The 56,723-nt window shown below is 71.1% G+C and carries 48 protein-coding genes and 3 pseudogenes (1 of these 51 cut by a window edge); 29 read left to right on the forward strand and 22 right to left on the reverse strand.

What is annotated here, in order from left to right; all coding sequences use genetic code 11:
• The first annotated feature begins 10 nt into the window (after positions 1-10).
• Genes JK359_RS00815 through JK359_RS00825 form a run of 3 tightly spaced genes read left to right on the forward strand, consistent with a single transcriptional unit; the run spans position 11 to position 4,233 of the window.
• On the forward strand, positions 11-1,471 hold the full coding sequence (locus JK359_RS00815; RefSeq protein WP_201830535.1) for a sodium:solute symporter family protein: 1,461 nt from the start codon (positions 11-13) through the stop codon (positions 1,469-1,471).
• Between the two features lie 56 nt (positions 1,472-1,527).
• A complete protein-coding gene (speB, locus tag JK359_RS00820; protein WP_201830536.1) occupies positions 1,528-2,496 on the forward strand; it encodes an agmatinase in 969 nt (322 codons plus the stop codon).
• A 24-nt stretch (positions 2,497-2,520) separates the two neighbouring features.
• Positions 2,521-4,233 carry a thiamine pyrophosphate-binding protein gene (locus JK359_RS00825; RefSeq protein ID WP_201830537.1) on the forward strand — a complete coding sequence of 571 codons (1,713 nt, stop codon included), beginning with the start codon at positions 2,521-2,523 and terminating at the stop codon, positions 4,231-4,233.
• Here the strand turns inward: JK359_RS00825 and JK359_RS39755 are convergent.
• Positions 4,216-4,398 (reverse strand): annotated as a pseudogene (locus JK359_RS39755) (site-specific integrase); the annotation flags it as partial. The gene JK359_RS00825 and the pseudogene JK359_RS39755 sit on opposite strands and share 18 nt — an antisense overlap.
• 236 nt (positions 4,399-4,634) lie before the next feature.
• Entirely contained in the window at positions 4,635-5,975 is a 1,341-nt protein-coding gene (locus JK359_RS00830; protein ID WP_236677110.1) for an NsdA family TPR-like regulatory protein, read from the reverse strand.
• Positions 5,976-6,827: 852 nt separating this feature from the next.
• Here JK359_RS00830 and JK359_RS00835 point away from each other — a divergent pair.
• On the forward strand, positions 6,828-8,300 hold the full coding sequence (locus tag JK359_RS00835; protein ID WP_201830539.1) for an asparagine synthase-related protein: 1,473 nt from the start codon (positions 6,828-6,830) through the stop codon (positions 8,298-8,300).
• Between the two features lie 27 nt (positions 8,301-8,327).
• Positions 8,328-9,035 (forward strand): annotated as a pseudogene (locus JK359_RS00840) (class I SAM-dependent methyltransferase); the annotation flags it as partial.
• 243 nt (positions 9,036-9,278) lie between these two features.
• Here JK359_RS00840 and JK359_RS38715 read toward each other — a convergent pair.
• Positions 9,279-9,443, reverse strand: a pseudogene (locus JK359_RS38715) (DUF6210 family protein); the annotation flags it as partial.
• A 185-nt stretch (positions 9,444-9,628) separates the two neighbouring features.
• On the opposite strand from JK359_RS38715, the gene JK359_RS00845 reads away from it, so the two are divergent.
• The 7 genes from JK359_RS00845 to JK359_RS00875 all read left to right on the forward strand — a co-directional run bounded on the left by JK359_RS00845 (position 9,629) and on the right by JK359_RS00875 (position 20,185).
• Complete coding sequence (locus JK359_RS00845; protein ID WP_307787917.1) at positions 9,629-10,972, forward strand: VanZ family protein; 1,344 nt, start codon at positions 9,629-9,631, stop codon at positions 10,970-10,972.
• Between the two features lie 140 nt (positions 10,973-11,112).
• Positions 11,113-12,036 carry a serine hydrolase gene (locus JK359_RS00850; RefSeq protein WP_201830543.1) on the forward strand — a complete coding sequence of 308 codons (924 nt, stop codon included), beginning with the start codon at positions 11,113-11,115 and terminating at the stop codon, positions 12,034-12,036.
• Positions 12,037-12,222: 186 nt separating this feature from the next.
• Positions 12,223-13,143 carry a serine hydrolase gene (locus tag JK359_RS00855; protein ID WP_201830545.1) on the forward strand — a complete coding sequence of 307 codons (921 nt, stop codon included), beginning with the start codon at positions 12,223-12,225 and terminating at the stop codon, positions 13,141-13,143.
• A gap of 53 nt (positions 13,144-13,196) precedes the next feature.
• Complete coding sequence (locus tag JK359_RS00860; RefSeq protein WP_201830547.1) at positions 13,197-14,252, forward strand: esterase-like activity of phytase family protein; 1,056 nt, start codon at positions 13,197-13,199, stop codon at positions 14,250-14,252.
• A gap of 180 nt (positions 14,253-14,432) precedes the next feature.
• Positions 14,433-18,155 (forward strand): ABC transporter ATP-binding protein, encoded by a 3,723-nt coding sequence (locus JK359_RS00865; protein WP_201830549.1) that lies wholly within the window; start codon positions 14,433-14,435, stop codon positions 18,153-18,155.
• 135 nt (positions 18,156-18,290) lie between these two features.
• Positions 18,291-18,683, forward strand: a complete 393-nt coding sequence (locus tag JK359_RS00870; protein ID WP_201830551.1) for a hypothetical protein — start codon at positions 18,291-18,293, stop codon at positions 18,681-18,683.
• A gap of 92 nt (positions 18,684-18,775) precedes the next feature.
• Entirely contained in the window at positions 18,776-20,185 is a 1,410-nt protein-coding gene (locus JK359_RS00875; RefSeq protein WP_201830553.1) for a S28 family serine protease, read from the forward strand.
• 21 nt (positions 20,186-20,206) lie between these two features.
• Here the strand turns inward: JK359_RS00875 and JK359_RS00880 are convergent, their stop codons facing one another.
• On the reverse strand, positions 20,207-22,048 hold the full coding sequence (locus JK359_RS00880) for a glycoside hydrolase family 3 protein (RefSeq protein WP_201830555.1): 1,842 nt from the start codon (positions 22,046-22,048) through the stop codon (positions 20,207-20,209).
• 186 nt (positions 22,049-22,234) lie between these two features.
• Here JK359_RS00880 and aroA point away from each other — a divergent pair, with 186 nt between their 5' ends.
• Positions 22,235-23,470 carry a 3-phosphoshikimate 1-carboxyvinyltransferase gene (gene aroA, locus JK359_RS00885; protein WP_201830557.1) on the forward strand — a complete coding sequence of 412 codons (1,236 nt, stop codon included), beginning with the start codon at positions 22,235-22,237 and terminating at the stop codon, positions 23,468-23,470.
• Positions 23,471-23,658: 188 nt separating this feature from the next.
• Here aroA and JK359_RS00890 read toward each other — a convergent pair whose 3' ends face one another.
• Positions 23,659-24,459, reverse strand: a complete 801-nt coding sequence (locus JK359_RS00890; RefSeq protein WP_201830559.1) for a sugar phosphate isomerase/epimerase family protein — start codon at positions 24,457-24,459, stop codon at positions 23,659-23,661.
• Between the two features lie 328 nt (positions 24,460-24,787).
• Positions 24,788-25,837, reverse strand: a complete 1,050-nt coding sequence (locus tag JK359_RS00895; RefSeq protein WP_201830561.1) for a LacI family DNA-binding transcriptional regulator — start codon at positions 25,835-25,837, stop codon at positions 24,788-24,790.
• Positions 25,838-26,099: 262 nt separating this feature from the next.
• Here JK359_RS00895 and JK359_RS00900 point away from each other — a divergent pair, with 262 nt between their 5' ends.
• Genes JK359_RS00900 through JK359_RS00910 form a run of 3 tightly spaced genes read left to right on the forward strand, consistent with a single transcriptional unit; the run spans position 26,100 to position 29,229 of the window.
• Complete coding sequence (locus tag JK359_RS00900) at positions 26,100-27,251, forward strand: Gfo/Idh/MocA family protein (RefSeq protein WP_201830564.1); 1,152 nt, start codon at positions 26,100-26,102, stop codon at positions 27,249-27,251.
• Entirely contained in the window at positions 27,248-28,399 is a 1,152-nt protein-coding gene (locus tag JK359_RS00905) for a dihydrodipicolinate synthase family protein (RefSeq protein WP_201830566.1), read from the forward strand. The genes JK359_RS00900 and JK359_RS00905 overlap by 4 nt, the downstream gene beginning before the upstream one ends.
• Positions 28,396-29,229, forward strand: coding sequence for a sugar phosphate isomerase/epimerase family protein (locus JK359_RS00910; RefSeq protein WP_307787918.1), 834 nt, complete (start codon positions 28,396-28,398; stop codon positions 29,227-29,229). The genes JK359_RS00905 and JK359_RS00910 overlap by 4 nt, the downstream gene beginning before the upstream one ends.
• A 368-nt stretch (positions 29,230-29,597) precedes the next feature.
• On the opposite strand, the gene JK359_RS00915 is transcribed toward JK359_RS00910, so the two are convergent.
• On the reverse strand, positions 29,598-30,500 hold the full coding sequence (locus JK359_RS00915) for a ribokinase (RefSeq protein WP_201830568.1): 903 nt from the start codon (positions 30,498-30,500) through the stop codon (positions 29,598-29,600).
• A 564-nt stretch (positions 30,501-31,064) separates the two neighbouring features.
• Between JK359_RS00915 and JK359_RS00920 the strand changes: the two genes are divergently transcribed.
• The 3 genes from JK359_RS00920 (at position 31,065) to JK359_RS00930 (ending at position 33,620) form a co-directional block, all read left to right on the forward strand.
• Positions 31,065-31,730 carry a DUF4097 family beta strand repeat-containing protein gene (locus tag JK359_RS00920; protein WP_201831635.1) on the forward strand — a complete coding sequence of 222 codons (666 nt, stop codon included), beginning with the start codon at positions 31,065-31,067 and terminating at the stop codon, positions 31,728-31,730.
• Positions 31,731-31,857: 127 nt separating this feature from the next.
• Positions 31,858-32,838, forward strand: coding sequence for an ATP-binding cassette domain-containing protein (locus JK359_RS00925; protein ID WP_201830575.1), 981 nt, complete (start codon positions 31,858-31,860; stop codon positions 32,836-32,838).
• On the forward strand, positions 32,835-33,620 hold the full coding sequence (locus tag JK359_RS00930) for an ABC transporter permease (RefSeq protein WP_201830577.1): 786 nt from the start codon (positions 32,835-32,837) through the stop codon (positions 33,618-33,620). Before JK359_RS00925 ends, JK359_RS00930 begins: the two co-directional genes overlap by 4 nt.
• A gap of 108 nt (positions 33,621-33,728) precedes the next feature.
• Here JK359_RS00930 and JK359_RS00935 read toward each other — a convergent pair whose 3' ends face one another.
• The 4 genes from JK359_RS00935 to JK359_RS00950 form a co-directional block, all read right to left on the reverse strand.
• Positions 33,729-34,247 carry a hypothetical protein gene (locus tag JK359_RS00935; RefSeq protein WP_201830583.1) on the reverse strand — a complete coding sequence of 173 codons (519 nt, stop codon included), beginning with the start codon at positions 34,245-34,247 and terminating at the stop codon, positions 33,729-33,731.
• Between the two features lie 119 nt (positions 34,248-34,366).
• On the reverse strand, positions 34,367-36,202 hold the full coding sequence (locus JK359_RS00940; protein WP_201830584.1) for an alpha/beta hydrolase: 1,836 nt from the start codon (positions 36,200-36,202) through the stop codon (positions 34,367-34,369).
• 9 nt (positions 36,203-36,211) lie between these two features.
• Positions 36,212-36,769, reverse strand: coding sequence for a hypothetical protein (locus JK359_RS00945; RefSeq protein ID WP_372445330.1), 558 nt, complete (start codon positions 36,767-36,769; stop codon positions 36,212-36,214).
• A gap of 47 nt (positions 36,770-36,816) precedes the next feature.
• Positions 36,817-37,287, reverse strand: a complete 471-nt coding sequence (locus tag JK359_RS00950; protein WP_236677112.1) for an ATP-binding protein — start codon at positions 37,285-37,287, stop codon at positions 36,817-36,819.
• A 204-nt stretch (positions 37,288-37,491) separates the two neighbouring features.
• On the opposite strand from JK359_RS00950, the gene JK359_RS00955 reads away from it, so the two are divergent.
• Together JK359_RS00955 and JK359_RS00960 are read left to right on the forward strand one after the other, a co-directional pair.
• Positions 37,492-38,331 carry a helix-turn-helix domain-containing protein gene (locus tag JK359_RS00955; protein ID WP_201830585.1) on the forward strand — a complete coding sequence of 280 codons (840 nt, stop codon included), beginning with the start codon at positions 37,492-37,494 and terminating at the stop codon, positions 38,329-38,331.
• An 8-nt stretch (positions 38,332-38,339) separates the two neighbouring features.
• Positions 38,340-38,531 (forward strand): DUF397 domain-containing protein, encoded by a 192-nt coding sequence (locus tag JK359_RS00960; RefSeq protein WP_201830586.1) that lies wholly within the window; start codon positions 38,340-38,342, stop codon positions 38,529-38,531.
• 4 nt (positions 38,532-38,535) lie between these two features.
• On the opposite strand, the gene JK359_RS00965 is transcribed toward JK359_RS00960, so the two are convergent.
• Positions 38,536-39,015: a hypothetical protein gene (locus tag JK359_RS00965; protein ID WP_201830587.1), complete on the reverse strand. Its 480-nt coding sequence runs from the start codon at positions 39,013-39,015 to the stop codon at positions 38,536-38,538.
• 53 nt (positions 39,016-39,068) lie between these two features.
• Between JK359_RS00965 and recD2 the strand changes: the two genes are divergently transcribed.
• Positions 39,069-41,345 carry an SF1B family DNA helicase RecD2 gene (recD2, locus tag JK359_RS00970; protein ID WP_201830589.1) on the forward strand — a complete coding sequence of 759 codons (2,277 nt, stop codon included), beginning with the start codon at positions 39,069-39,071 and terminating at the stop codon, positions 41,343-41,345.
• 178 nt (positions 41,346-41,523) lie between these two features.
• Positions 41,524-42,813, forward strand: coding sequence for a citrate synthase (locus JK359_RS00975; protein WP_201830592.1), 1,290 nt, complete (start codon positions 41,524-41,526; stop codon positions 42,811-42,813).
• Positions 42,814-43,578: 765 nt separating this feature from the next.
• Here JK359_RS00975 and JK359_RS00980 read toward each other — a convergent pair.
• On the reverse strand, positions 43,579-45,876 hold the full coding sequence (locus JK359_RS00980; RefSeq protein ID WP_201830594.1) for a heavy metal translocating P-type ATPase: 2,298 nt from the start codon (positions 45,874-45,876) through the stop codon (positions 43,579-43,581).
• An 86-nt stretch (positions 45,877-45,962) separates the two neighbouring features.
• The gene (locus JK359_RS00985; protein ID WP_201830596.1) at positions 45,963-46,202 is read right to left on the reverse strand and encodes a heavy-metal-associated domain-containing protein; all 240 of its coding nucleotides are present in this window, start codon (positions 46,200-46,202) and stop codon (positions 45,963-45,965) included.
• 231 nt (positions 46,203-46,433) lie between these two features.
• On the opposite strand from JK359_RS00985, the gene JK359_RS00990 reads away from it, so the two are divergent.
• Positions 46,434-47,183: a chaplin gene (locus JK359_RS00990; RefSeq protein WP_201830600.1), complete on the forward strand. Its 750-nt coding sequence runs from the start codon at positions 46,434-46,436 to the stop codon at positions 47,181-47,183.
• Positions 47,184-47,559: 376 nt separating this feature from the next.
• Here the strand turns inward: JK359_RS00990 and JK359_RS00995 are convergent, their stop codons facing one another.
• Together JK359_RS00995 and JK359_RS01000 are read right to left on the reverse strand one after the other, a co-directional pair.
• Entirely contained in the window at positions 47,560-47,838 is a 279-nt protein-coding gene (locus tag JK359_RS00995; protein WP_201830601.1) for a hypothetical protein, read from the reverse strand.
• Positions 47,839-47,907: 69 nt separating this feature from the next.
• On the reverse strand, positions 47,908-48,516 hold the full coding sequence (locus JK359_RS01000; RefSeq protein ID WP_201830603.1) for a hypothetical protein: 609 nt from the start codon (positions 48,514-48,516) through the stop codon (positions 47,908-47,910).
• A gap of 450 nt (positions 48,517-48,966) precedes the next feature.
• On the opposite strand from JK359_RS01000, the gene JK359_RS01005 reads away from it, so the two are divergent.
• The 3 genes from JK359_RS01005 to JK359_RS01015 all read left to right on the forward strand — a co-directional run bounded on the left by JK359_RS01005 (position 48,967) and on the right by JK359_RS01015 (position 50,470).
• On the forward strand, positions 48,967-49,446 hold the full coding sequence (locus JK359_RS01005; protein ID WP_201830605.1) for a hypothetical protein: 480 nt from the start codon (positions 48,967-48,969) through the stop codon (positions 49,444-49,446).
• 217 nt (positions 49,447-49,663) lie between these two features.
• A complete protein-coding gene (locus JK359_RS01010; protein ID WP_201830607.1) occupies positions 49,664-49,945 on the forward strand; it encodes a hypothetical protein in 282 nt (93 codons plus the stop codon).
• Between the two features lie 231 nt (positions 49,946-50,176).
• Entirely contained in the window at positions 50,177-50,470 is a 294-nt protein-coding gene (locus JK359_RS01015; protein ID WP_201830609.1) for a hypothetical protein, read from the forward strand.
• Positions 50,471-50,598: 128 nt separating this feature from the next.
• Here the strand turns inward: JK359_RS01015 and JK359_RS01020 are convergent, their stop codons facing one another.
• From JK359_RS01020 to JK359_RS01040, 5 genes are all read right to left on the reverse strand, one after another.
• Positions 50,599-50,943: a hypothetical protein gene (locus tag JK359_RS01020; RefSeq protein ID WP_201830611.1), complete on the reverse strand. Its 345-nt coding sequence runs from the start codon at positions 50,941-50,943 to the stop codon at positions 50,599-50,601.
• Between the two features lie 241 nt (positions 50,944-51,184).
• Complete coding sequence (locus JK359_RS01025; protein WP_201830613.1) at positions 51,185-51,460, reverse strand: hypothetical protein; 276 nt, start codon at positions 51,458-51,460, stop codon at positions 51,185-51,187.
• A 164-nt stretch (positions 51,461-51,624) separates the two neighbouring features.
• Entirely contained in the window at positions 51,625-51,948 is a 324-nt protein-coding gene (locus JK359_RS01030; protein WP_201830614.1) for a hypothetical protein, read from the reverse strand.
• Positions 51,949-52,099: 151 nt separating this feature from the next.
• The gene (locus JK359_RS01035; protein ID WP_201830615.1) at positions 52,100-52,342 is read right to left on the reverse strand and encodes a hypothetical protein; all 243 of its coding nucleotides are present in this window, start codon (positions 52,340-52,342) and stop codon (positions 52,100-52,102) included.
• A gap of 262 nt (positions 52,343-52,604) precedes the next feature.
• A complete protein-coding gene (locus JK359_RS01040) occupies positions 52,605-54,017 on the reverse strand; it encodes a condensation domain-containing protein (RefSeq protein WP_201830616.1) in 1,413 nt (470 codons plus the stop codon).
• 160 nt (positions 54,018-54,177) lie between these two features.
• On the opposite strand from JK359_RS01040, the gene JK359_RS01045 reads away from it, so the two are divergent.
• On the forward strand, positions 54,178-55,221 hold the full coding sequence (locus JK359_RS01045; RefSeq protein ID WP_201830617.1) for a zinc-dependent alcohol dehydrogenase family protein: 1,044 nt from the start codon (positions 54,178-54,180) through the stop codon (positions 55,219-55,221).
• 85 nt (positions 55,222-55,306) lie between these two features.
• Here the strand turns inward: JK359_RS01045 and JK359_RS01050 are convergent, their stop codons facing one another.
• Positions 55,307-55,507: a helix-turn-helix transcriptional regulator gene (locus tag JK359_RS01050; RefSeq protein WP_059249651.1), complete on the reverse strand. Its 201-nt coding sequence runs from the start codon at positions 55,505-55,507 to the stop codon at positions 55,307-55,309.
• Between the two features lie 425 nt (positions 55,508-55,932).
• Here JK359_RS01050 and iolC point away from each other — a divergent pair, with 425 nt between their 5' ends.
• Positions 55,933-56,723 carry the 5' portion of a 5-dehydro-2-deoxygluconokinase gene (gene iolC, locus JK359_RS01055; protein ID WP_201830618.1) on the forward strand. Its footprint extends 160 nt past the window's final position, so only the first 791 of its 951 coding nucleotides appear in the window; it begins with the start codon at positions 55,933-55,935; its stop codon lies beyond the right edge, outside the window.

A 56,723-nucleotide genomic window follows, 5' to 3' on the forward strand; every position in this document is an offset into this window, starting at 1 on the left:
AGGGCCCCACATGGCCGTCGACTACACAGTGATCGTCGTCTATCTCGCCGGCATGCTGGCCATGGGCTGGTGGGGCATGCGCCGCGCCAGGTCGAAGAGCGAGTTCCTGGTGGCGGGCCGCCGTCTCGGCCCCGCCATGTACTCCGGGACCATGGCCGCCATCGTCCTCGGCGGCGCCTCCACCATCGGCGGCGTCGGCCTCGGCTACCAGTACGGCCTCTCCGGCGCCTGGATGGTCTTCACCATCGGCCTCGGCCTGCTGGCCCTGTCGGTCTTCTTCTCGGCACGCATCGCCCGGCTGAAGGTCTACACGGTCTCCGAGATGCTCGACCTGCGCTACGGCGGCCGGGCGGGCGTGATCTCCGGCGTGGTCATGTGGGCCTACACCCTCATGCTCGCCGTCACCTCGACCATCGCCTACGCCACCATCTTCGACGTGCTCTTCGACATGAACCGCACCGTCGCGATCATCCTCGGCGGCTCGATCGTCGTCGCCTACTCGACCCTCGGCGGCATGTGGTCCATCACGCTGACCGACATGGTCCAGTTCGTCGTCAAGACCGTCGGCGTGCTGCTCCTGCTCCTGCCCATCGCGGTGGTCAAGGCGGGCGGCTTCTCGGAGATGAAGGCCAAGCTGCCGACCGCGTACTTCGACCCGCTGGGCATCGGCGGCGAGACGATCTTCACCTACGTGCTGATCTACACGTTCGGCATGCTGATCGGCCAGGACATCTGGCAGCGCGTGTTCACCGCCCGCAGCGACAGGACCGCCAAGTGGGGCGGCACCGTGGCCGGCACCTACTGCCTGGTCTACGCCCTCGCCGGCGCGGTGATCGGTACGGCCGCCAAGGTTCTCTACCCGAAGCTGGGCAGCCCGGACGACGCCTTCGCCACCATCGTCAAGGACGAACTCCCCATCGGCGTGCGCGGCCTGGTGCTGGCCGCCGCCCTGGCCGCCGTGATGTCCACGTCCTCCGGCGCCCTGATCGCCTGCGCCACCGTCGCCAACAACGACATCTGGTCCCGGCTGCGGGGCGCGGTGCGCCGAGACGGCGAGGAGCACGACGAGGTCAGGGGCAACCGCGCCTTCATCCTGATCATGGGCGTGGGAGTGATCGGCACCGCGATCGCGCTGAACAACGTGGTCGAGGCCCTCACCGTGGCCTACAACCTGCTCGTCGGCGGCCTGCTCGTCCCGATCCTCGGCGGCCTGCTGTGGAAGCGCGGCACCGTCCAGGGCGCGCTGGCCTCCGTGATCGTCGGCGGCCTCGCCGTGATCGGCCTGATGGCCGGCTACGGCATCCTCGCCAACGAACCCGTCTACTACGGCCTGCTGGCCTCCCTCGCCGCCTACGTCGCCGTCTCCCTGGCGACCAGGCCCACCGACGAGACCGTCCTCGCCGCCTGGCGTGAACGCCTCGCCGGACGATCCCCCGAACTCGCGTCCGAACCGGTCCCGGCTCACCAGTAGAGTCGTATGGAAAGCAGTGCATGCGCGACGAAGCGCAAGAAAGAGAGCATTTCACGATGAGCAGCAACGAGACGCCCCGCGGCCCCGTCGACTCCTCCCGCATCCCGCGGTACGCCGGACCCGCGACCTTCGCCCGGCTGCCCCGCCTCGACGAGGTCGGCACCGCCGACGTGGCCGTCGTGGGCGTGCCGTTCGACTCCGGCGTCTCGTACCGGCCGGGCGCCCGCTTCGGAGGCAACGCCATCCGCGAGGCGTCCCGGCTGCTGCGCCCGTACAACCCGGCGCAGGACGCGTCCCCCTTCGCCCTGGCGCAGGTCGCGGACGGCGGCGACATCGCCGTGAACCCGTTCAACATCAACGAGGCCGTCGACACCATCGAGGCCGCCGCGGACGACCTGCTCGGCACCGGCGCCCGCCTGATGACCCTCGGCGGCGACCACACCATCGCCCTGCCGCTGCTGCGTTCGGTCGCGAAGAAGCACGGCCCGGTCGCCCTGCTCCACTTCGACGCCCACCTCGACACCTGGGACACCTACTTCGGCGCCGAGTACACCCACGGCACCCCGTTCCGCCGCGCGGTGGAGGAGGGCATCCTCGATACCGAGGCGCTCTCCCACGTCGGCACCCGCGGCCCGCTGTACGGCAAGCAGGACCTGACCGACGACGAGAAGATGGGCTTCGGCATCGTCACCTCGGCGGACATCTACCGCCGGGGCGCCGACGAGGTCGCCGACCAGCTGCGCCAGCGCATCGGCGACCGCCCGCTGTACATCTCCATCGACATCGACTGCCTCGACCCGGCCCACGCGCCCGGCACGGGTACGCCGGAGGCGGGCGGCATGACCTCCCGCGAGCTGCTGGAGATCCTGCGCGGGCTGTCCTCCTGCAACCTGGTCTCGGCGGACGTCGTCGAGGTGGCGCCCGCGTACGACCACGCCGAGATCACCTCGGTGGCGGCCTCCCACACCGCCTACGAACTGACCACCATCATGAGCCGCCAGATCGCGGCGGCCCGCAACGCCTGACGCTCCTGAGGGGGATCGACAGCAGTGACTCACGACCACGACCTGGTACTCCGCCCGACGCCCACGCAGAGGGAGGCCGCGCTCAACCCGCCCCCGGGCCGCAACGGCGGAGACCTGGTCGTGGAGACGCTGGCCGGGCTCGGCGCGACGACCGTCTTCGGCCTGCCCGGCCAGCACGCGCTCGGCATGTTCGACGCCCTGCGCCGCTCGTCGCTGCGCTACGTCGGCCTCAGGGTGGAGAACAACGCGGGCTTCGCGGCAGACGCGTACGGCCGGATCACCGGCGAGGCGGCCCCGCTCCTGCTCTCCACCGGCCCCGGCGCCCTGACCTCGCTCGCCGCCCTCCAGGAGGCGGCGGCCGCCTCCGCCCCCGTGCTGGCGATCAGCAGCCAGGTCCCCACGGCGGGCCTGGGCGGCGGCCGGCACGGCTACCTGCACGAACTCCCGGACCAGGCCGCCTCGTTCCGGGGCGTGGTGAAGTCGGTCCACACCGTCCGCACCCAGTCCCAGATCCCCTCCGCCGTCGCGGCGGCCTGGAAGTCGGCGCTGACCGCCCCGCACGGCCCGGTGTGGGTGGAGATCCCGCAGGACGTACTCCTCGCGGAGACGACCCTGCCGGTGGTGACGGCCATGGACGCGACCCCCGACGACCTCGTCCCGCGCCCCGAACTGACGGCGGTGGCAGCCGAATTGCTGTCGAACGCGGCCCGCCCGGCGATCATCGCGGGCGGCGGGGTCGTACGCTCGGACGCCTCGGGCAAGCTGCTGCAGCTGGCCGAGAAGCTGGACGCGCCCGTGGTGACGACGTTCGGCGGCAAGGGCGCGTTCCCCTGGGAGCACCCGCTGTCGATGCAGTCCTGGCTGGAGGACCGCCACACCACGGACCTTCTGGAGGACGCGGACGTCCTGCTGGTGGCCGGCTCTGGCCTCGGCGAACTCTCCTCCAACTACCACACGTTCAAGCCCCGTGGCCGAGTGATCCAGATCGAGGCGGACGCCGGCAAGCTGGAGGCGAACCACCCCGCCCTGGGCATCCACGCGGACGCGCGCCTGGCTCTCCAGGCCCTGCTGGAGACGGTGGCCGACCGGACCGACGAGTCGGCGCCCGGGCGGGTGCGGGACCTTCTCGCGAAGGTCGCCGACCGCATCGCCGCCCAGGAACTGACCCTGGAGCAGGACGTGCTGGCCTCGGTCCGCCGCGCCCTGCCGGCCGACTCCCCGTCCTTCTGGGACATGACGATCCTGGCGTACTGGGCCTGGTCGGCGTTCGACCCGCAGGGCACGAACCTGATGCACTCGGCCCAGGGCGCGGGCGGCCTCGGCTACGGCTTCCCGGCGGCGCTCGGCGCGGCGGCGGCCGACCCGACCCGCCCGGTGCTGGCGGTGTCCGGCGACGGCGGAGCCCTGTACTCGATCGCCGAGCTGGCGACGGCGAGGCAGTACGACCTCCCGGTCACCTGGCTGATCATCGACGACGGCGGCTACGGCATCCTCCGCGAGTACATGACGGACGCCTTCGGCCAGGCCACGGCCACGGAACTGACCCGCCCGGACTACGTGGCCCTGGCGGAGTCCTTCGGCGTCCCGGGCGTCCTTACGACCCCGGAAACCCTGGAGCAGGACCTTGCGAAGGCACTGTCCGCACCGGGCCCGTCGGTGGTGGTACTCCCAGCGGTCCTGCGCATGTTCGCGCCGACCCATCTCGGCCAGTCACCCGCTTCACCCTTGAGCCGGTAAAGGACTCCCCATAGGTTTCTCTGGCCACTGCTTCACAGCGTGGAGGGAGTCGATGGCGTCACGCTGGAGGCGGAGTCGAACGTGTGCGTACACCGTCGCGGTCACCCCGATGTGGGCGTGGCCGAGGAGTTCCTTGATGACGACGAGTTCGACGCCCTGTTCGAGCCGACCCCGATCCCGGAGGCAACCGCATCGGCGCGCGGGCGCAGTCGAGGCCACAGATCGAGCAGCCCAGCCCGCTGCCGAACGGCCAGGCCGGAGCAAGGCGGATGCCGTGACGGAGGGAGAGGCGTGGTTGAGGCCGGTGCGGGGTTGCTGGAAGCACACGTGGCGGGTGATCTCTCGGCGCACCCGCTGTCCTGGCTGACTTTCCGTGGCTGAGCTTGAAGGTGCGACGGGGGTCAGGTGACCAGCGACGGTGGCGCGAGCGTCCGCGCCCGGTCGTACAGGTCGCGGGCTGCCGCGTTCTTCAGATGGGGGTGCAGGAGACCGAACATCGCCCTCACGCGGTCGTCGGCGCGGCCGGACTGCACCTTGGGGTAGTCGTCTAGGGCCTGGTGCCAGGTGATGCAGGCCGCTTCCAGGTGGCCGAGTTCCAACTGACGTTCGGCCAGCAGACCACGACGGTGTACTCGTGTGCGCTGGTACACGCTGGGGCGGAGCCGGTCCGCTTGTTGCATGGCTTCGACGGCTCCGGCCTTGTCACCGAGTTCGTAACGTACCTGGCTGACGTGGTAGTTGAGTGAAGAGGGGTCGTACGAGCCGAACGCCTTGCCGCGTGACTCAGCACGGTCCATGGCCGCCTCGGCCTCCCGGATGCGGCGCAGCGCGCCCGCACGGTCGCCGGTCTGCGCGGCGGCGTGCGCCTGCTGGCCGACGAGGAAGGCCAGCATCCGGGGGCCGGCTTTAGGGGAGGCGGCGGCAGCGGCGTCGGCCAGCTCCATGGCCTTCGCCCCGTGGCCAAGGTCGACTGCCTGGACACTCATGCCCCGCAGGGTGGTGCAGTACGTCAGGTGGTCCTCGGCAGCGCCCGCCAGCTCCAGAGCTTTGATGTAGTAGCGCTGCGCGAGACCGTGCAGCCCTTCGTCCACGGCCATGTAGCCGGTCAGGTAGAGCAGGTCCGAAGCGGCGGACAGCATCGCCTTGCGTACATCCTCGGGTGCGTCGGCGCGCAGGTAGGAGGCCACGGTGTTGACCATGAACGAGGCCGCCATGGGACGTGCGTGCCGGCCGCCGAACTCATCGTCCAGTTCCGAGACGCGCTCGGTCATGGCGACGACCATGTCCACTTCGTTCATGCCGATGCGTGCTGTGCGGCCGGACTGGACGGCATCGGCACGCCCGACCACATCAGGCCAGCCGGGAATGGTGACGGCCACGGAGAACAGGCCGGCACCCAGGACACTGCGGCGGGACGGGTCCATATCCAGCCTCCCCAGGTCGATCACCCCTTCCACGGTATCCGCAGCCGCGGAGGAGCGATCACGTGGAACGGGCAGCCCGGCCTCGGCATGGGTGACGGGGCGGCCGAGGCGGCGGGAGAGGGCTTCGAGGATGCACGCGCGCACCGCACCCCGAGGGACGGTGCCGCCGAGCCAGTGGCTCACCGCCGACTCGTCGTAACGCAGAGGGATTCCGGTCTCCGTACCGACGCGGTTCACCGCCCGCGCGAACTGACGGTAAGTCCAACGGCTCTCGGCGAGCATGCGCCCAAGCGCCACATTCGGGTCACGCTTGGCCATGCCCTCAACTCCCCATGTCCTTAAGAACTTTCAAGGCTTTCAAGTCTCGACGCTGCGGCAACGGTACCGCTGAGCGTGGTCGTGCGGTTGCGTAGAGGCAGCAGGGAACGGCGAGACCTCGCCGCAGCCGTCGCCTGAGGGGCTCAAGGGATGAGAAGCGAAGCACGGACCCGTCTGGCCCGGATGACCAAGGAGCGGGGCATGGACGGAGTGTTGAGGATCGACACCTACGAGGGTGCAGACCTGCCGCCGGGTTCGCATCGGTTCTCGCCGTGTCGCTGCGCGCAGCACCGCAGTAGCGCGCCTGAGGACGGGACAGCGAGGCTGAGCGCCGCAGTACGCGAGGTCAACGAGCGCAGCCGTGGAGAGCGGCTGTCAATCGGTTGGCCGCAGTCGCCAGCCGCTACGCCGGACCACGCCTGATCATCACCATCTCGGGATCGGTCGGCTTCGTCCTGGGCGTGGCCGCCGCATCCTCACCCACCTGACTCCTCCCCGTCACGCATCCAGGCTCCCCGCCCGTGACGAGGGAGGCGCCCGCCGCCGGAAGCGGTGGGCACCCCGTCCGGCTGCCTTCTTCGCAAGGGTCCAGCAGCCGGACGGGCCCAACTCCGCAGCATCCGCAGCGGAGTCCACTGAAAACGGTAAGGGAGAAAACGATGAACGTGGACGAGCTGTTCACCGGCGACCTGATCACCGGAGTCCCGGCCATCGAAGCCGCGCTGCTCGACAAGATGCCGGGCGGCGGCGACAACAACGGCGACCACTGCAGCAAGTGATCCACGGCTGAAGCCAGGCGGGCCGGGGCCGTTCGTGGCCCCGCCCCGCCGCACGACGTCGGAAAGGTACGACATGCTGTCGATGCGTCTGCGCCTGGCCGATCTCCAGGAGCCCAAGTGGAGATGGGAAGGCGGCCGTTGGATCAACGGACAGAGCTGGATCGAACCTGCGAACGTGTCCACGTTGGTCATGGAGGTCAACGACGACCAGGCACCACGCGTACGGGTCCGCGTGCAGGAGTGCAAGCGGGGCGACGCCGACTTCGTCGCGCTCACCATGGGGCCGGGGAAAGCCCGTCTGTCGGCGGGTGTATCCGGCACTGCCCCGCTCTATCTGACACAGAAGGCCGGGGAACTGCACGCCTCGTGGGATCTGACACTGCTGCGTCCGCATCTGCAGGCCGACCGGCTGGTGCCGCGCGTTGTCGCCCGCACGCTGACGAGGCAGCACCGCTACACGTCCGAGACGCTCTTCGAAGGCGTCTACCGTCTTACCGAGCGGGCAGCGGCCACCCTCACCCCTCACGGACTCGACATTCACTACCCCGAGCCCGCCGAACACGTACTTGAGCCACGCACGGTGCGGCCCGGCGTCGATCCACTCGCCGCTCTGGACGAGGTGCTGACCGACGTGATCCGCCAGGCGCCGACGGCAGCCGGATGCGTGGGTGTTGAGCTGTCCGGTGGCGCGGACTCCGGGAACGTCGCCCTGGCAGTGAAAGCAGCCCGCTACCCGGAGGTGTACAGCTTCGGCCTGCTGGTAGGAGGGAGCACCGGCAGGCAACAGAGCGAGCGGCGCCGGGCCCTTGTGGAACACTGCGGCTTCCAGGACACGGCCACCCCGGCCATGTACCATCCACCCTTCTGTCCCGGAGGCGTGCGCGCTCTGCGCAAGCCGCACGATCCGGCGGGCGCCTTCTACCAGGAGGCGTTCGACGTCGTACGCGAGCAGGCAGCCGCCCGGCGGTGCGAGGTCATGTTCACGGGCAGCGGCGGAGACGAAGTCAACGCCCACCACTCCAGGACACAGGCCGAACTGCCGACGCCGCACCCCGTGCCGTGGCTCGGCAACAGAGCAGTCCGAGCGCTCGCCGAAGTCAACAAGTACCTGGCCCCCATCCCAGTGCTGCCCGTACCGACCCTGATGGCGTTCGGGATGCACAACCCCGGATTCCTGCGGGCCGGAATCTGGCCGGTGAGCCCGCTCGCCCACCCCCGGATCGTGCGGTTCATGGAGCAATTACCGCACGAGCACAAGCGCGGCAAGGCGCTGTTCCGCGAACGGATCAGACGGGCCGGGCTGCCCGAGTGGGTAGCCGCGCCGACCGAACCGGAGAACTTCCTGGCCATCCTGGAGAAGGGTTTACGTTCCTACGGCTTGCCGGTCCTGGACGACATGCTGAAGGAGTCCATCCTGGTGGACCTCGGCTACGTTGACGGCAAGGCCCTCGCCAAGGCGCGGAGGAACGCCGACTCCGCGCCGGTCGTCCCCGATCTGCTGTGCGATGTACTCGCCCTGGAGGCCGGACTGCGAAGCCTCGTGTGACCAACCCCCCATACGGAAGCCGAGCACGTGGAAGCCACCAACCTCCTGTACCGCGATCCGGTGCTCTACGACATCGTCCAGTCCGACAGCACGAGCGCCGGAATGTGCCAGGCCCTGATCGAGCTGCACCAGCCGGACGCCCGGACCCTGGTCGACTTCGGATGCGGTACCGGCCGCGACCTGGAGGTCCTCGCCAAGCGCTTCGAGTGCATCGGCGTAGACCTCCAGCCCGGCCTGGTCGACTACGCCCACCAGGCCCGGCCGGAGCTGGACATCCGCACCGGCGACATGCGCACCGCACGACTCGGCAAACGCATGGACGTAGTGACCTGCATGGGCAACAGCCTCGCCTACGTTCACGACAACAACGACATCAGCCAGGTGTTCGCCACCTTCGCCGCCCATGCCCAGCCGAAAGCGCTGCTCGTGCTGTGTTCCCCCATCGCCCCGATCACCCGGACCGAGCCGACCACGGCCACGGTCGACACCCCGAGAGGCCCCGCCACCGTCACCATCCGCCACACGTGGAACCTGCGGACCCAGATCAACACCATGCACCGACACTGGGCGCTTCCCTCGGGTGACGAGGCCCGAGACGAGATCCGCAGACGCGTCCTGTTCCCCCAGGAGCTCGAACGCTACGCGGAAGACGCCGGCTTCGAGGTCCTGGACATGAACGACGGCACAGGGACAGGGTTTACCGGCCCCACCGCGTACACCGTTGCCCGATACACCCGTGATGACCGACGGGGCTGGAAATGGCATCAGCACCAGCCCCCGACTCCTGACGGCAGTAGCGACGGCAACAACCACGGATTTCCCCGCACAACCACGGACACCAGCGGAACGAAAAACACTCGCTGACCAGCGAAGAAGCGTGGGGTGGACGTCGTCCCGGTTCGCGGAGCCGTAGACGTGGAGTCCCACAGCTGCCCGGAGCCGGTCGAGCAGGCGCGCCGGCCAGTCCGGCCGGCGGGCCCCCTGCCCCTTCAGCTCGCCGACGAAGATCCCCTGTAGCTCCTCGTCGAGGCCGTGCCCGAAGAGGGGGATCAGATATCCCTCCTGCTCGTACCGGACGCAGCCGAAGCCGCCGCCCTGGACCTGGTAGACGACACCGGTCGGGGCCGCCACGATCACGAACACCCAGCCCCGGCCGGTGCCCGAGCCGTCGGGTCGAGGTAGACGTACCGCCGCTTGCCGTCCGGTTGAGCCATGCAGGAGAGCGTGGCACAGCCGGAAGGGAACTGTCCCCGTCGTTGTGGTCGTCCTCCGTTGTGATCATGAATGTGCGGCCCTGACCAGGCCGGCACCGACGGGGGAGACGAGACGTGTTCGAGGCTGTGTTCCGTGACGACCACGGGTTCCTGGGCGGGCTCGCCGTCGTCGCGGCCGTGCTAGGTGCTGCGGCCTGGTGGGGGGCCCGACGGCGGCGGGCCGAGCACGCCTTCTGGTGGTTCCCGTTCGTCTTCTGTCTCACCGGCGTACTCGGGGTCACCCTCGCGCTGCGGACCGGTGAGGGCGGCGGTGCCGCCGAGTGCGTGGTCAACCATGAGATCGCCGAGCCCTTCCACACCACCCAGGGACTGTGGAACCTGGCCATGTTCGTGCCGGTCGGGTTCTTCGGGGTGCTCGCACTGCGGCGGCCGGTGCCGGTGCTCGCGGGAGTCGTCGCACTGCCCTGTCTCATCGAACTCGCCCAGGCCCTCGGGCGGTTCGTCAGCGGCGTCTGCGACAGCGCCGACGTCGAGATGAACGTGTGCGGCGGGCTGGCGGGGCTGGCCGCGGGGCTCCTGGCGGTGCGCGGGAGGGTCGCCTGGCGTGCCTGGGCCAGGCGCACCCTGGTGCTGGCCGGGGCGCTCGGCGTGCTCGGAGCGGGCACGCTCCAGACCGCGGTCACCCTGACCCACGTCGACGGCTCCAGTGTCCGCGACGCGGACGGTGACGAGCGGGCCGTCGCGGAGCGGGTCGTGCGGCAGGCCTCCGGCGACCGGTACCGGGTCCGGAAAGTGCAGATCAGCCCTGGCATCGACGGTTACAACGGCCAGATGTACATCCATCTGGCCGGAGGGGGCTCGGCGGATCTGATGTGGCCCGGAGGGCGCCGGCTCGACGTCGACTTCGAGGACGCCTCGGGTCCCGGTCTCGCCGTTCCCGGCACCGCTGCGCCGCACGACGCCGAGGACGCCTTCCGCATAGCCCGCTCCTACATGCGCGCCCACTACCCCTGGGCCGAGTCGGCCTCCTGGCACGCGACGCGGCCGGCCGGCGAGGAGCAGGGCGGGGGCGGATGGACCACCTCGTGGCGGTTCAAGGAGCACGGGGTGTCCATGCCCCGCAGCCTCGACGTGCGGATCGACCGGACGGGCCGCGTCCACGGGCTCCTTGCCGACTTCGGGCCCAGGCACGTGGCCCTTCCGGCCGGACTGGTCTCGGCGCGGCAGGCCGAGGAGATCGTGCGGCGGCAGGAGCGGAACAGCGGTGCCGACGTCGCGAGCCTGCGGTACCACGCCCGTGAGCTGACCGCGGAGCGCACCAAGGGCTATCGGGGGCCCTGGCGCGCGGTCTGGCACGTCGAGGTGGCCCGCCCGGACTGCAGGCCGGACGCGGACGGGGACGGGTGCGAGCCGTACGACGTCGAGGTGGACGCCGCGACCCGCCGGTCGGCCGGGTGATCCGCCACCGGTCTCCGAACTCCTGCCCTGCGAACATGCGTACAACCATCCATCGCCCCGGCGAGTCCATCCAGTCAGCGCACGGGTGCGCTCAACGGCGTTCAGGGGGACGCCCGTACGACATTCAAGGGGAACTTTCCATGACTTACCGGACATCCGGCCGGGCCGGGGTGCTCGCGGCTGCGCTCAGTGCCGCGCTGCTCATACCCGCCGTCACCGCGGCCACGCCCGCCGCCGCGGCCGCGCCCACCGTCAGCTGCACGTCCGCCAAGGCGGGCCTGGCGGACAAGCTGAAGAAGGACATCACGGCCGCGCTGGCGAACCGCAAGGGCACGGTCGCCGTCGGCCTGTACGACCGCAGCACCAAGACCACCTGCACGCTGCGCGCCACCAGCGCCTACGACTCGGCCAGCACGGTCAAGGTCACCGTGCTCGCCACGCTGCTGTGGGACGCGAAGAAGCACAACCGGTACCTGACGAGCACCGAGCAGTCGCTCGCCAAGGCCATGATCACGCAGTCCGACAACACCGCCACCAGCAAGCTGTGGAAGCAGCTGGGCATGGCGAAGATCAAGGGCTTCCTGTCGGCCGCGGGCATGACGAAGACCGTGCCGGGCGCGAACGGCTACTGGGGCCTGACCCAGGAGAACGTCAACGACGAGCAGAAGCTGCTCAAGCTGATCACCGCGAAGAACAGCGTGCTCAGCGACAACGCCCGCGCCTACATCCTCAAGCTGATGGGCCAGGTCGTCTCCTCGCAGCGCTGGGGCACGCCCGCCGGCGCCCCGTCCTCCGTCGCCGTGCACGTCAAGAACGGCTGGCTGCAGCGCTCCACGCACGGCTGGCGGGTGCACAGCCTGGGCACCTTCAACGGCGCCGGCCACGACTACGTGATCAGCGTGCTGACGCAGGACAACAGCACCATGAGCTACGGCGTGACCACCATCCAGAACGTCGCCAAGGCGATCCACAAGGACCTGGTGCCCACCACGTCCGGGGTCACCCGCTACACGCCGACCAGCCGGCCCAGCGAGGCGTTCGTCGCCGTGCCGCAGCAGGGCTGAGGCCCGGGCCCGGGCCTCGCGGCCACCGTCGCGAGGTCCTGACACCATCCTCCTGATTGCCCGAACTCCCGTTCCTGCGAACATGCGTACAGCCGTCGTCCGTCCCGGCCGCCGCGCAGGCGGTGCGGGGACGCGTCCGACGGCATCCGCAGGACGACCGAACGACGTTCAAGGGGGAAGCTCTTCATGACCCACCGGATATCCGGCCGCGCCGGGGTGCTCACGACCGCCCTCGGTGCCACGCTGCTCGTCTGTGCCGCCGCCCTTCCGGCCGCGGCGGCACCGACGGGCACCGTCAACTGCACGTCCGCCAAGGCGGGTCTGGCCGACAAGCTGAAGAAGGACATCACGGCCGCGCTGGCGAACCGCAAGGGCACGGTCGCCGTCGGCCTGTACGACCGCACCGCCGGCACCACCTGCACGCTGAACGCCGCCACCGCCTACGACTCGGCCAGCACGGTCAAGGTCACCGTGCTCGCCACGCTGCTGTGGGACGCGAAGAAGCAGAACCGGTACCTGACCGACACCGAGGACGCACTCGCCACGGCCATGATCACCCAGTCGGACAACGACGCGACCAGCACGCTGTGGAAGCAGCTCGGCGTGGCGAAGATCCAGGGCTTCCTGACCGCGGCCGGCATGACGAAGACCGTGCCGGGCGCGGACGGTTACTGGGGTCTGACCCAGGAGAACGTCACCGACGAGCAGAAGCTGCTCAAGTTGATCACCGCGAAGAACAGCGTGCTGAGCGACAAGTCCCGTGCCTACATCCTGAAGCTGATGGGCCAGGTCGTCGCGGACCAGCGCTGGGGGACCCCTGCCGGTGCGCCCTCCTCCGTCGCCGTGCACGTCAAGAACGGCTGGCTGCAGCGCTCCGCGCACGGCTGGCGGGTGCACAGCCTGGGCACCTTCAACGGCGCCGGCCACGACTACGTGATCAGCGTGCTGACCCAGGACAACAGCACCATGGACTACGGCGTGACCACCATCCAGAACGTCGCCAAGGCGATCCACAAGGACCTGGTGCCCACCACGTCCGGGATCACCCGCTACACGCCGACCAGCAGGCCCAGCGAGGCGTTCGTCGCCGTGCCGCCGCGGGGCTGACGCTTCACGAGGCGGTCTCCCGTACGTCACCGGCGAGTTCTACGGTGACGGTCATGCGCCTGAGAACTCTGCTCGCCGGACTCACCGCCGGCCTGGCGGCGGCCACCTGCCTCACCGCCGGGCCGGCCGCCGCCAACCCGCCCGGTAACCAAGCCTGTTCATCCCGCGTCCTCCTCGACCGCTTCTCCGACGCGCTCGACAAGACGACGTACGACGGCACCTTCGTCGGCAACTTCTCCGCGCTCGCGGCGGACCGGGACGGCTCGCTCCTGGCCCTGGCGGACCGCTCGTCCCTGTTCCGGCTGGACGCCCGCACCCTGAAGCCCGAGGCGGTCGTCCGCCTCGCCGACGAGAAGGGCGCCGACCTCGACTCCGAGGGCCTCGTCATCGACCGGCCGTCCCGGGCCCGCTCGGCCCGGCGGACTCCCGTCGGCACCCTGCTCGTCACCTCGGAGACCGAGCCGTCCGTCCGCCGCTACTCGCGCACCGGCACGCTCCTCGAGCGGCTCCCGGTGCCGCCCTCCCTCCAGGTCGCCCCGGCCGGCCGCGCCACCGCCAACCAGACCTTCGAGGGCCTGACCCTGCTGCCCGGCGGCCGCACCCTGCTGGCCTCCATGGAGTACGCCCTCGCGGGCGACTCGGCCGGCATCGTCCGCTTCCAGACCTGGGAGCGCCACGAGGGCCGCTTCGAGCCCGCCGCCCAGTACGCCTACCGCACCGACACCGGCCTCGGCGTCCCCGAGGTCCAGGCCACCCCCGACGGCCGCCTGCTGGTCCTGGAGCGCGGCTTCACCGCCGGCGTCGGCAACACGGTCCGCCTCTACCTGGCCGACCCCCGCCACGCCACGGACACCAGCACCACCGAGCACCTGACGGGCCAGCCGGAGGTCCGCCTGATCAGGAAGACGCTCCTCGCGGACATGGTCACCTGCCCGTCCCTGGGCGCCACGGCCAGGCAGCCGCAGCCGAACCCCCTGCTGGACAACATCGAGGGCATGACGGTCACGGGCCGTGACCACAGGGGCCGCCTGAAGGTCCTCCTGGTGAGCGACGACAACCAGAACGCGGCCCAGACGACCCGTTTCCTCTTCCTCCGGGTGCGGACCTGACTCCGGTGCGACAGTCCGGTGCGACAGCCGGCCCGAAGGGGCGCGGGGCACCGCGCGGGAACCTCGGCGAAGCCGCACCCGCCGGGGCGGCCGTCCCCGATTGTTGCGGCGGGATGAAATCACCGCCCCAGAACGTTGGTGTCTTCCGGTAGAGCATGACCGGAACCAGGAGGCAGCGGCGTGGCAACGCAACGGGGATGGGCAAGACGACTCGCGAAGTACGCCTGGCGCTACCCCACGGACGTGACCCTCGCTCTGGGCTCGTCCCTGGCCGGCATGGCCGTCATGGCCGTCGTCCCGCTGATCACCAAGGTGATCATCGATGACGTCATCGGCGGCCACACCCGTTCGATGGCCCCCTGGGCCGGCGCCCTCATAGGCGCCGCCGTCCTCGTCTACGCCTTCACCTACATACGCCGCTACTACGGTGGCCGGCTCGCCCTGGACGTCCAGCACGACCTGCGGACCGAGATGTACGGCACGATCACCCGGCTGGACGGCCGCCGCCAGGACGAGCTGTCCACCGGGCAGGTCGTCGGCCGGGCCACCAGCGACCTCCAGCTGATCCAGAGCCTGCTCTTCATGCTCCCGATGACCGTCGGGAACCTCCTGCTCTTCCTGATCTCCCTGGTGATCATGGCGTGGCTGTCGCTGCCGCTGACCCTGGTCGCCCTGGCCGTCGCCCCGGCCCTCGCCTGGATCGCCCGGCGCAGCCGCAGCAGGCTGCACCCCGCCACCTGGTACGCCCAGGCCCAGGCCGCCGCCGTCGCCGGGGTGGTCGACGGCGCGGTGAGCGGCGTTCGCGTGGTGAAGGGCTTCGGGCAGGAGGAGCAGGAGACCGGCAAGCTGCGGGAGGTCGGCCGCCGCCTCTTCGCGGGACGCCTCCGCACGATCCGCCTGAACAGCAAGTACACCCCGGCCCTGCAGGCCGTCCCGGCGCTCGGCCAGGTCGCCATGCTGGCCCTCGGCGGCTGGCTCGCCGTCCGCGGGCACATCACGCTCGGCACGTTCGTGGCCTTCTCCACCTACCTCGCCCAGCTGGTCGGCCCGGTCCGGATGCTCGCGATGGTCCTCACGGTCGGCCAGCAGGCCCGGGCCGGCACCGAGCGGGTCCTGGAGCTGATCGACACCGAGCCGGCCCTGCGGGACGGCACCAAGGAACTGCCGCCCGACGCGCCCGCGACGGTCGAGTTCGACGACGTGTCCTTCGGCTACGACCGAGCGAGCAGCCCCGTCCTCGAAGGGCTCAGCTTCGAGATCCGGTCCGGCGAGACCCTGGCCGTCGTCGGCTCCTCCGGCTCCGGCAAGTCCACCCTCTCCCTGCTCCTGCCGCGCTTCTACGACGTCACGCACGGTGCCGTCCTGATCGGCGGCCACGACGTGCGCGAGCTGACCCTGGACTCGCTGCGGGCCGCGATCGGCCTGGTCCCTGAAGATTCGTTCCTCTTCTCCGACACCGTCCGCAGCAACATCGCCTACGGCCGCCCGGACGCCACCCAGGAGGAGATCGAGGCCGCCGCCCGCGCCGCCCAGGCGGACCGTTTCATCACGGAGCTGCCGGACGGCTACGACACCAAGGTCGGCGAGCACGGCCTCACCCTCTCCGGCGGCCAGCGCCAGCGCATCGCCCTGGCCCGCGCCCTGCTCACCGACCCGCGGCTGCTGGTCCTGGACGACGCCACCTCCGCCGTGGACGCCCGGGTCGAGCACGAGATCCACGAGGCGCTGAAGCACGTGATGCAGGGCCGTACGACCCTGCTGATCGCGCACCGCCGCTCCACGCTGAACCTCGCCGACCGCATCGCCGTCCTGGACGGCGGCCGGCTCGTCGACGTCGGCACCCACGAGGACCTCCAGCAGCGCTCGGCCCTCTACCGCCGCCTGCTCACCGACCCCGACGAGCTGGGCGGCGTCTCGCCGGGCCACGCCGAGCCCGCCGTGCCGAGCGAGGACACCTCCGTCCGGGAGGAGCTGGACGCCGAGTTCGACGCCGAGCGCGGGGTCACCCCCAGGCTGTGGAACGGTGACCGCGCGCCCAAGGACCAGGCCCTGACCGGCACCCCGGCCACCCCGGAACTGCTCGCCCAGGTCGAGGCGCTGCCCCCGGCCACCGACACCCCGGACATCGACGAGGCCCGCGCGGTCCGCCCCGAGGACTCCTACGGCCTGCGCCGGCTGCTGCGCGGTTTCGGGCTGCCCCTGCTGGTCAGCCTGGCGCTGGTCGCCGTGGACGCGGGCGCGGGCCTGCTGCTGCCGGTGCTGATCCGGCACGGCATCGACTCGGGCGTGTCCGAGATGGCGACCGGCGCGGTGTGGACGGCATCCCTGCTCGGCCTGCTGACCGTGCTGGTGCAGTGGGTGGCGCAGACCGGCGAGACCCGGATGACCGGCCGTACCGGCGAGCGTGTGCTGTACGCGCTGCGGCTGAAGATCTTCGCGCAGCTCCAGCGGCTCGGGCTCGACTACTACGAGCGCGAGCTGACCGGCCGGATCATGACGCGGATGACGACCGACGTCGATGCGCTGTCGACGTTCCTCCAGACCGGACTGGTCACGGCGTTCGTCTCGGTCGTCACGTTCTTCGGGATCATGGTCGCCCTGCTGGTGCTCGACGTACAGCTCGCCCTGGTCGTCTTCGCCACCCTGCCCCCGCTGGTCGTGGCCACCTTCTTCTTCCGCCGGGCGAGCGTGAAGGCGTACGAACTCGCCCGCGAGCGCGTCTCGACGGTGAACGCCGACCTCCAGGAGACCGTGGCCGGGCTCCGGATCGTGCAGGCCTTCCGGCGCGAGCGGGACGGCGGGCGGCGGTTCGCCGAGCGCAGCGACGGCTACCGCAGCGCCCGCATCCACGGCCAGTGGCTGATATCCGTCTACTTCCCGTTCGTGCAGCTGCTGTCCTCGGTCGCCGCGGCGGCCGTGCTGATCGCGGGCGCCGGCCGGGTGGAGGCGGCCACCCTCACCACCGGCGCGCTGGTGGCCTACCTGCTCTACATCGACCTGTTCTTCGCCCCCGTCCAGCAGCTCTCCCAGGTCTTCGACGGCTACCAGCAGGCCACGGTCTCGCTGGGCCGCATCCAGGAGCTGCTGCGCGAGCCGACCTCCACCGAGTCCGCCGAGGAGCCGCTCGGCGTGCGGTCCCTGCGCGGTGACATCACCTTCGAGGACGTGCACTTCGCCTACGGCGAGGACGAGGAGGCGCTGACGGGCATCGACCTGACGGTCCCGGCGGGGCAGACGGTCGCCTTCGTCGGCGAGACCGGCGCCGGAAAGTCGACACTGGTCAAGCTGGTCGCCCGGTTCTACGACCCGACCGGCGGGCGGGTCACCGTGGACGGCACGGATCTGCGCGCCCTGGACCTCACCTCGTACCGGCACCGGCTAGGGGTCGTCCCGCAGGAGGCGTACCTCTTCCCGGGCACCGTCCGGGACGCCATCGCCTACGGCCGGCCCGAGGCCACCGACGCCGAGGTGGAGGCGGCGGCCCGCGCGGTCGGCGCGCACGAGATGATCGCCACGCTGGAGGGCGGTTATCTGCACGAGGTCGCCGAACGCGGGCGCAACCTCTCGGCGGGCCAGCGCCAGCTGATCGCCCTGGCCCGCGCCGAGCTGGTCGACCCCGACGTCCTGCTGCTGGACGAGGCCACGGCCGCCCTGGACCTGGCCACCGAGGCACAGGTCAACCAGGCCACCGACCGCCTGGCCGGCCGCCGTACGACCCTCGTGGTCGCCCACCGGCTGACCACGGCCGCCCGCGCGGACCGGGTGGTGCTCATGGACCACGGCCGGGTGGCCGAGGACGGCACGCACGAGGAACTCCTCGCCCGCGACGGCCGGTACGCCGAGCTGTGGCGGACCTTCGTGGGCCGGTCCGAGCCGGAGGAGCCGGTCGGCGTGTCCCGCTGAGGGCCTTGCGGGGCCCGGGCGGGGGCACCCCGTCGGCACGTACCGCTGACGGTCGTGCAACCATCCGACATATGTCGTGCGTCCGTACATCAGTACGGGCACGGGGGAGTATGACCGCGGCACGGGGAGGACGAAGTGGACAGTGGTGCGATACGCCGGCGGCTGGCGTTCGGTGCGGCCGTGCTGGCCGCGTCCGGGGCGTTGGCGTTCACGGCGGCGGGTACCGCCCAGGCCGCCACGGCCGGCGGCTGTGCCGGGCGCGAGGTGCGGACCCTGCCGTTCAGAACCGGCGTCACCCACGTCTACAAGCACCACGGCTTCGTCTGTGCCGTCACCCTCGCCAAGCACCCGGGCCGCACCCAGACCATGTCGGTCAGCGTGCAGGCCCGCGGCAACCTCCCGGTCGTCGACAAGGGCCGCTACAAGCACCACGCCGGCCCGGTGACCGTGAACGCGGGGCACCGCTGCGTCTGGATCAGGGGCTCGGTGGGCCGGTCCACGGTCAGTTCCGGCTGGATCCTGTGCTGAACGGTTGATCCGGAGCACTCAATTCCCTCTGGTGTGGCAGCAGTTGCTGGGATAGCTTCCGGCGCACGTCTGTCTCACAGGGGAGAGTGCGCATGCGCAAGGCGCTCAGATGGCTGCTGGCGCTCACGGTCTTCATAGGCACGCTGAGCACAGCGGCCGGCGCGGCCACCGCCGCCGAGCCCACCGACATCAAGGACAGGCTCCTGTCGATACCCGGCATGAGCCTGGTCCAGGAAAAGCCGTATCCCGGCTACCGCTACTTCGTCCTGAACTACACCCAGCCGGTGGACCACCGCCACCCGGACCGGGGCACCTTCCAGCAGCGGATCACCGTGCTGCACAAGGACACCAGCCGCCCCACCGTCTTCTACACCAGCGGCTACAACGTCTCCACCACGCCCTCGCGCCGCGAGCCCACCCAGATCGTGGACGGAAACCAGGTCTCCCTGGAGTACCGCTTCTTCACCCCGTCCCGCCCCGCCCCGGCCGACTGGTCCAAGCTCGACATCTGGCAGGCGGCCAGCGACCAGCACCGCGTGTTCCAGGCCCTGAAGGGCGTCTACTCCGCCAACTGGCTGGCCACCGGCGGCTCCAAGGGCGGCATGACGGCCACCTACTACGAGCGGTTCTACCCGCGCGACATGGACGGCGTCGTCGCGTACGTCGCCCCCAACGACGTGGTGAACCACGAGGACTCCGCCTACGACCGCTTCTTCACCCGGGTCGGCACCAAGGAGTGCCGGGACCGGCTGAACGCCGTCCAGCGCGAGGCGCTGGTGCGCCGCGAGCCGCTGGAGAAGAAGTACGCGGCGTACGCGGCCGGCAACGGCTACACCTTCGACACCATCGGCGGCCTGGACAGGGCGTACGAGGCCGTCGTCCTGGACTACGTGTGGGGCTTCTGGCAGTACAGCCTGCTGAAGGACTGCGACACCGTCCCGGCGGACGCGGCCACCGCGAGCGACGACGAGATCTGGAACTCGGTCGACACCATCTCCGGTTTCTCCGCCTACACCGACCAGGGGCTGGAGACCTACACGCCGTACTACTACCAGGCCGGCACCCAGCTCGGCGCACCGACCATCCACTTCCCTCACATCGAGCGGAAGTTGATCCGCTACGGCTACCAGCCGCCGCGCAACTTCGTGCCCCGTTCCATCCCGATGCGCTTCCAGCCGCAGGCGATGCGCGACGTGGACACCTGGGTGCGGCACCACGCCACGCACATGCTCTTCGTCTACGGCCAGAACGACCCGTGGGGATCGGAGCGCTTCCGGCCCGGCGCGGGCGCCCGTGACTCCTACGTCTTCACCGCGCCCGGCATGAACCACGGCGCGAACGTGGCGGGTCTGGTGGCGGACCAGAAGTCCCTCGCCACCGCCCGCATCCTGCGGTGGGCGGGTGTCTCCCCGGCCGCCGTGGCCCAGGCGAAGCCGCTGGCCGCGTACGACGCGCGGCTCGACGGCCGGGACGTGGAGCGGGAGCCCGCGCTGCGGCCCTGACCGGACCGGGCGGGCCCGTCGCTAGTACGTCAGCCCGTGCCCGATCCGGTACAGCACCCGCGTGGGATCGTCGGCCCGCTGCACCGGGACCGGCAGCTTCCCGCGCGGTGCCACCCGGCCGGCGATCACCCGTGCGGCGGCGCGCAGTTCGACGTCCGTCCAGCAGTACGTGGCCAGGACGGCCCGGGCGGAAGGGAGCTGCGCGACGTCGTACGGGTTGCGGACCGCCACCACGACCACCGGCTTCCCCGTCGCCAGCAGACGGTCCACCAGGGTCCGCTGGGCACTGCCCGCCGTCACGTTGTACGTGCCCACGACCACCGCGTCCGCGTCCTGGGCGGCCGCGACCGCCTTGCCGATCGTCGTGGCGGAGGGCGCGGTGCCGGTGGACAGGGCCGTGGTGATGAAGCCGAGGCCGGTGAGGGCGGCGGCCAGGACGGCGGTGGGCGGTCCGGTGGTGCCGGACGGCGAGGCCGGGTCGGCGCCGACGACCAGCAGCCTGCCCTCCCTGCGGTGGTCGAGGGGCAGCAGGTCGCCCTCGTTGACCAGCAGCGTCGTGGTGCGTTCGGCGATGCGGCCGGCGGCGGCCAGATGGGCCCGGGTGCCCACCGTGCGGTCGACGTCCCCCGGGTCGGCGTAGGGGTCGCGGAAGAGTCCGAGCCGGGCCTTCAGGCGCAGGATGCGCAGGATCGATTCGTCCAGGCGGGCCTCGGTCAGCTCGCCGCCCTGCACGGCCCTGAGGACCGCCTGCCAGGCCACGTCCAGCCTGGGCGGGTTGAGCAGCTGGTCCACGCCGGCCTGCAGCGCGAGCACGGGCACCCGGTCGTCGCCGTACTTGGTGCGGACGCCCTCCATGCCGAGCGAGTCGGTGATCACGACCCCGTCGTAGCCGAGTTCGCCGCGCAGGATGCCGGTGAGGACCGGGTGGGAGAGCGTGGCCGGGTCGCCGGAGCCGTCCAGCGCCGGGAACTGGATGTGCGCGGTCATGATCGAGTCGATGCCCGCCTCGATCGCGGCCCGGAACGGCACCGCGTCCAGCTTCTCCCACAGCTCCCGGCTGTGGGTGATGACCGGGAAGCCGTAGTGGCTGTCGACGGCGGTGTCCCCGTGGCCCGGGAAATGCTTGGCGGTGGCCGCGACCCGGGACGCCTGATAGCCCTTCACCTCGGCGGCGACCAGTTCGGCGACGGCCTCCGGGTCGGCGCCGAAGGAGCGCACGCCGATGACCGGGTTGGCCGGGTTGACGTTCACGTCGGCGTCGGGGGAGTAGTCCTGGTTGATGCCCATCGCGCGCAGTTCGGCGCCGGAGATCCGGCCGAGGGTCCGCGCGTCCGCCCGCCGGCCGCCCGCGCCGATCGCCATCGCGCCCGGGAAGAGGGTCGCGGGCCTGCCGACCCGGCAGACGGCGCCGTGCTCCTGGTCCGTGGCGATGAGCGCGGGAAGACCGCGCGGCTGCTCCAGGGAGGCCCGCTGGATGCCGTTGGACAGGTCCGCGATCTGCTGCGGGTCGCGGGTGTTGTGCGCCCAGGTGAAGTAGATGATGCCGCCGACGCGGTACTTCGCGATCAGCTCGGCGGCGGTGCGGACGCCGATCTCCTTCAGGTTGGCGTCGACGTCGGCCTGGTCGGGGGCGGTGGCGGAGTGGCCGTAGACCCGCATCACGAAGAGCTGGCCGACCTTCTCCTCCAGCGTCATCCCGGAGACCAGGGCGCGCAGCCGGCGTTCGTCGGGAGCGCCGGGCGCGGCGGCGTGGGCGGTCGTCGGTACGGTCAGCGCGGCGGTGAGTCCCGCGCCGGCGGCGAGGACGGCGCGTCTGGACGGCCGTGCGGTGTTTCCCGTGCTTCCCGTGCTGGTGTCGTGCACGTGCGCTCCTTCCAGAGGAGAACCGCTGAAGGAAACTTCCGAGGAGTCACCAATATCCGGGAAGTTTCTTTCCGTCAAGGGAATGCACAGTAACCACGAAGGGCCTGCCGCCCGCGCATTCCGGTGGGCGCGTCCAGCTCCTGGACATGCGTGACCGGACCCCGGACGAGCCGCCATCATGCGGCCATGCCCGCAGTCGACATCCCCGGATCCAAGTCCATCACCGCCCGCGCGCTCTTCCTCGCGGCGGCGGCCGACGGCGTCAGCACCCTCGTACGTCCCCTGCGCTCCGACGACACCGAGGGCTTCGCCGAGGGCCTCACCCGGCTCGGCTACCGGGTCGGCCGTACCCCCGGCACCTGGCAGGTGGACGGCCGCCCGCAGGGACCGGCGCACGCCGAGGCCGACGTCTTCTGCCGGGACGGCGCCACCACCGCCCGCTTCCTGCCCACGCTGGCCGCCGCCGGCCACGGCACCTACCGCTTCGACGCCTCCCCGCAGATGCGCCGCCGCCCCCTCGGCCCGCTCACCCGCGCCCTGCGCGACCTCGGCGTCGACCTGCGGCACACGGAGACCGAGGGCCACCACCCGCTCACCGTGCACGCGGCCGGCGTCGAGGGCGGCGAGGTCGTGCTGGACGCCGGCGAGTCCTCCCAGTACCTGACCGCGCTGCTGCTGCTCGGCCCGCTCACCCGCACCGGCCTGCGGATCCGGGTGAGCGAGCTGGTGTCGGCGCCGTACGTGGAGATCACCCTGGCGATGATGCGGGCGTTCGGCGTGGACGTCGTCCGGGACGGCACGGTGTACGAGGTCCCGGCCGGCGGCTACCGGGCCACCACCTACACCGTCGAGCCCGACGCCTCCACCGCGAGCTATTTCTTCGCCGCGGCCGCCGTCACCCCCGGCCGCGAGATCACCGTGCCCGGCCTCGGCACCGGTGCGCTCCAGGGCGACCTGCGCTTCGTGGAGGTGCTGCGGCGGATGGGCGCGCACGTGGAGGTGGCCGAGGACCGCACGACGGTACGCGGAACGGGGGAACTGCGCGGCCTCACGGTCAACATGCGGGACATCTCCGACACCATGCCGACGCTGGCCGCCATCGCACCGTTCGCCTCGGGGCCGGTGCGCATCGAGGACGTGGCCAACACCCGGGTGAAGGAGTGCGACCGCCTGGAGGCCTGCGCGGACAACCTGCGGCGGCTGGGCGTGCGGGTGGCGACCGGCCCCGACTGGATCGAGATCCGGCCCGGCACGCCCGCCCCCGGGACCGGGATCAAGACCTTCGGCGACCACCGCATCGTGATGTCGTTCGCCGTCACCGCCCTGCGCACACCGGGCCTGACGTACGACGACCCCGGCTGTGTCCGCAATACGTTCCCCGGCTTCCACGAGGCCTTCGCGGCACTGCCCGACGCCGGTTGACGAACGCCGGCAGCCCTCCGCGGCACTGCCCGACGCCGGTTGACGAAGACCGGCAGCCCTTCGCGGCACTGCCAGACGCCGGTTGACGAGGGCCGGCAGCCCTTCGCGGCCGGCGGCCGGCACCGGATCCCCCTCGGCCCCCGGCCCGCTCACGGCACGTCAGGCCGCCGATCGGTGACGTGCCCGGCCTACGCCGCCTCGCCCAGGAGCCGCAGCAGGTGGTCCCGGCCCGCGCGCAGGAGTTCCGGCAGCGGGGCGGCCTCCTCGTGCCAGCGCTTCTCGTACTCCCAGCACAGCCAGCCGTCCCAGTCGTGCCGGGACAGGACGTCCACGCACTCGGCGAGCGGCAGCACGCCTGCGCCGAGCGGCAGCGGGCTGCTGTCCTCGGCCGATGCGATGTCCTTGACCTGGACGTATCCCAGATGCGGGGCGAGCGCCGCGTAGCTGTCCGACGGCTGCTCGCCGCCCAGCCAGGTGTGCATCACGTCCCACACCGCCCCCACCTGACGATGGCCCACCGGGCCGAGGACCCGGATCACGTCGGCGCCGGTGCGGTGCGAGTCGTGGGTCTCCAGCAGGATCCGCACGCCGAGCGCGGAGGCGTCCTCCGCGGCGGTGCCGAGCCGCCGGGCGGCGATCGCGTCGGACTCCTCGCGGGACCGGTCCGGGTCCGCGCCGGGGAAGACGCGGACGAAGGGCGCGCCCAGGTCGTGGGCCAACTGGAGGAGGTCGCGGATCTCCGCCAGCACGGGCGCGTCCTCGCCGTCGGCGGCGACGCGTGCGTACCCGGCGAGACTGAGCACCGCCACCCCGGCCTCCTTGAACAGGGCCGCGGTCCCGGCGCGTTCGTCCGGGGTCAGGCCCGGGTGCACCGGTTCCTCGGGGTGGGCGCGCAGCTCCACGCCGTGGTAGCCGTGGGCGGTCGCGAGTGCGAGGACCTCCGGGACGGGCAGGCCGGGGACACCGAGTGTGGAGAACGCCAGCTTCATGAAAACGGACCGTACCCCTCAGTCGCCGGGTCCATGCGGCTCCGGCCGCCGGTCCTGGCCGGCCGGGTCCCGGCCGAAGGCGCGGTGGGACGTCCCGGTGACGCGGGCGAAGCCCGGTCGCGCGGCGAGGCGAGAATCCCCCGAACGGTCCGTGCGGCCTCGGCCGGCCGGGTCCCGTTCCTGGCCGGGCATCACACCTGAACGCGTAGGTCCGCACCCGCCGGTGCACGGGGTGCTGCGGCGGATGCGGCGGATGCGGCGGTGTCCGGCTGTGCTCGCTCTGATCGGGTCCGGCCTCGCCCCCTGGCGGCTCCCCGTGTCCGCGCCCTCAGGAAGCCCGCGGCACCCCGGTGGACCCCCGCACCATCAACTCCCCGCGCACGGAGGCGATCCCGCCGGGGGGCTGCTCCTCGCGGCCCATGGCGATGCGGCCGGCCCGGGCGCCCGCCTCCGCCAGGGGGAGGCGGACCGTGGTCAGGGACGGCACCGCGTCGATGCTGAACGGCAGGTCGTCGAAGCCGGCCACCGAGACGTCCTCGGGGATGCGCAGGCCGGACTCGCGCAGGGCGGCGCAGGCGCCGAGGGCGACGGAGTCGTTCGCGGCCACGATCGCCGTCAGGGAGGAATCGCGGCGCAGGAGTTCCAGCGTCGCCTCGTAGCCGGACCGGCGGTCGTAACGGCCGTGCACCGTCCGGCGCGGATCGTCCTCGATGCCCGCCGCGGCGAGCGCGGCCCGGTGGCCCTCCAGGCGGTGCCGGGTGGTCGTGCGCTCCCCGGGGCCGGCGATGTAGCCGAGCCGGCGGTGGCCGAGGCCGACGAGGTGCTCGGTCAGCGCCCGCGCGCCGCCCCGGTTCTCGAAGGTCAGGGCGGCGGACCCGGTGTCCGGCGCCGGCGGGCGCCCGCACAGCACCACCCGGGTCCCGGCCTGCGCCAGCTTGCGCAGCTTCGCCGCGACGGCCTCCGCGTGCGCCGTGTCCTCCACGGCCCCGCCGGTCAGCACGACGGCCGCGGCCCGCTGCCGCTGGAGGAGGGTGAGGTACGTCAGTTCGCGCTCGGGGGAGCCCCCGGTGTTGCAGACGACGGCGAGGCGTTCGCCGCCGGCCCGGCCGCCCGGCCCGCCGATCTCCGCCTGGATCGCGCTGGCCATGATCCCGAAGAAGGGGTCGGCGATGTCGTTGACCAGGATGCCGACCAGGTCGGACGTGGCCGCGGCGAGTGCGCTGGCGGGGCCGTTGAGGACGTAGTCCAGCTCGTCCACCGCCCGCAGCACCCGCTCGCGGGTGGAAGCGGCGACCGGGTAGTTGCCGTTCAGCACGCGCGACACCGTCGCGGGGGAGACCTGGGCGCGGGCCGCCACGTCCGCCAGGGTCACCGTCATGTCGTCGTCCTTAGGTCGTGCATCGTGTCGTACGCCCTCGTAGACAGCCGGGCATGCGTCCTGGTTCCGACAGACCCTAAGGCCATGGCCCCGAGTTGTTCGCCCCCTCGAACACCTCGATGGGGACACTGTCTTGTACGGACAGGTGACACGGGATAGCTTCCGTCGTGCAGAAAGCGCTTGCTAAATGGCTCACTGTACTGCCGCCGCCGGCAGCCGCCGCCACGGACCGGGCCGGGCGGCGCCCACGAAGGGGACAGACGTGACACGCAAGACGGTGCGCATCGCCATGAACGGCGTGACCGGACGCATGGGCTACCGCCAGCACCTCGTCCGCTCGATCCTCGCCCTGCGCGACCAAGGCGGCCTCGACCTCGGCGACGGCACCGTGCTCTGGCCCGAGCCGGTCCTGGTCGGCCGCCGCGAGCACGCCCTGAGGGAGATCGCCGGGCGGCACGGTCTGGAGCACTTCAGCACCGACCTCGACTCCGTCCTCGCCGACCCCACCGTCGGCATCTACTTCGACGCCCAGGCCACCAACGCCCGCGTGGAGGCCCTCACCAGGGCGATCGCCGCCGGCAAGCACGTCTACACCGAGAAGCCGACGGCCACCGGCCTCGAGGCCGCCCTGCGGCTGGCCCGGCTGGCCCGGGAGAAGGGCGTCAAGCACGGCGTCGTCCAGGACAAGCTCTTCCTGCCGGGCCTGCTCAAACTGAAACGGCTGGCCGACGGCGGCTTCTTCGGCCGTGTCCTGTCCGTCCGGGGCGAGTTCGGCTACTGGGTCTTCGAGGGCGACTGGCAACCCGCCCAGCGGCCCTCCTGGAACTACCGGGCAGAGGACGGCGGCGGCATCGTCGTCGACATGTTCCCGCACTGGGAGTACGTGCTGCACGAGCTGTTCGGACGCGTGACGTCCGTGCAGGCCCTGGCCACCACCCACGTCCCGCGGCGCTGGGACGAGAACGGCAAGCCGTACGACGCCACCGCCGACGACGCCGTCTACGGCGTCTTCGAGCTGGAGGGCGGCGCCGTCGCCCAGATCAACTCCTCCTGGGCCGTGCGCGTCCACCGCGACGAACTGGTGGAGTTCCAGGTGGACGGCACCGAGGGCTCCGCCGTGGCCGGGCTGCGCACCTGCCGGGTGCAGCACCGCTCGGCGACCCCCAAGCCCGTCTGGGACCCGGACGTCCCCGCCGGAGAGGCCTTCCGCGACCAGTGGCAGGAGGTCCCCGGCAACGGCGAGTTCGGCAACGGCTTCAAGGCCCAGTGGGAGCTGTTCCTCAAGCACGTCCACGCCGACACCCCCTACCACTGGGACCTGCTGGCCGGCGCCCGCGGAGTGCAGCTCGCCGAACTGGGCCTGAAGTCCTCCGCGGAGGGCCGCCGCATCGCCGTACCGGAGATCACGCCGTGACCCTTCGGCTCCCGTCCGCCGACGGCACCCTGCGGACCTACGAGCCCCGCACCGAACCGCCGGCCTTCCCGCCGGGCGCCCCCTTCACCTCCCGTACGGTCTACTCGGCGGCCCACGTCGTCGCCGACCCGTACGCCGACGTGTCCCCCGACGCCCCCGCCGCCGTCGACTGGGACGCCACCCTCGCCTTCCGCCGCCACCTGTGGTCCCACGGCCTCGGTGTCGCCGAGGCGATGGACACCGCCCAGCGCGGCATGGGCCTGGACTGGGCGGGCGCGGCCGAGCTGATCCGCCGGTCGGCGGCGGAGGCGCGCGGTGCGGGCGGCCGGATCGCCTGCGGAGCCGGCACCGACCAGCTCACCTGCGGCACCCTCGCCGACGTCCGCGCGGCCTACGAGGAACAGCTCGCCGTCGTCGAGGAGTCGGGTGCCCGGGCCGTCCTGATGGCCTCCCGCGCCCTGGCCGCCACGGCACGGGGCCCCGAGGACTACCTCGACGTCTACGGGCACCTCCTGCGCCAGGCCGCCGAGCCGGTGATCCTGCACTGGCTGGGCCCGGTGTTCGACCCGGCCCTGGACGGCTACTGGGGTTCGTCCGACCTGGACACGGCGACGGACACCGTCCTGGAGGTGATCAGGGCGCACCCGGACAAGGTGGACGGCATCAAGGTGTCGCTGCTGGACGCGCGGCGCGAGGTCGACCTGCGCCGCCGCCTCCCACGGGGCGTCCGCTGCTACACCGGCGACGACTTCCACTACCCCGAGCTGATCGCCGGCGACGAGCAGGGCTTCAGCCACGCCCTGCTCGGCGTCTTCGACCCGCTGGGACCGCTGGCGGCGCACGCGGTACGGGTGCTGGACACGGGCGACACGGCGGGCTTCCGCACCCTGCTGGACCCGACGGTCACGCTGGCCCGCCACCTCTTCCGGGAACCGACCCGCTTCTACAAGACGGGCGTCGTCCTCCTCGCCTGGCTCGCGGGCCACCAGTCCCACTTCACGATGGTCGGTGGCCTCCAGTCGGCCCGGTCCCTCCCGCACCTCGCCCGCGCCTACGAACTTGCCGACCGGCTGGGCCTGTTCCCCGACCCGGAGCTGGCGGAGGAGCGGATGGGGAACTTGCTCGCGGTGCACGGGGTGACCCGGTGACCGGTCTCGAACGCTTCTCGGTCAACCAGATGACGGTCAGGCAGCTGACGCTGCCCGAACTGGTCGAGGCCTGCGGCCGCCTGGGCGTCACCCACGTCGGCCTGTGGCGGGAACCGGTCGCGGCCCACGGCCTCGAGGCCACGGCCGGGCTGGTCCGCGACGCCGGCCTGACCGTGACGACGCTGTGCCGCGGCGGCTTCTTCACGGCGGCCGACCCGGGCGAGCGCGCCGCCGCCCTCGCCGACAACCGCCGCGCGATCGAGGAGGCGGCGACCCTCGGCACGGACACCCTGGTCCTGGTGTCGGGCGGCCTGCCGGCCGGCTCGAAGGACCTGCCGGGGGCGCGCGAGCGCGTCGCGGACGCGCTGGCCGAACTGGGCCCGTACGCGCAACGGCACGGCGTACGCCTCGCCATCGAGCCGCTGCACCCCATGTACGCCTCCGACCGCTGCGTGGTCTCCACCCTCGCCCAGGCCCTCGACCTCGCCGAACGCTTCCCGGCCGAGCAGGTCGGCGTCACCGTCGACACCTACCACCTCTGGTGGGACGACCAGGCGCCCCGGCAGATCGCACGGGCGGGCGCGAGCGGCCGCATCCACTCCGTCCAGCTGGCCGACTGGGCCACACCGCTCCCCGCGGGCGTCCTCAACGGCCGCGCACAGCTCGGCGACGGCTCGATCGACCTGCGCCGCTGGCTGGCCCGGGTGGCGGCCGCCGGCTACACCGGGCCCATCGAGGTCGAGCTGTTCAACGAACGCCTGTGGGCGCGGGACGGCCGGGAGGTTCTGGCCGAGACGGCGGCACGGTTCCTGGCGCATCTGGGCACCTGATCCGCCGGCCCGGAAAATCTTGGGAACCCGTGCAACCCTTCCCGCGCCCGCAGTGTCGTACCTGTCGCCGGAACCACGGGGGACCCGGGGGGAGCAGGGGTTCCGGCAGGGGAGGGGAAACCCCGAGGGGGCGTGTCCGGGCCGACGGCCGGGGGACGCCCCCTCGAAACACCGGCACCCGGCCCCCGCGCCCCGGACCGGCCCAGTCCGCGCGCCCCCGCTCGGCCCGTGCCCCCGCTCGGCCCGTGCCCCGGTTCGGCCAGTGGCCCGGTTCGGCCCGTGCCCCGGTTCGGCCAGTGGCCCGCGTCGGCGAGTGCCCCGGCTCGGTGAGTGCCCTGGACCGATGGCGGTCGAGGGGCCCGCCGTCTTCAGAGGGCGTCGACCTCCGCCGCCGTCGGATACGACTCCTGCGCCCCCCGTTTCGTCACGGCCGCCGCGCCGACCCTGGCCGCATGGGCCGCCGCGTCGGCCAGGGTGGCACCCGCGCCCAGCTTCCGGGCCAGGGCCGCGGTGAAGGCGTCGCCCGCACCGGTCGTGTCCACCGCGTCCACCTTCACCGAGGGCACCCGGGTCACCCCCGAGCCGTCGCACACCAGCGCCCCTTCCGCGCCCAGCGTCACCACCACCGAGCGCGGCCCCTTCGCCAGCAGCAACCGGGCCCAGTGCGCGGGGTCGTTGCTCACGCACGCGGCGCCGAGGACCACCCGTGCCTCGTGCTCGTTGACGATCAGCGGGTCGCAGGCCGCGAGGACCTCCGCGGGCAACTCGCGCGGCGGAGACGGGTTCAGCACGAAACGACTGCCCGGCGCCAGGGCCCGTACGGTCTCCACGACCGTCTCCAGCGGTATCTCCAGCTGCGCCGACACCACCCGGGACGCGTGGAAGAGGCTCGCGGCAGCCCGGACGTCCGAGGGCAGCAGGCGCGAGTTGGCGCCCGGAGACACCACGATGCTGTTGTCGCCGGAGGGGTCCACGGTGATCAGGGCGACGCCCGTCGGGGCGCCGCCCACCAGCACACCCACCGTGTCGACCCCGGCGGCCCGCAGCGAGTCCAGCAGCAGCCGGCCGTGGCCGTCGTCGCCGACCCGCGCCAGCAGGGCCGTACCCGCGCCGAGCCGGGCGGCGGCGACCGCCTGGTTGGCGCCCTTGCCGCCGGGGTGCACGGCCAGGTCGCCGCCGAGCACCGTCTCACCGGCGGCCGGCCGCCGCTCCACGTCGATCACCAGGTCGGCGTTGGCCGAGCCCACGACCAGGAGGTCGTACTCGTACATCAGTTGACTCCCCTGAGAGACGACCCGGGGCGGACGGCCGGCCACCGTGGGGTGCGGCCGTCCGCCGGGTCGCCCGTTGTCAGCCACCGAAGCCGGCCACGTTCTCCCTCGCGACCGCCTCCACCGGCACCTTCACCGTCGGCTCCACCTTCTCGCCCCGGTCCGCCTTCAGGACGCCCGGGGTGCCGCCGGGCGACCGGCGCCGTGGGGCAGGGTGCGGTCGAGCAGGGTGCGCAGGCCGTCCCGTGGCGCTGCGGAGCGGCCGGGCCGAAGGCGTCGGTGACGCGACCGACAAGGGCCGTCGGCTTCGGCACCGCGTGCCGGCTTAGCGTTCATCTTCAATCCATTGCAACGAACCCGAGTGAGGTCGTTGCGTTAGATGCAGAACCGTTGCAATGAAATGCCTGCCTTGAGCTGCGGCAATTCTTGATTTGTGAAGTGAGCTAGTTGCCGAGTCATGGAACGCAACGTAGCGTTTACGACATCAGAAACGACGGGCCGGAAAGGCCCGCGCTACCGATGAAGGAGCCCGCGATGCAGAAGCCCGGCCTGCCCAAGCCCGCCGTGAAGCAGTTCGACACCCCCGCCCCGGTGGCCGCCGTCCTGGACATCCCCGCCGGACGCATCCAGCTCATCGCGGCCGACCGCGGCGACACCACCGTCGAGGTCCGGCCCGCCAACGCCGCCAAGAGCCGCGACATCAAGGCCGTCGAGGAGATCGAGGTCGCCTACGGCGACGGCGTCCTGCACATCAAGGCGGCGGAGGCGAAGAACCGGCTCCTGGGCAACTCCGGATCCGTCGAGGTGACCGTCCAGCTGCCCGCCGGCTCCCGCGTCGAGGCTAAGGCGGGCGCCGCCGAGTTCCGCGGCGTCGGGCGGCTCGGCGACGTCGTCTTCGCGGGCGGCTACCGCTCGGTCAAGATCGACGAGGCCGCCAGCGCCCGCCTCGCCGCCCACGACGGCGACGTCTCGGTCGGCCGCCTGTGCGGCCCCGCGGAGATCAGCACCCAGCGGGGCGACATCCGGATCGACGAGGCCCTGCGCGGCACGATGACGCTGCGCACCCAGCAGGGGGACATCGCGGTCGATGCCGCCCCCGGCACCTCCGCCTCCCTGGACGCGCACACCGCCTACGGCCGGATCCACAACTCGCTCAAGAACACGGGTGACGCCGGCCTGACCATCCACGCCACCACCAGCCACGGCGACATCACCGCCCGCAGCCTCTAGCCCGCAGCGCGCAGCCCGCAGCCCGCAGCCCGCGGCCCGCGGCCCGTGAGCCTCCGGACCCGCGGCTCGTGCACCCCCCGCAGCTCGTCAACCTCCGGACCCGCAGCACGTGAAGAGGAGCATCCCCATGACAGGCCCGGCCATCGCGGCGAACAGCCTGCGCAAGTCCTACGGTGACAAGACCGTCCTCGACGGCATCGACCTGACCGTCCCCGAAGGGACGATCTTCTCCCTGCTCGGCCCGAACGGCGCCGGCAAGACCACCGCCGTGAAGATCCTCTCCACCCTGATCTCCCCCGACCGGTCCTCCGGCCCGGTCCACGTCGGCGGCCACGACCTCGCCACCCACCCCCAGGCGGTGCGCGCAGCGATCGGAGTCACCGGCCAGTTCTCCGCCGTCGACGGCCTGATCACCGGCGAGGAGAACATGCTCCTCATGGCCGACCTGCACCACCTGTCCAGGCGGGAGGGGCGGCGGGTGGCCGCCGAACTGCTGGAGCGGTTCGACCTGGTCGACGCGGCGAAGAAGCCCGCCTCCACCTACTCCGGTGGCATGAAGCGCCGCCTGGACATCGCCATGACCCTGGTGGGCGACCCGCGGATCATCTTCCTCGACGAGCCGACCACCGGCCTCGACCCGCGCTCCCGCCACACCATGTGGGGCATCATCCGCGAGCTGGTCTCCGACGGCGTCACCGTCTTCCTCACCACCCAGTACCTGGAGGAGGCCGACGAACTCGCGGACCGCATCGCCGTACTGCACGACGGCGTGATCGCCGCCGAAGGCACCGCCCAGGAGCTGAAGCGGATCGTCCCCGGCGGACACGTCAGGCTCCGCTTCACCGACCCGGCCGCCTACCGGTCGGCCGCGTCCGCCCTGAGCGAGGCCGTCCGCGACGAGGAGGCCCTCGCGCTGCAGCTTCCCAGCGACGGCAGCCAGCGCGCGCTGCGCTCCGTCCTCGACCGGCTGGACTCCTCCGGCATCGAAGCCGGTGAACTCACCGTGCACACCCCCGACCTCGACGACGTCTTCTTCGCCCTGACCGGTGGCGCCGACGTGCCCACGCAGCCCGCCCAGCCCGCCCAGCCCAAGGAGAACGTCCGATGAGTTCCCTCTCCCTCGCCGTGCGCGACTCGTCCACGATGCTGCGCCGCAACCTGCTCCACGCCCGGCGCTACCCGTCCCTCACCCTGAACCTCCTGCTCACACCGATCATGCTGTTGCTGCTCTTCGTCTACATCTTCGGGGACGCGATGAGCGCCGGCATCGGCGGCGGGGACCGCTCCGACTACATCGCCTACCTCGTACCCGGCCTGCTGCTGATGACCATCGGCTCCACCACGATCGGCACCGCCGTGTCCGTCTCCAACGACATGACCGAGGGCATCATCGCCCGCTTCCGCACCATGGCCGTCCACCGCGGCTCCGTGCTCATCGGGCACGTCATCGGCAGCGTCCTGCAATCCGTCCTGAGCGTCGTCCTGGTCGGCGCGGTCGGCGTGGCCATCGGCTTCCGCTCCACCGGCGCCACGGCCCTGGAGTGGCTCGCGGCATTCGGACTCGTGACGCTGTTCGCCCTGTCCCTGACCTGGATCGCCGTCGGGATGGGCCTGGTCAGCCCGAGCGCCGAGGCCGCCAGCAACAACGCGATGCCGCTGATCTTCCTCCCGCTCATCTCCAGCACCTTCGTGCCGGTCGACTCCATGCCCGGCTGGTTCCAGCCGATCGCCGAGTACCAGCCCTTCACCCCCACCATCGAGACCCTGCGCGGACTCCTGCTCGGCACCGGGATCGGCCACAACGGATGGCTCGCCCTGGCCTGGTGCGCGGCCCTCACCGCACTCGGCTACTTCTGGTCCACGTCCAGGTTCAACCGGGACCCCGAGTAGCCGCCGTGACGGCGCGGGCGACTCCCGCCGGGTCCGGTTCCGCCTGGGGCGGCGTACCCCGACACCACGTCGGAGTACGCCACCCTCTTCGTGCGTGAGGGCGTGGCCTCAGCCGGCGCCGCCCGATTCCGACGGGGATGAGGGGGCGGGGGTGCGGCCCGACCAGAAGTCGGAGTGCAGGTACGGGAGTCCTCCGGACTTCAAGGCCCGCGGGTCGAGAGGCTTGCGGGAAGGTTCGGTCACCTTGGACTCGGTGACGCACGGAGAGACCACGTCGAAGAAGGCCTGGCCCGCATAACCGAATTCGAGGCTCACCCTGAAACCGTCGGGGGCCGTGGCGTAGACCGCCGGGGCTTCCTTGTTGTTCCGCACCGAGGTGATCGTGTAGCCGTGCTTCTTCCAGTGGCGTTCGATGATGCCGAGGAAGCTGCCCCGCCGCTCGCTCGAGATGACCGTCATCACCGAACGCCGCCGCGTCACCGTGCCGGTGCCGGTGCTGTCGTTCTTGAAATCGGGGCACATGGAGGCGTTCGAAGGTCCCGGCGCGGCCTCCACGGAAGGGTGGACCGCCCCGATGAACGCGTCCAGCATTCCTTCCGCGTGATCCCCGGCCTCCTGCATGTTCATGTGACCCTCCTTCGCCGTTGATCCCTGGTGCGCCTTGCCGGTCCCGCTGTCACCGCTGCCGGTGAAGCTGCAGCCGGAAGCGAGGAACGCTGCGACCAAGAGGCCCAAGACGTGCTTCTTCATCGGTGTTCGTCCCATTTCACGTATCCGGGCCGGTTGGCGACGAGGGCGGCGATGTTCCCGGCGGACTCAGGGTCTTTCCCCGGGTTGAAGTAGTTGGAGTGCGCCGGTGTCGGCCCCTGCCCATCGATCATCGGCCGGGGCCCGTCGGCCACCTCGAAGCGTCTGGCCCCGAACGCCTCGCTTGCCGGGTCCTTCCCGAACCAGAGGTCGTCGTCTCCCTGGTCCGCGACGTCCCCGAAGACGTAGGCGCCCAGCGGACCGCCGCCGAAGAACCCGACGGTTCCCGCGACCGCTTCCTTCTTCGACGGCAGGTGACTCACCGGGTCGTTCTCCGCGGCGCCGACGAAGACGTGGTTCTTGCCGACCCCGAGATCCTCGGCCTTGTCCACGCCTGTCCCCGGGCTGCCCAGAAGGATGATGTCGTCGGCCCCCGGGATGCCTCCCGGCTCCTGCGTCGCCGCGCCGACCAGGCGGGAACCGTAGGAATGCCCGATCGCCACGAGGTGCGGATCCTTGTGGTCGTTGGTCGCCGCGAGCCCTGCCATGAACGAGTTGTAGGCCGGTGCGCCCTTCTTCGCGTCGTCGGCAGACATGACATCAGTGTCGGATGCCAGTGTGGGGAGATCGCCGGGCATGGAAAGCTGAGGTGCGTCGTAGCCCAGCCACACGATCGACGCGCTGGAAGGGTCGTACTTCCGTGCACCGACCGCCGTGTCATGCGCTCGCCTCAGATCGTTCCTGGCGAAGTCCGTGTCCAGGGCGGTACCGAGTCCGGGCACGTACGCGGATACGTTCCGGGACGTGTCAGGGTTCCCGTACGAGACGACGGCCCGCCCCCGCCCCTCGTGGCCGACCCCGAGCAGGTACATGGGCGGCTCGCCGACGTTCGTGAGCTGTGCCGCGGCATTCTCCTGAAGCTGCTGCCGAATGCTCTTGAGCGCGTCCAGCTGCGTCTTCGCCTTTTCACCGTCCTCGCCCGAGAGTCTGCCGATGAGGGTGTCCAGGTTCTCCCGGTTCACCTCGTCGCGCACGGCGGACGGGATGCCGTCCAGGTTGCCGATGAACTCGGGGAACGCCCTCTTGTACTCGTCCCGCTCCTCGTCACTGAGGCCGTCCCACCATTCCTTGCGCTCGGCGGGCGACTTGTCCAGGGGAATGTGGTCGCGGATGTAGTCCAGCGCGGCCGTGCCGACCGTGTCCGAGTCCCTGCCGACGTCCACCCAGGTCCTGGCGTCGACGGTCAGCCCGGGAGCGGCCTTCAGTTTCTTCAGCGCGGAGCTGTACCGGCTGTCGATCTCGGCCGCGTCCCGGAGAGCGCGCGCGATGCGGTTGGCGATGTCCTGCGCCTTGGCCTGGTGCGGGTTGGGATGGATGAAGCCGGAGGTGTCGGGCCCCAGCCCGCGGCCGTGGTACATGCCGTCGTTCCCGATGGCCGTGCCCCCGGGGATCTCCTGCCCGGTCAGCTCGTTCTTCCCGTCGGCGGGAAAGGCGACGCTGCCGTCCGTGTGGACGGTGTACGACAGGGCTTTCGCGTCCTCCAGCGCTTGGAGCACCTGGCGTCGAGGCGTGGTGATCTCCGTCGAGAAGCCGTTGAGCGCTCCACTGATCAGCCCGCATTCGAGCTGTACGTAGTGGAAGTTCTCGGACAGCTGGCGGAGCTTCTTCTGCGCGGCGTCGGCCGCTTCGCCCTCGTTGGCGTCGCGGAGGGCCTTGGTGATCTCCTTGTCGACACGCTCCCTGGCGGCATCGGCAGCGTCACTGATCGTGCGGTAACCGTCCGCGGCTTCCGCGTACTCCGACGGCTTGATCGTCTGCAGCGTCTTGAGGTCCACGAGGGTACGTCACCGGCCCTTGCCCGGGCCGCCGGCGTCGGAGCCCTTCTCGGAGCCGGCCTTGAGTCCGGCGATCTCCTCTTTGACGGCCTGGTCCGTCCGCAACTGGTCGTGGCCTGTCTTGTTCAGCACGTCGGCCAGACCGTGACACAGCTCGCTGATGTCGGTGACCCGGCGATCCCATGAGTCGTAGACACCCTTCTGGGCAGCCGCAGTGAGGCATCCCGACTGGTCGCCGAGGCCCGTCTGACCTTGCTGCAACTTCGTCAACGCCTTGCCCAGACCGTCCCGCAGCGAGCCGACCCCCTCGCCGGCCGCGGACCACGCTGCCTTGTCGGACCGGAGCTTGCCCTGGGCCTTGCCGCCACCCCCGCCCGGCCCCGTCGGCAGCTGGTCGAGCCGCATGTGCGCGCCGTGCCGATCGGCAGCGGCCGCCTTGAGCTGCTCCCACTCCTCCCACGCCACGCGCAGTCCCCCGGGTGTCTCGGACGCCGCCGCACCAGTGGGTCCGGCGGTGATGATCCAGTAGTCGGGGAAGAAGCTATCTCGCGGGCGTCCGTGGGCCATCCGTATCCGGTCTCACCGGCCCATGAGTACAGGTACTCATACGGCTTTCAGCCACCTGCCGGACACCGGCCGGTACGTGCGGCGGCGGGACGGTGCGGGGGGCTCTGCACGCCGCCCCCCAGTTCGCACCACACGAACTTGCCCCGGTCCCCGAACCGGGCCGACGGCTGCCACCCCCAGTGGTCCGCGCACGCCACGACCAGTCCCAGACCCCGGCCCTCCTCCGACTCCACGGCCTGTCCCAACGGCCGCGGCGGCTCCGGCGGGGAGGGGTCGGTGTCCCAGGCCCCGATCCACACCACCCCCTCCGCCGTACGCCGCACCCGCAGTGCCGCCGGGCCCTTGGTGTGCCGTACGGCGTTGGAGACCAGCTCCGCGGCGAGGAGTTCGGCGGTGTCCACGAGTCCGATCAGGCCGTGCATCATCAGGATCAGACGCAGGGTCCTACGGCACACGGTCACCGCTCTCAGGTCATTGGGGATGTAGAGCGTGTAGTCCCACGTCTCGTTCTCGGGCATGCGACATCAACTCCGTTCAGCGGCATGGGATTTCGCACGCGGTGGCATTGCCGCGGCCGCCGTGGCAGGACGACGCGGTGCGCTTCCGCTGCGTGTGCGGCAGGTCACTGACGGTAGGGCTTACCTGTAATGCTGAGCAAGTCGATCGCGTAATCTGACCCCGAACGAGCCGCATCGGCGGACGTGTTGAACCAGGGAGCGACCATGGTCCTGCGGCGCGAACCCACAGCCCGTCAGATGCGCCTGGGGCTGGAGCTGCGCAGGCTCCGGGAAGCCGCCGGGCTCACCGCCGTCCAGGCGGCAGGGCTGCTCGGGGTGAGCCGAGTCCACATCAGCCAGATCGAAGCCGGCGTCACGGGCGTGAGCGAGCAGCGACTGCGCCGCCTCGCCTCTCACTACTCCTGCACGGATGAGGGTTTCATCGACGCCCTGGTCACCATGGCCACTGACCGCAGGAGCGGCTGGTGGGAGGAGTACCGAGGGCTGCTCCCCACGTCCTTCCTGGATCTGGCGGAGCTGGATCACTACGCCACGTTCCAGCGGGATGTGGCCATTCTGTACGTCCCCGGCCTCCTGCAGACCGAGGACTACGCCCGGGCGGTCTTCTCCTCCCGCATTCCCGAACTCACCGACGAGGAACGCGAGCTGCGGGTCCGTCACAGGCTGACCCGGCAGAACGAGGCGACGTTCCCGCACGAGATCGTGATCCACGAGTCGGCCCTGCGCATGCGGGTCGGTGATCGTGCCGCGATGCGTGCCCAACTCGAGCGGCTCCTCGACGTATCCGAGGCGGACCGCATCACGCTGCGTGTCATCCCCTTCGACCTGGACGGATTCGCCAGGGCCTCAAGCACGATGACGTACGTCGGAGGACAGGTGCCGAAGCTGGACACGGTCGCGCGCGACGCACCTCATGGCGCACTCCTGATCGATTCGGAAGCCCAGCTCAACACCTATCGAACGCGCTTCCGTAAGGTAGAAGCCGTATCGCTCGAACTCGCCCCATCGCGTGACTTCATCCACCGGATGACGAAGGAGCTGTGAGGCATTCCATGGACACCTGGCGCAAGTCGTCCTACTCCGGCGAGGGCGACGGAAACAACTGTGTGGAAGTCGCCACCACCCCCACCCGCACAGCCGTCCGCGACTCCAAAACCCCCGCCCGGGCTCCCCTCACCTTCGCCGCCCCCGCCTTCGTCGCCTTCCTCGAGGCCCTGAAGGGGCAAGCCGGCCCGCGTCGGTGAGCGCTCAGGGCCAGAAGGCGATCGCGAGGCCCACCAGCGTGCTCAGGGCGATCACGCCGCCGAATATCCCCGCGGCGACGGCGATCTTCACGGCGGTGGGCCGGAGTTCGCGCCAGCCCAGGTCCTCGGCCGCGGCCCGGATCAGACGGTGGCCGTCGGCGGACGAGAAGCGGTAGCGCTGGGTGCCGTCCGTGCTTCTGCTGGTGGTGACGTACACGCTCCGGCCCGTGGACACCCTCTTGCCCACGCGCCGCCCGCCGGGACCGACGTCGTAGGCGTGAACGACGTCCGTCATCGTGAACGTCTTCTCGTGCGGGCGCAGCGCCACGCGGTACGTGTGCACCTGCGGCCGCGGGCCGGAGACGTTCACGGTCAGGTCGAAGCCCTGCCCGGTCCGCCGCATCCGGTACGCCGTGCCCGCGGTGACCGCCTCTATGCGGGCCTGCAACTCCTGGACCGGTCCTGCGCTGTCGCCATCCCTCACGGGCACGCACAGTAACAGTGCCCGTTGTCAGACCTCACCGGTACCGTCGGATCATGGCTCACCAGGAGGGGAACCCGGCGACCGAGCGCAAGCTCGCCGTGCTCGAAGGCGTGCTGGAGCGGATCACGTACGCCAACGAGGAGAACGGCTACACGGTCGCCCGGGTCGACACCGGAAGAGGCGGCGGAGACCTCCTCACGGTCGTCGGCGCGCTGCTCGGCGCCCAGGTGGGGGAGTCCCTGCGCATGGAGGGCCGCTGGGGTTCGCACCCGCAGTACGGGCGTCAGTTCCACGTGGAGAACTACACGACCGTGCTGCCGGCGACCGTGCAGGGCATCCGGCGCTACCTCGGTTCCGGGCTGGTCAAGGGCATCGGCCCGGTGTTCGCCGACCGGATCACCCAGCACTTCGGGCTGGACACGCTGCGGGTGATCGAGGAGGAGCCGAAGCGGCTCGTCGAGGTCCCCGGGCTGGGCCCCAAACGCACCAGGAAGATCGCCGACGCCTGGGAGGAGCAGAAGGCGATCAAGGAGGTCATGCTCTTCCTGCAGACCGTCGAGGTGTCCACGTCCATCGCCGTGCGGATCTACAAGAAGTACGGCGACGCGTCGGTCTCCGTCGTCAAGGAGCAGCCGTACCGGCTCGCCGCCGACGTCTGGGGCATCGGCTTCCTCACCGCCGACAAGATCGCCCAGTCCGTCGGCATTCCGCACGACAGCCCGGAGCGGGTCAAGGCCGGCTTGCAGTACGCGCTGTCCCAGTCCGCCGACCAGGGGCACTGCTTCCTGCCCGAGGAGCGGCTGATCGCGGATGCGGTGAAGCTGCTCCAGGTCGACACCGGGCTGGTCATCGAGTGCCTCGCAGAGCTGGGGCAGGTCCCGGAGGAAGGGGCCGATCCCGGGGTCGTACGGGAGAAGGTGCCCGGACCGGAGGGGGACTCGGAGCCGGTCAGCGCCGTGTATCTCGTGCCGTTCCACCGCGCCGAGCTGTCGCTGTCCGCCCAGCTGCTCCGGCTCCTGCGCACGGAGCAGGACCGGATGCCCGCCTTCCGGGACGTCGACTGGGGCCGGGCCCTCGGCTGGCTGAGGGGCCGTACCGGCGCCGAGCTGGCCCCGGAGCAGGAGGCCGCCGTCAGGCTCGCGCTGACCGAGAAGGTCGCCGTCCTCACCGGCGGTCCCGGCTGCGGCAAGTCCTTCACGGTGCGCTCGATCGTGGAGCTGGCCCGGGCCAAGCGGGCCAAGGTGCTGCTCGCCGCCCCGACCGGCCGGGCCGCCAAGCGGCTGGCCGAGCTGACCGGCGCCGAGGCCTCCACCGTCCACCGGCTGCTGGAGCTGAAGCCCGGCGGCGACGCGGCCTACGACCGGGACCGCCCGCTGGACGCCGACCTGGTGGTGGTGGACGAGGCGTCCATGCTGGACCTGCTGCTCGCCAACAAGCTGGTGAAGGCCGTGCCGCCGGGGGCGCACCTGTTGTTCGTCGGCGACGTCGACCAGCTGCCCAGCGTCGGGGCCGGCGAAGTCCTCCGGGACCTGCTCGCCGACGGCAGCCCGGTCCCGGCCGTCCGGCTGACCCGCGTCTTCCGGCAGGCGCAGCAGTCCGGCGTCGTCACCAACGCGCACCGGATCAACGCGGGACAGCATCCGCTCACCGACGGGCTGAAGGACTTCTTCCTCTTCGTCGAGGACGACACCGAGGCCGCGGGCCGCCTCACCGTGGAAGTGGCCGCCCAGCGGATCCCGGCGAAGTTCGGGCTCGATCCGCGCCGGGACGTGCAGGTGCTCGCGCCGATGCACCGCGGGCCGGCCGGCGCCGGGGCGCTGAACGGGCTGCTCCAGCAGGCCATCACACCGGGGCGGCCGGACGTGCCGGAGAAGCGGTTCGGCGGCCGGGTCTTCCGCGTCGGAGACAAGGTCACCCAGATTCGCAACAATTACGAGAAAGGGAAGAACGGTGTCTTCAACGGCACCGTGGGTGTCGTCACCTCGCTCGATCCGGTCGACCAGCGTCTGACGGTGCTGACGGACGAGGATGAGGAGGTTCCGTACGAATTCGACGAACTGGACGAACTGGCCCATGCCTACGCGGTCACGATCCACCGTTCACAGGGGAGTGAATATCCGGCGGTGGTGATTCCGGTCACCACGGGAGCGTGGATGATGCTCCAGCGGAACCTCCTCTACACGGCGGTCACGCGGGCCAAGCGGCTGGTCGTCCTCGTCGGTTCACGCAAGGCGATCGGGCAGGCGGTGCGCACGGTGTCGGCCGGACGCCGCTGCACGGCCCTGGACTTCAGGCTCCTCGGCAAAAATGATCGATCAAATGAGTCATGAAGGTCACAGAGCACTTCCGGATGCCCCTTCCAGGGGGCAGGATGAGCAGGTTGACGGCACTGAGTGCCGCCAATAGGCCCAATGGTCGACCCCGAGTGCACTCTGCTGAGCCAAATGGGGGATGGTAGAGACAGTCAGGGCACCTCGAAGATGAGGCACTACGTCGGTGAGGGAAGACGTGAGCGACAACTCTGTAGTACTGCGGTACGGCGACGGCGAGTACACCTACCCGGTGGTCGACAGCACCGTCGGTGACAAGGGCTTCGACATCGGGAAGCTCCGCGCCCAGACCGGTCTGGTGACTCTGGACAGCGGTTACGGCAACACGGCCGCCTATAAATCCGCCGTCACCTACCTCGACGGTGAGGCGGGCATCCTCCGCTACCGCGGCTACCCCATCGAGCAGCTGGCCGAGCGCTCCACCTTCCTCGAGGTGGCGTACCTGCTGATCAACGGTGAGCTGCCGACGGTCGACGAGCTTGCCACGTTCAAGAACGACATCACGCGGCACACCCTGCTGCACGAGGACGTCAAGAACTTCTACAAGGGCTTCCCGCGCGACGCCCACCCGATGGCCATGCTGTCCTCGGTCGTCTCGGCGCTGTCCACCTTCTACCAGGACAGCCACAACCCGTTCGACGAGAAGCAGCGCGACCTCTCCACCATCCGCCTGCTCGCCAAGCTCCCGACGATCGCGGCCTACGCGTACAAGAAGTCGATCGGTCACCCGTTCGTCTACCCGCGCAACGACCTCGGTTACGTCGAGAACTTCCTGCGCATGACCTTCTCGGTGCCGGCGCAGGAGTTCGAGCTGGACCCGGTCGTGGTGGCGGCGCTGGACAAGCTGCTCATCCTGCACGCCGACCACGAGCAGAACTGTTCGACGTCGACGGTCCGCCTGGTGGGCTCCTCGCAGGCCAACATGTTCGCGTCGATCTCGGCCGGCATCAGCGCCCTGTGGGGTCCGCTGCACGGCGGCGCCAACCAGTCCGTCCTGGAGATGCTCGAGGGCATCCGCGACTCCGGCGACGGCGTCGACACCTTCATCCGCAAGGTGAAGAACAAGGAGGACGGCGTCCGCCTGATGGGCTTCGGCCACCGGGTCTACAAGAACTTCGACCCCCGCGCCAAGATCATCAAGGCTGCCGCGCACGACGTGCTCTCCGCGCTGGGCAAGGAGGACGAGCTGCTCGAGATCGCCCTCAAGCTGGAGGAGCACGCGCTCTCCGACGACTACTTCGTCGAGCGCAAGCTGTACCCGAACGTCGACTTCTACACCGGTCTGATCTACCGGGCCATGGGCTTCCCGACCGAGATGTTCACGGTCCTGTTCGCCCTCGGCCGGCTGCCGGGCTGGATCGCCCAGTGGACCGAGATGATCAAGGAGCCGGGCTCCCGCATCGGCCGCCCGCGCCAGATCTACACGGGCGTCGTCGAGCGCGACTTCGTACCGGTCGAGGAGCGCTGAACGCACTGAACGGCAGGGCCTGCCCCCATCGGCGGGCCCTGGATCAGCGATGCGGGCCCGAATCGCCGCGCGGACCGATGCGGGCCTGAACCGCAGTGCGGACCGATGCGGGCCTGGCTCGCAGTGCGGACCGATGCGGGCCTGGATCGCAGTGCGGACTCAGGATCGGCAGTGCCGGCGGTGAAGAGCTGAAAGAAAGACGGAAGGCGCCCTGACGCCGGTCCCCCCACGGGCCGACGACCAGGGCGCCTTCCCATGTCCCGGTGCGGATTCCCCCCACGGGATCCGGCCGGGCGCTCGGAGAGGACAGCGCCTGAATCGCTGTCTGAGCACGACGAGCAGAACCCGTCGTGCTCCAGTGATGCGGATGCGGTGCGGTCTGCCGGGACAGCGCACGCTGGGAGGGCCGCTCAAAGCTTCCCGGTGTGCGTGCCCCGGCAACGGTCCCCCAAGCTCTGAACGTCGTTCGAGCCGGGAGGTGCCCCGATCTGGAGAAGTCCCCCAAGACATCCCCAGATGTCAGTCAGCGCCCCCCAAGACGCTGGTCTGACATCGCCAACTTAGACCTTCGAACCCCTTCGATGGTTACGTTCGCATCACTGTGATCTGCGTCTCTTGCATATGTCCCTTAGGTGCGCAAGAGCCCCGATACGGCGATCGGGACTCAAGCGTAAGGATGATGCGCGAGCCTTGTGAAGAGCTTATGTGAGGCGCGCGCCGGACTCCAGGGGGACTCTTACTTCGGTCCCGCCATTTGCCGCCGGTTCACCGGAAGGCCCGCAGCCGCAGGCTGTTGGTCACCACGAACACCGACGAGAAGGCCATCGCCGCCCCCGCGATCATCGGGTTGAGCAGTCCCGCGGCGGCCAGCGGCAGCGCGGCCACGTTGTAGCCGAAGGCCCACACGAGGTTGCCCTTGATGGTGGTGAGGGTGCGCCGGGCGAGCCGGATCGCGTCCGCGGCCACGCGCAGGTCCCCGCGTACCAGCGTCAGATCGCCGGCCTCGATCGCCGCGTCCGTGCCGGTGCCCATGGCGAGGCCGAGGTCCGCGGTGGCGAGCGCCGCCGCGTCGTTGACGCCGTCGCCGACCATGGCCACCGCGCGTCCCCCGCGCTGCAGCCGCCGCACGACGTCCACCTTGTCCTCGGGCAGCACCTCGGCGATCACCTCGTCGATGCCGACGGTCCTCGCGACCGCCTCGGCGACCGTCCGGTTGTCGCCGGTGAGCAGCACCGGGGTGAGTCCCAGCGCGCGCAGCTCGCGGACCGCCTCGGCGCTGGTCTCCTTGACCGCGTCTGCGACGGCGAGGACCCCGCGGGCCCGCCCGTCCCAGCCGGCCACGACGGCCGTACGGCCCTCCTCCTCGGCCACGCGGACCGCGCGCGCCAACTCCTGCGGGAGGGTCTCGTAGAGGCGCCCCACGGCCACCTCACGGCCCTCCACGCGACCGCGTACGCCACGTCCCGGGACGTTCTCGAAGTGCTCGACCGCCGGCAGTGCCCGCCCGTCACCCGCCACCGCCCCGGCCGGGGTGCGCCGCGCGCCCGCCCCGTGCAGGCGTTCCTCGGCGCCGGCGGCGATCGCACGGGCCATCGGGTGCTCCGAGGCGTGCTCCAGGGCGCCCGCGAGCCGCAGCAGCTGCTTCTCGTCCTCGCCCTCGGCCACGTACACCGCCTGCAGGCTCATCCGGCCGGTGGTGACGGTGCCGGTCTTGTCCAGGACGACCGTGTCCACCCGGCGGGTGGACTCCAGCACCTCGGGTCCCTTGATCAGGATCCCGAGCTGGGCGCCGCGCCCGGTCCCGACCATCAGCGCGGTCGGCGTGGCGAGGCCCAGCGCGCAGGGGCAGGCGATGATCAGGACGGCGACGGCGGCCGTGAAGGCGGCGGCCGTGTCCCCGGTGGCACCCAGCCACACACCGAAGGTGCCGAGCGCGATGAGGATGACCACGGGGACGAAGACGGCGGAGATCCGGTCGGCGAGCCGCTGCACCTCGGCCTTGCCGTTCTGCGCGTCCGCCACGAGCTTCGCCATCCGGGCGAGCTGGGTGTCGGCGCCGACCCGGCCGGCTTCCACGACCAGCCGGCCCCCCGCGTTGACCGTGGCTCCGGTGACCCGGTCGCCGGGACCGACGTCCGCCGGCACGGACTCGCCGGTCAGCATGGACGCGTCCACCGCGGAGACGCCCTCCACGACCGTGCCGTCGGTGGCGATCTTCTCGCCGGGCCGTACGACGAACCGGTCGCCGACGGCCAGGGACGACACCGGCACGCGCACCTCGCGGCCGTCCCGCAGCACCGCCACGTCCTTGGCGCCCAGCTCCATCAGGGCCTTCAGGGCGGCACCGGCGCGGCGCTTGGAGCGGGCCTCCAGATAGCGGCCGAGCAGGATCAGCGCGACGACCCCGGCGGCCACCTCCAGGTAGACGGTGGAGGCGGCGTCCATGCGGGAGACGGTGAAGCGGAACTCGTCGTGCATGCCCGCCATGCCCGCGTCGCCGAAGAACAGCGCCCACAGCGACCAGCCGAACGCGGCCAGCGTGCCGACCGAGACCAGGGTGTCCATGGTCGCCGCGCCGTGCCGGAGGTTGGTCCAGGCGGCCCGGTGGAAGGGGGCGCCGCCCCAGACGACCACCGGCGCGGCGAGCGTGAGCGAGAGCCACTGCCAGTTGTCGAACTGCAGCGCGGGGACCATCGCGAGCAGGACCACGGGCGCGGCGAGCAGCGCGGAGACGAGCAGGCGGTGGCGGAGCGCCCCGAGTCCGGCATCCCCCTGGGGGCTTTCCGGTGCGGCCTCGGCCGCGGGCTCCGGCGGCGGGGGCTCCTCGGCGGTGTACCCCGTCTTCTGCACGGTGGCGATCAGGTCGGCGACCCGGACGCCGTCGGCGATGCTGACCCTGGCCTTCTCGGTGGCGAAGTTGACGGTGGCGCTCACGCCGTCCATCCGGTTGAGCTTCTTCTCCACCCGGGCGGCGCAGGAGGCGCAGGTCATCCCGCCGATGAGCAGCTCGACCTCGGAGGTGCTGCCTATCGCGGTGGCGTTCTCTGCGGTGGTGCTGGTCATGTCCGGACTCCAGACATCGGACCGGACCGTACGGATCCAGTATCAGCTGGTCGGCGCGGCCCGGTCGGGGAAAGGGCGAGTCTTCCTCAGGCCTTGCCGGCCAGCTCGAAGCCGGCCTCGTCCACGGCGGCGCGCATGGCCTCGTCGTCCAGCGGGGCCAGCGAGACGACGGTCACCTCGCCCGTGGACGCGACGGCCTTCACCGAGGTGACGCCGGGGATCTCGGAGATCTCGCCGGAGACGGAGCCCTCGCAGTGGCCACAGCTCATGCCGGTCACCTTGTAGACGGCGGTGACGGAGCCGGCGGTGTCGGTCTGGGCGGTCATGTCATCGCTCCTCGTGGAGATGTGTTGCGATCAGTGAGGTCCATGGGAACCCGCACCACCCGACTGTATACCCCTAGGGGGTATTTCACCAAGCACACGGAGTGACGGTGCTCCGGAAAGGTGGCTCACCCGGAGCAAGTGGAGGACGGAACGCCATAACCCCGACGGTTCGCCCGCGTTCTATGGGGTGCGGGTGAGTGCCCGCGACGATGTCAGGAAGGCAGGAAACTCATGAGACGGACTACCCGATACGGTGCGATCGCCGTCGCCGCGTCCGGCGCGATGGTCGTGGCCCTGCCGGTGTCCGCCGCCTTCGCGGCCGACGGGGCCGGTGCCGACGCCACGGCGGGCGGCTCGCCCGGAGTGCTCTCCGGCAACTCCGTCCAGGTCCCGGTGCACGTGCCGGTAAACGTGTGCGGCAACACCGTCGACGTCGTGGGACTGCTCAACCCCGCCATGGGCAACACCTGTGCGAACGGCGGCGCGGCGAAGGCCGGTGGCGCGGGGAAGAGCGGCTCGTCGAAGGCCGGCGGCGCGGAGAAGGGCGACGCGGGGCACGCCGACCGCGCGCGGGAGAGCGGAGGATCGTCCGCGTCCGGCGGGGCGTCGGCCCACGGCGGTACCGCCGACTCGCCCGGGCTGCTGTCGGGCAACGGCCTCCAGCTCCCGGTCGACGTGCCGCTGAACTTCTCCGGGAACAGCGTCAACGTGGTCGGCGTGGGCAACCCCGTCTTCGGCAACAAGGCCGTCAACGGCGACGAGCCGGACCGGCCCGCGCACCCCACGGTCCCCAAGGCCCGGCCCCCCAGGCACCCGGCCACCCCCAGGGCCCACGCCCCGTACCACGCCCCGCACCACGCGGCGCCCAGCCTGGCCCACACCGGAGCGAACCTCACGGCCCCCGTCGCGGCCGGCAGCGCCGTGCTCATCGCCGCCGGTTCCATCCTCTACCGCCGCTTCAGCCCCGGCCACATCCGCTGACGCGGCCGCCGGGCACGCCCCGCGTTCCGCACCGCTGAACGGCCGGCCCGCGCCCCCCGCGGGACCGGCGCGGAAGACGACCGCGGTGCCGGAGGAATCAGCACCGATCGGTGCGTGACTCCCCGGACGCGGCGTCGTTGAAGAGTTGCGTTCCCTTCGAACCGGGCCCCAGGAGCAGAGGCAGTCGCTCCCGGGGCCCGCGGCGCGTCCGGACCGGTGCACGGTGCCGAGCAGGGCCGGCTCCGGGCACGGAACACCCCTCGGAGACGCGGGCCCGAGCCGGAAGGCGGCGCGCGGACGACGAGGCCGCGCACCACGTCGTGCGGTGCGCGGCCTCGTCGTCTGTGCGTGCCCGGAGCCGGAAGTGGCGAGGCGGTCAGAGCGCCTGGTTGTTGCAGCCCATGTCCGAACCGAGGTGGCTCTGCTGCGCGCCCGGGTTGCCCTCACCGTTCAGCAGGTTGGCCGCCAGGCCGGTGAGGGCGCTGACGTTGCCGAGCACTTCGATGTTCATGTCGTGCGAGCGGCACTCGGTGCCCTGCGTGATGTCGAGGTCGTGCCCCGGCTCACCGTGGGCGAAGGCGGCGGTGCCGCCGCCCAGGGCGCTGACGCTGCCGAGCAGGGCGCCCACGAGTACTGCCTTCTGGAACTTGCGCATGGGTTCTCCGTTGGTCGAACGGTCGGGGTCCGCAACAGATCGGGGATTGCGGACGATTGTGGGAAGTCGTCAGCCGAGTCGGGGGAGACCCAGCTGGCCGACGGGAGGTGCCGCGATCTGTCCGAGGCCGACCGGAGACACCTCCGGCACGCTCCCCGGGGTGATCTGCGGGTTGAGGAGCGGGCTGATCTGCGGGTTCACCTGGGGGTTCACCTGCGGGGCGACCCACATCGGGGGCTCCGGGCCGAACGCCTGGGGTACGGCCACCTGCGGGGCGACCTGGGGCATGACCTGCGGCATGACCTGGGGTACGACCTGCGCCGGCGGCGTGGCGGCCTGCACCGGCTGGACGGGCGCGGCCTGCATCGGCTGTGCGGGCGCGGCCTGCTGGGCGTACGGCGGGTTGGTGGCGGCCTGTGCCACTCCCTGCGACGTGGCCGTGGCGGAGGCGTAGCCGGTCTGCTGCGGCGGCGGGGCAGGCTGAGGAGCGGGTGCCGCGGGCGCGGCCTGGGGAACGGGTGCCGGGGGCGCGGCCTGGGGAGCCGGGTAGTCGGGAGCCGGCGCCGGAGCAGGACTGGCGGGCCCGGTGAGAGTGTCGGCGTGGCTGACACCGACGCCGATGGCGGACAGACCGCTGGCCGCTGCTACAACGAGCGCGGCCTTGTGAAGCTTGCGCATGAAACCCTCGGCCCTTCGATACCTGAAACATTGCATTCACGGTCGCGCGTACAATCCGTGTGATATTCCTACTGCGCGATCGGCAGCGTTCATCGCGGACGGCACGCGGACTCCGCGTCGGAGCCGGCAACGAATTCCCGATCCCTCTTCGGGTCGGCGGTCGCTGCCCTCTCCCCGTTGGAACGAGGATTCCTTCGCTGTGGTCACGGCCCTGATGTGCCGTCACCCGATTGCATTCCGAGGGCACTTGCCGCGATTTCCGGGCCCTTGCGTCAAACGGGTGACCCCGCCCTGGCTCCCGTATCCGAGTTCGCGCTCTCCTCGTTCCCCACGGAGCCAAGAACGATGTTCCGTCGCGGCCGCGCTGAAGAGCAGGAAAGCTGCAACTACGCTGCCGCGTCAGTCATTTCGCCAGCTCCCCGCACAGGTCAATGAAGGGCCGAGGATTCCATGCGCAAGCTTCAGCAAGTCGCGCTCGTCGTCGCAGCAGCCGGCGGTCTGTCCGCCGTCGGCGCCGGCCCCAGCTCCGCCGCCACCCCCGCCTACAACGGGGCTGTGCCGCCCCCCGTTTCGCAGCCCGACGCCCAGGCCGCCGCGGGCGCCTCGTCACAGGCGACCGCGCAGACGTACGGCTCGCCCGTCCAGCAGCCGGCTCCGCAGCGGGGCACCCAGGTCGCCCCGCAGATCAACCCGCAGCTCAACCCCCAGATCAGCCCGCAGATCACCCCGCAGGCGACGCAGTCGCAGCAGGGCGCACCGGTGCACCAGAACAACCTGTTCCGGCCGTCGCAGGAGTGCAGCCCGCAGACCCTGCTCGACGCGAACGTCCCGGTCGCCCTGCTCGCCGCGGCCGAGACGCGGGGCGTCGACTGCACCCAGGCCAACAGCCAGGCGAACTCCCTGGCCAGCGCGACCAGCATGCGGCAGTAGCACTGGCCGGCCCCGGACTCCGGTGCCCGGCGCGGGCCTTCGGGTCCGCGCCGGGCACGGGAATCCGGACGCGGTATTACGGAATTCGGGTGCTTGTACAACGCGATGACGAAATCGGCGCGCCGTTGTCCGTTTTGGGATACTTCGTATTAGTCTCCCGTAACTGTAGCAAGTCGATCTTTCACGGATCGCACCCACTCACTCCACCGGAGATGACATGCGCAAGTTTCGCAGCGTTGCCGTCCTGGTCGCCGCGCTCGGCACCATCGGACTCGTGAGCGGTACGGCTCACGCCGGCGGCGAGGGCAAGGACCACGGCGACAAGTTCAACATCACGCAGAGCTCTCACTGCAAGTCGCACGACCTCAACCTCGACGTCCTCGGCGAGGTCGGTCTGCTCAACGGCCTGCTGGGCAACGCGCTCAACGGCGAGGGCAACCCCGGCGCCCAGGCCACCGACATCGGCTCGACCATGGGCTGCAACAACAGCGCCCTCTAAGAGCCCTGTTCGGCGCCACGAGCGCCGGGCGACGAATGGTCCCGGCAGCGGGCGTCATGCAGCGCGCCGGGACCATTCGCATGCACCACCAGGCCTTCCGAGGCGGATCGAATGAATCGAGTTCGGTGACTCGCGGGCTGCTCCGGGAGTCACGTACCGGTTTCCATGGCTGAATGAACGACGATCTCTCGCGGATCGCACCCGAATTCCCCCCACTTCACCGGAGATGACATGCACAAGCTCCGCATGGCTGCCGTCCTTGTCGCCGCAATCGGGAGCGTCGGACTCCTCGGTGCCGGCGCCGCCCACGCCGATCACGGCTGGGGCAAGGGCAAGAGCGGTGACGAGTTCAACATCAGGCAGAGCAGCAAATGCAGCTCGCACGACACCAACGTCGACATTCTCGGCGAGGTCGGCATCGGCAACGGCCTCGGCGGCAACCTGCTGAACGGCGAGGGCAACCCGGGCGCCCAGGCGACGGACATGGGCTCGACCATGGGCTGCAGCAACAGCTTCGGCGGCTGACGATCAGGAGTTCCTCTCCCGGTGCCCCGGCCGACGGCCGGGGCACCGGGATTTTCCGTTCCCCGGCAGACGCGGCTCCCGGGACAGAAATGCCGGGCCGTCCCCGGCCCGGCATTCGCCGCCAGTGCTCAGATCTCGATGTGCGGCTTCTTGAAACCCTTGGGCAGTTCCGCCCTGTTGGAGCAGTCCACGACCGGCCCGACGCTGGCGGAGCTGCCCTCCGTCAGCCCGTCCTCCGGGAACACCACCCGCGGCCGGTCGGACGTCGAGCAGTCCTGTTCCTGCCTGATGAGGTGCGTGCCGTCCTTGTCGGTGCGTGTCTCCTTCTTGTGGATGCAGACGGTGCCCCCCTGCGCGGTGGGCTTGCAGTCGCCCGGCTCTGTGTCTGCGTACGCGTGTCCCGCGCCGACGCAGACCGCGGCGAGGCTGCCGACGAGCGCCGTGACGGTGGCGAACTTCTGCGAAGTGAGCATGTCGTGCATTCCTTTACGACGGAGGGCCCGGGCGCCTGTGCCGTTCGCCGGCGTGCGCCCGAGCCCGAGAAGGTCGAAAAACAGAATTCGCCTTCGCGCGCCGCGAGCCGCGCGTGAAGGAGATATGGCCGCAGCCCGGACGCGCACCCTGAGGGATTGCCGCGCGTCCGGGCTGCTCTCGCCGCGAGGTGCCACTCAGCACACCCCTGGCGGCGCCGAGAGGTCGAACTCCCGGTACGTCTTACTCGCCCTCGTGCTCACCGTAACCCTGCTCGGGCTCGGCGTTCTTCTGCTCCTCGGGCTGACCCTGGTGCTCCTCCTCGGGCTGGCCCTGGTGCTCCTCCGGCTGGGTGTAGTAACCACCGCCGACGGCGACCGCGTTGGCCGACGAGTTGGCCACGGCGGTGACTTCCGGAGCCGCGTCCTCGCCGCCGTAGGCGAAACCGACACCGGCACCGAAGGCGGACAGCCCCATAACCGCCGCCGCTACGACCGCAGCACGCTGGAACTTGCGCATGTTTGACCCTTCCTTACCCAGGCATGGCGCCTGGCTTGACTACACATAGTGACCTTACGCATACGGTCGGTAGTAATTCAGGATCTACACTCCGCGACTTCGCCCGAACCCCTCGTATGCCGTACGGCACCGCGCGGCTCCGGCCGGAAGGTACGGTGCCGGAACTAGAAGGAGGGCGACTCCGGTTCACCGTCGGTCGTTTCGGGTACGCCCCGCGTCTCCTGGGAGCAGGTCACCTCGGGGCCGACCCGCAGCCGCCCGTTGCCCAGGGCGGCGGGCAGTGTCACCGGCTGTACCGGCTGGCAGTTCTCCTGGTGGGGGATGACGCCGTCCTCGGGGATCTTGCCGGAGATGTGCTGCGTGCACGTGAGGCTGCCCAGGAGGTCGCGCGTACAGGTTCCCGGGTCGGCGTGGGCCTGGGTGATGCCGGCCAGGACCACGCCCCCGAGGAGCCCTGAGACGGCCGCGATCTTCTTCGCGCTGAACATGTGATGGGTTTTCCCTCTGTCGGGGTGCCCGGGCACCGGCCGTGCCGGGCTCTGTCTTCGACACTCGGGGAGCCGGCCGGGGAGACGGGGCCCTTCGAGGCCGGCCCGAAGGGCCCCGCGCCAAGCGTCGCGCACGATGGCGTGGTGAGGCTCAGCCCGTGAAGGCGCTGTTGTACTGGCCGCAGGTGGTGTCCATGGTGCCGGCGAGGCCGAGTACGCCGACCGGGATGTCGTTCTCCGACACCGTCTGGGGGCTGCACTCCTGGTAGGGGCGGTAGAGGTCGGACACCTGCGGCCCGCCCTCGGGGCTGTCGGCGGAAGCGGTGCCGGCGCCGATGGCCGCCAGACCGCCCGCCGCCACCGCTGCGATCACGACCTGCTGAAGCTTACGCATGGAACCCTCGGTTCTTTGCTTGTACGAGCGGCTTGATAGCCGAGTGTGACTGCTCAAACACTAGCAGTAGCGGCAGGGCTCGTTCCATGCTGGACGTCTGTGTCACGAGGGGTGCGGGGGCCGGGAGAAGCGCCGTACAGGCCGCCGGTCACCTGGCCGGACACCGGAGTTGCCGCCCGGCACCCGCCTCCCTGTCGTACGGCGTGCTGTCAGCCGTGCTGTGACAGCGGCACCAACACGGGTGAAGCGGACGCCTGTTGCGTCAGGTGAACGTCGGCTCGGCGACCCGGGAGCGCGCGCGTGCCGGTGCGGAGGCGATCAGGTCGCGCAGGCCCTCGGCGTACCGCCGCACGTTCTTGTGGGCGACGTCGGTGTCCGGGTACCGGCAGGCGAACCACAGCCCCTCGTGCAGTCGGTTGACCCAGGCGCACACCTGGTCGCCGTACGACACCCGGATCAGTCCGTACGCCTTCTTCTCGGTCCAGCGGGCCGCGCCGGGGACGGCGCGGGCGTCCACGTAGGAGACGATCGAGTACAGGTCCGGCGAAGTCGGGCGGAAGTCCTCACCGAGCAGGCGCAGTACGCGGGCCAGCGGAATGCGCGCCAGCGAGCGGTTGGCCCGCAGTTCGGCGCGTACCGTGGTGAGCGCCTCCTCGAAGTCCCGTGCCGCGGGCACCTCGATCGGCGCGCCGCCCACGTACCAGCCCACGGAGTCCGACCACGCCGACTTCACCCGGGTGTGCAGCGGAACGACCGTACGGTAGTAGGGCTGTCCGCCGAGTTCGTGGACGATCAGACTGGTCGCGGCCAGGACGCCGACCATGCTGCCGCCCCAGGGGCGGCAGTACGCCTCGAAGGACGCCGCCGCATCCGCGTCGAGAAGCGGCTCGCACATCAGCTTCTGGGCGGGCAGCACGCCGCCGGGACTCAGGCCGAGGTCGACGGGGAACTCCGGCAGCCTCCCCTCGCACCGGCCGATGAACTCCCGCCAGCGCGCGACGATCGCGTGCGTGTCGTCGATCCCGTCCGCGTCCGTCCGTTCCTGTTCGCAGAAGTCGACGTAACTGCCCGCGGGGTGGCCGGTGACGCGCCGGCCCGTGACGTCCGCGGCGTACAGTTCGTGGACTTCGTCCGGGATGCGCTGGAGGGAGTAGGCGTCCACGTTCGTGTGGTCGAAGGCCATGTACACACTGGTGGAGTCGTCGCGGACGACCGCCGCGTAGATGAGGTTCGGCCAGCCGAGTGCGTCCGCGGCGACGTCGAACCGGTCCTGCAGGTAGCGGACCAGCGCCCCGGGGTCGGTGAAGTCGCCGACCACCTCCCGGCGCAGCGACACGTCCGTCTCCCCGAGTGTGAAGCGGTGCATGTCGTCGCCGGTCCAGCGGAAGCCGCTGCGCAGCGTCTCGTGACGCAGTGTCCATCCGCGCAACGCCCGTTCCAGCGCGTCGAGATCGACGCGGCCCGGCAGGTCGAACGCCGCACCGAGCCAGGTCGGTACGAACAGTCCGTCCTCGCGCACCGAGCGTGCCGTCCTGATGTGCGACTCCTGGATGTACGCCGGAGGCCGCGGGTCCGGCCGCAGTGCCGCCGCCGCCGCGACGGTCGCCGGGCTGAACGTCCATTCGACGAGGCGGCCGGGGCGGACCTCGCAGCGCTGAATGTCAGAAATGCGCACGGTGGCGTCTCCTTCGCAGAAGACACCAGCTTGATCAAGGGGGAGCCGTGTGCGAGTCATGACCGCTGTGTTGCGGGGTTTTCAGCGGGACGTGTGACGCCTCGAACGGCGAAGCGAGCGGAGCGTCTAGCCTGCGCGCAGGGTTCCGAGAGGAGTGCGCATGCGAGCCGTGATCTTCGAGCGCTACGGTGACCTCGCCGAGGTGCGTGAGCTGCCCGACCCCCGCCCGGCCCCGCACGGTGTGGTCGTCCGCGTGGAGGCGACCGGGCTGTGCCGCAGCGACTGGCACGGCTGGATGGGGCGCGATCCGGACATCGCGCTGCCGCACGTTCCGGGACACGAACTCGCCGGTGTGGTCGAGGCGGTGGGTGCCCGGGTGACCGGGTGGCGTCCCGGCGACCGGGTCACCGTGCCGTTCGTCTGCGCCTGCGGCGGTTGCCCGTCCTGTGCGGCCGGCGACCAGCAGGTGTGCGAACGGCAGACCCAGCCCGGCTTCCACCACTGGGGATCCTTCGCCCAGTACGTGGCGCTCGACCACGCCGACGTCAACCTCGTGGCCCTCCCCGACGGGATGGCGTACGCGACCGCCGCCGCCCTCGGCTGCCGGTTCGCCACCGCCTTCCGGGCGGTGGTGCAGCAGGGCCGGGTGTCCGCCGGGGAGTGGGTCGCGGTCCACGGCTGCGGCGGGGTCGGCCTGTCCGCGGTGATGATCGCGGCGGCCTCAGGGGCCCGCGTGCTCGCCGTCGACGTCTCGCCCCGAGCCCTGGAACTGGCCCGGACGTTCGGCGCCGCCGAGTGCCTGGACGCGACCGGCCTGCCCGATCCGGCCGCCACCGTCCGTGAGCTGACCGGCGGTGGCGCCCATCTCTCCCTCGACGCCCTCGGCTCGCCCGCCACCTGCGCCGCCTCCGTGAACGGCCTGCGCCGACGCGGCCGGCACGTCCAGGTCGGCCTGCTGCCCTCGGCCGACGGCACCACCCCGGTCCCGTTGGCCCGCGCGATCGCCCTGGAGCTGGAAATCCTCGGCAGCCACGGCATGGCCGCCCACACCTACCCGGCCATGCTCCACCTGGTCCGCGCCGGCGTCCTGCGCCCCGACCTCCTCGTGACGTCGGCCCTCCCGCTCGACGCGGCACCGGCGGCCCTCGCGGCGATGGGCACGGCACCGGCGGCGGGGGTCACGGTCATCGAGCCCTGGAGCTGACGCCCCGGAGGCAGCTCGCGCCCCCGGTGCCGGGACGGACGGGGCACGGTACCGGCACAGGGGAGCGCGTGTGCGGAAGGCGGGCTCAGCCGTCTCTCCGGCCGCGGTTGCCGGGGCGGGAGGCGACCCAGGCGCGGACGGTGTCGGCGTACCAGTAGGGCTTGCCGCCCTCGACGTGGTCGGGCGGGGGGAGCAGCCCGTGTTTGCGATAGGACCGCACGGTGTCCGGCTGCACCCGGATGTGTGCCGCGATCTCCTTGTACGACCAGAGCCTTCGGTCGGTCATGGACAGCACCTCCCTGCGCGCACCGCGGCGGCGACCGGGAACGGCCGCCGGGGGGACCGGGCGCTGCGCTGGCGATCACCAAGCCTGTGCCCGGTGAACGACGCAGAGTGACCGACGGGCAACACCTGTAGACCGGGTGTGACCGGGGGGCCGCGTACATGGGACACGTGTGACATGAGGGCGGCTTTTGTGACATCGCTGCCGCATGGGGCATCGATGAGACCAGCGGCCGGGGAGCACCGGGGGCGCGGTGAACAGCGCGAGAGCCGCCCCCGCGCCCGCACCCGCACGCCTGCGGGATCCGGCATGGGAGGAGGTGCCGGGCCCCACCCCGGAGTGACTGGTCCGAATGTCTGGACAAAACATTGACAGGGCTCGGCGAACGGGACTAGAAAGCCGGGGAGAGCCACGACGAAGGGAAGCCGATGGCCTACGACCTGATCACCATGGGGCGGATCGGAGTGGACCTCTACCCGCTGCAGACCGGTGTCCCGCTCGCCCAGGTGGCGTCCTTCGGCAAGTTCCTCGGCGGGTCGGCGGCGAACGTCGCGGTCGCCGCGGCCCGGCTCGGCCGGCACACCGCCGTGATCACCCGCACCGGCGACGACCCCTTCGGCACCTACCTCCACGAGGCACTGCGCGGCTTCGGCGTCGACGACCGCTGGGTCACCCCGGTGCCCGGACTGCCGACCCCGGTCACCTTCTGCGAGGTCTTCCCGCCGGACGATTTCCCGCTCTACTTCTACCGGCAGCCCAAGGCCCCCGACCTGGAGATCGACGCCCGCGAACTGGACCTGGACGCCATCCGCGGCACCCGGATCCTCTGGGTCACCGGCACCGGCCTGAGCGAGGAACCGAGCCGTACGGCGACCCTCACGGCCCTGGCCCACCGGGCGAAGTCCGGCACGACCGTCTTCGACCTCGACTGGCGCCCCATGTTCTGGAAGGACCCGGACGCCGCACGCCCCTTCTACGCCGAGGCGCTGCGCCACACCACGGTCGCCGTCGGCAACGTGGACGAGGTGGAGGTCGCGACCGGGCTGCGCGAGCCGCACGCCGCCGCCCGTGCCCTGCTCGACGCGGGGGTGGAGATCGCCGTCGTGAAGCAGGGACCCAAGGGTGTCCTCGCCGTCCACCGCGACGGCGAGTCCGCGGAGGTACCGCCGCTGCCCGTCACCGTCCTCAACGGTCTGGGGGCCGGCGACGCCTTCGGCGG

This window comes from Streptomyces actinomycinicus (assembly GCF_016741775.1).
In the GTDB taxonomy this organism is placed as follows: domain Bacteria; phylum Actinomycetota; class Actinomycetes; order Streptomycetales; family Streptomycetaceae; genus Streptomyces; species Streptomyces actinomycinicus.

What these genes read in the sequence shown, in the direction of transcription:
- JK359_RS00815 (WP_201830535.1), top strand. Translation starts at nt 11, where the DNA reads ATGGCCGTCGACTACACAGTGATCGTCGTCTATCTCGCCGGCATGCTG.
- speB (WP_201830536.1), top strand. Translation starts at nt 1,528, where the DNA reads ATGAGCAGCAACGAGACGCCCCGCGGCCCCGTCGACTCCTCCCGCATC.
- JK359_RS00830 (WP_236677110.1), bottom strand. Translation starts at nt 5,975, where the DNA reads ATGGCCAAGCGTGACCCGAATGTGGCGCTTGGGCGCATGCTCGCCGAG.
- JK359_RS00835 (WP_201830539.1), top strand. Translation starts at nt 6,828, where the DNA reads ATGCTGTCGATGCGTCTGCGCCTGGCCGATCTCCAGGAGCCCAAGTGG.
- JK359_RS00850 (WP_201830543.1), top strand. Translation starts at nt 11,113, where the DNA reads ATGACTTACCGGACATCCGGCCGGGCCGGGGTGCTCGCGGCTGCGCTC.
- JK359_RS00855 (WP_201830545.1), top strand. Translation starts at nt 12,223, where the DNA reads ATGACCCACCGGATATCCGGCCGCGCCGGGGTGCTCACGACCGCCCTC.
- JK359_RS00860 (WP_201830547.1), top strand. Translation starts at nt 13,197, where the DNA reads ATGCGCCTGAGAACTCTGCTCGCCGGACTCACCGCCGGCCTGGCGGCG.
- JK359_RS00875 (WP_201830553.1), top strand. Translation starts at nt 18,776, where the DNA reads ATGCGCAAGGCGCTCAGATGGCTGCTGGCGCTCACGGTCTTCATAGGC.
- aroA (WP_201830557.1), top strand. Translation starts at nt 22,235, where the DNA reads ATGCCCGCAGTCGACATCCCCGGATCCAAGTCCATCACCGCCCGCGCG.
- JK359_RS00890 (WP_201830559.1), bottom strand. Translation starts at nt 24,459, where the DNA reads ATGAAGCTGGCGTTCTCCACACTCGGTGTCCCCGGCCTGCCCGTCCCG.
- JK359_RS00895 (WP_201830561.1), bottom strand. Translation starts at nt 25,837, where the DNA reads ATGACGGTGACCCTGGCGGACGTGGCGGCCCGCGCCCAGGTCTCCCCC.
- JK359_RS00915 (WP_201830568.1), bottom strand. Translation starts at nt 30,500, where the DNA reads ATGTACGAGTACGACCTCCTGGTCGTGGGCTCGGCCAACGCCGACCTG.
- JK359_RS00925 (WP_201830575.1), top strand. Translation starts at nt 31,858, where the DNA reads ATGACAGGCCCGGCCATCGCGGCGAACAGCCTGCGCAAGTCCTACGGT.
- JK359_RS00930 (WP_201830577.1), top strand. Translation starts at nt 32,835, where the DNA reads ATGAGTTCCCTCTCCCTCGCCGTGCGCGACTCGTCCACGATGCTGCGC.
- JK359_RS00935 (WP_201830583.1), bottom strand. Translation starts at nt 34,247, where the DNA reads ATGAACATGCAGGAGGCCGGGGATCACGCGGAAGGAATGCTGGACGCG.
- JK359_RS00945 (WP_372445330.1), bottom strand. Translation starts at nt 36,769, where the DNA reads ATGGCCCACGGACGCCCGCGAGATAGCTTCTTCCCCGACTACTGGATC.
- JK359_RS00950 (WP_236677112.1), bottom strand. Translation starts at nt 37,287, where the DNA reads ATGCCCGAGAACGAGACGTGGGACTACACGCTCTACATCCCCAATGAC.
- JK359_RS00955 (WP_201830585.1), top strand. Translation starts at nt 37,492, where the DNA reads ATGGTCCTGCGGCGCGAACCCACAGCCCGTCAGATGCGCCTGGGGCTG.
- JK359_RS00960 (WP_201830586.1), top strand. Translation starts at nt 38,340, where the DNA reads ATGGACACCTGGCGCAAGTCGTCCTACTCCGGCGAGGGCGACGGAAAC.
- recD2 (WP_201830589.1), top strand. Translation starts at nt 39,069, where the DNA reads ATGGCTCACCAGGAGGGGAACCCGGCGACCGAGCGCAAGCTCGCCGTG.
- JK359_RS00980 (WP_201830594.1), bottom strand. Translation starts at nt 45,876, where the DNA reads ATGACCAGCACCACCGCAGAGAACGCCACCGCGATAGGCAGCACCTCC.
- JK359_RS00985 (WP_201830596.1), bottom strand. Translation starts at nt 46,202, where the DNA reads ATGACCGCCCAGACCGACACCGCCGGCTCCGTCACCGCCGTCTACAAG.
- JK359_RS00990 (WP_201830600.1), top strand. Translation starts at nt 46,434, where the DNA reads ATGAGACGGACTACCCGATACGGTGCGATCGCCGTCGCCGCGTCCGGC.
- JK359_RS00995 (WP_201830601.1), bottom strand. Translation starts at nt 47,838, where the DNA reads ATGCGCAAGTTCCAGAAGGCAGTACTCGTGGGCGCCCTGCTCGGCAGC.
- JK359_RS01000 (WP_201830603.1), bottom strand. Translation starts at nt 48,516, where the DNA reads ATGCGCAAGCTTCACAAGGCCGCGCTCGTTGTAGCAGCGGCCAGCGGT.
- JK359_RS01005 (WP_201830605.1), top strand. Translation starts at nt 48,967, where the DNA reads ATGCGCAAGCTTCAGCAAGTCGCGCTCGTCGTCGCAGCAGCCGGCGGT.
- JK359_RS01010 (WP_201830607.1), top strand. Translation starts at nt 49,664, where the DNA reads ATGCGCAAGTTTCGCAGCGTTGCCGTCCTGGTCGCCGCGCTCGGCACC.
- JK359_RS01015 (WP_201830609.1), top strand. Translation starts at nt 50,177, where the DNA reads ATGCACAAGCTCCGCATGGCTGCCGTCCTTGTCGCCGCAATCGGGAGC.
- JK359_RS01020 (WP_201830611.1), bottom strand. Translation starts at nt 50,943, where the DNA reads ATGCTCACTTCGCAGAAGTTCGCCACCGTCACGGCGCTCGTCGGCAGC.
- JK359_RS01025 (WP_201830613.1), bottom strand. Translation starts at nt 51,460, where the DNA reads ATGCGCAAGTTCCAGCGTGCTGCGGTCGTAGCGGCGGCGGTTATGGGG.
- JK359_RS01030 (WP_201830614.1), bottom strand. Translation starts at nt 51,948, where the DNA reads ATGTTCAGCGCGAAGAAGATCGCGGCCGTCTCAGGGCTCCTCGGGGGC.
- JK359_RS01035 (WP_201830615.1), bottom strand. Translation starts at nt 52,342, where the DNA reads ATGCGTAAGCTTCAGCAGGTCGTGATCGCAGCGGTGGCGGCGGGCGGT.
- JK359_RS01045 (WP_201830617.1), top strand. Translation starts at nt 54,178, where the DNA reads ATGCGAGCCGTGATCTTCGAGCGCTACGGTGACCTCGCCGAGGTGCGT.
- JK359_RS01050 (WP_059249651.1), bottom strand. Translation starts at nt 55,507, where the DNA reads ATGACCGACCGAAGGCTCTGGTCGTACAAGGAGATCGCGGCACACATC.